This is a genomic window from Blastococcus sp. SYSU DS0539 (assembly GCF_054050855.1).
The window spans coordinates 170,393-228,063 of record NZ_JBJHAF010000003.1; the positions used below are offsets into that span (position 1 = coordinate 170,393).

A 57,671-nucleotide genomic window follows, 5' to 3' on the forward strand; every position below is an offset into this window, starting at 1 on the left:
TCCTCGCGGCGGGTCACCGGGGTCGGCACCATGATCCCGGTGGCACCGGCGGCGGCCGCGGCCTCGACGTCGGCACCGATGTCGCCGATCACGACGCAGCGGGCCGGGTCGACGCCCAGCCCGGCGCAGGCGGCCTTGACCATGCCCGGGGCCGGCTTGCGGCAGCTGCACCCGTCGTCGGGGCCGTGCGGGCACACCTGCACGGTCTCGAACGGGCCGAGCAGCTCGTCCAGCCGCGCCATGCACGCGTCGACCTGCTCCCGGGTGACGAGCCCCCGCGCCACGCCGGACTGGTTGCTGACCACGCCGACCCGCACACCGCGGGCTCGCAGGCGGTCGAGAGCCTCCTTCGCCCCGTCGACCGGACGCACCCATTCCGGGTCACCGTTGTAGGGGAAGTCGTGGACCAGCGTGCCGTCGCGGTCGAACAGCACCAGGTCGGGCAGGCCGCGCCACCGCTGCACCCGCCGGTGACCCACGATGCCCTTGAGCCAGTGCCAGGTGGCCAGTGGCGGGATGAGCGCGCTGGTGGCGAGCATCGTCGTCACCTCGGCGCGGTCGCGCGGGCCCGGCCGGATCCGCAGCCAGGCGAACTCGGCGGTGCCGGCGGCCCAGGCCGCCGCCGCGACGAGCGCGGCCCGAGGCCGCCGTGCGGCGGCGAGGCCCACGGCGGCGAGCGCGGCGGCGGTGACCGCCGTGTGCTGCGGACGGCGGCCCAGCGGGGCGTCGGCGCGGTGCGGGGCGCGCCAGTCCGGCCCGTGCAGGCGGCGCATCAGCACGTCGTCGGCGTTGCCGGCCTGCACCCGGACGCTCACCCAGCGGTCGGTGGGCCGGACGGGGTGGTTGATCCAGCGCTCGCCGCGCACCAGCCGGGCGCCGGTGTCCATGATCCGCAGCGCGAGGTCGGAGTCCTCGCGGAAGGCGCGCGGGAAGCGCTCGTCGAAGCCGCCGACCGCGGCCAGGGCGCTGCGGCGGTAGGCGAGGTCGGCGGTGATCCAGCTGGAGGTGGCCAGCCCGGCGGTGCCCCGCTCCCAGTCGGTGGGCCGGCGGTGCTCCGGCAACGGGACGCGCACGCGGCCCTGGCTGCCGGCGACGTCGGACGGCAGCCCGCTGAGGTCGGCGTCCAGGCGCTCGTACCAGTCCGGGTCGATCACCACGTCGTCGTCGAGGAAGGCGATCCACTCGGTACGGGCGGTGCGCCAGCCCAGGTTGCGGGCGCGCGCCGGCCCGCCGCCCCCGGTGCGGACGACGCGGACCGGCGGGAGACCGGGGCGCTCGGGGAGCAGCGGCTCGCCGGCGGGCCGGTCGTCGACGACGACCAGCTCCGCCGGTCGCGGGCCCGGCGCCGTGGCGAGCGCATCGAGCAGGACGTCGAGCGAGGGACGCCCGATCGTCGGCACGACGACGGTGCACTGCGCGAGCATGATCACGTCGTGCCCCTTCTCCATCGGGCGAAACACTACGGGCTTGAAGTGTTCTCCACGGCACCCGATCGGGGCACGCTCGCGCCCGGGACGACCGTGCGCGGGCGGTCGGCCCCACCTCTACCAGTGGGCAGAGACGGATCGCAGTGCCCCCCCCCACCGGTGGCCGGGGACCGGTCGCGGAGAGCAGCAGGTCAGCGACCGGAGGGGGCCAGGCGGCGACCTCGACGGCGCACCGGTGCGTTCTCGCAGATCCTGGCGGCCGGCCGGGGAACGGGTGAGGTACCGCTGCCGCGGGGCCCACCACCGGCCGGCCTCGTGGTGGGGTCAGTCCTGCAGGACCGGTCCGTAGACCTCGACGATGTCGTCGATCATCGCCGAGAAGCCCTCCGAGCCGATGAACTCGTCGGGCACGTACTGCTCACCGAGGACCTCTACCGTCTCCTCCTTGCTGAGGCAGTTCTCGATCGCGCCCTCGAGCGCCGGAACGACCCCGTCGGGAACACCCGCCGGCGCGGCGAACCCCCAGACCGACGTGCTGTAGACCAACTCGGGGAACCCGACCTCGGCGAGGGTCGGTGCGTCGATGTAGTCCACCCGCTCCTCCGGGCTCACCGCGAGCGGCACGAAGCTGCCGGCCTCGATGTTCTCCAGGACGTCCTGCGTGGAGTTGATGAAGACAGCGTCGACGTTGCCGCCGAGCAGCGCGGTCGTCATCTCGGCGTTGCCGTTGAAGGGCACCGCCGTCACCTCCACGCCGTACAGCTGGGCCATGCGCATGAGCTCCATCGCCTGCGAGGTGGTCGCGCCCGGAGTGCCGACGGTGAGCTCACCCGGGTTCTCCCGGGCGTACTGGAAGAACGCCTCCGCGTCGGCGAACTGCGATCCCTCACCCACGGCCAGCACCGAGGGGATCACCTCACCGACCGCCACCGGCACGTAGTCGTCGTTGGTGTAGCCGACGTCGGCCTGGAGCGGGTTGGTCGCGGAGGCCGGGACCGCGATGACGGAGATGGTGTGGCCGTCGTTCCCAGCGGCGAGCATCGCCTGCATGCCGACCGAGCCGGAGGCGCCCGGGCGGTTGTCCACCACCACGGTCTGGCCGAACTCCTCCTCCAGGCAGGTGCCCACGGTCTGCCCGAGGACGGTGATCGGACCACCGGCGGCGTAGGGCACGATCAGGGTCATCCGCTGGGTGGGGTACTCGGCGGCGGCCGACTCGCCACCGCCCTCGGCCTGGGGCTCGGCCGCGTCCTCACCGCAGGCGGCGAGGACCAGCACGGATGCCGCCAGGACGGCGGGGCCGGTGGTGCGGAAGCGTCGCATGATGTCTCCTCCGGAGGGATCAGTCGCTACAGGGCGGTGGACAGGTCAGCCGAAGATCGTCTCGTGGACCTGCTGGGTCCCGTCGAGCTCGTCCACGCCGGCGCACTCCTCCAGCACGGTGCCCGCCGCGCTGCTGGCGGACCCCTCCTCCGGTCGGGACCGCACCCCGGCGGGAGACCAGAAGCCCGCCGCCGCGGTCGTCCGCGGCCGGGTGCCGGTCCGCGGCGATGTTCGCCCGCACAGTCGGCCTCCGGCCGACTGTGCGGGGCTGGGACCGACTCACCGCGGAACTCCGTCAGCGGCCGGAGGGGACCAGGACGGCCACCTCGTCGGCGAACTCCAGCGGTGCACCGGTGCGCTGTTGCAGCTCCTCCCGGCTCAGACCCGCCACCATGTCGCGGACGAGGAAGCCGGTCGGCCCGACGTCGATCACGGCCAGCTCCGTGTAGACGCGGTTGACGACCCGGGCGGCGGTCAGCGGGTAGGTGCACTCGGGAAGCAGCTTGGGCCGGCCGTCGGGCCTGGTGTGCATCATCAGGACGAGCACCCGTCTGGCACCGACCGCGAGGTCCATGGCCCCACCGACCGCCGGGGGGAGGTGGGCGTCGTCGGTCGCCCAGTTGGCGAGGTCCCCCTGCGCGGACACCTGGAAGGCGCCGAGCACCGTGACGTCGATGTGGCCGCCGCGCATCATCATGAACGAGTCGGTGTGGTGGAAGTAGGAGCCGCCGGTCAGGAGCGTGACCGGCTGCTTGCCTGCGTTGATCAGCTCCCAGTCCTCCTCGCCGGGAGCCGGTGCCGGGCCCATGCCGAGGATGCCGTTCTCGCTGTGGAACACGATCTCCTTGCCTGCGGAGACCACATCGCCGACCAGGGTGGGCATCCCGATGCCCAGGTTGACGTAGGAGCCGTCGGGGATGTCGCGCGCCACCCGGGCGGCCATGTCGGTGTGCGAGAGCCTGGCGACGGTCACGCTTCCTCCTCCACCTCGACGACCCGGTCGACGAAGATGCCCGGGGTCACCACGCACTCGGGATCGAGGTCCCCCAGCTCGACGAACTCGCGCACCTGCACGACGGTGAGGGTGGCGGCGGTGGCCATGGTCGGACCGAAGTTCCGAGCCGCCTTGTTGTAGACGAGGTTGCCCCAGCGATCCGCGCGCAACGCCTTGACCAGCGCGACGTCCCCCTGGAGCGGCTCCTCGAAGACGTGTCGCCGGCCGGCGATCATCCGCACCTCCTTGCCCTCGGCCAGCAGGGAGTCGGCCCCGGCGGGGGTGAAAAAGCCGCCCAGGCCCGCCCCCGCCGCCCGCATCCGCTCGCTCAGCGTGCCCTGCGGGACGAGCTCGAGCTCGATGTCGCCGGCGCGGTAGAACTCCTCGAACCAGATGGAGCCGACCGAACGCGGGTACGAGCAGATGATCTTCCTGACCCGCCGCTCCCGGATCAGCGCGGCCACGTCGGTCTCGCCGCTGCCGGCGTTGTTGGTCACGATCGTCAGGTCCGTGGCCCCCTGATCGAGGAGCGCGTGCACGAGCTCCACGGGAACTCCGGCGGCGCCGAACCCGCCCACGAGGACGGTCGCGCCGTCCGCGATGCCCTCGACGGCGTCGGTCAGGGACGCCACCCGCTTGTCGATCACTGTGCCTCCGGGGATCGTGCCGCTGCAGAGCGGCCGGACGCCGACGGCGCTACCCGCCACGGCCGGTCACGCACGGTCGGTTCCCGACCCCCTCCCCTGCGCCGTCGACCCGGTCCCTCCGGTGCCGTCACCCGGTCCGGTGGGACCGGTGCCGTCACGGGGCGCCGTGGTCACGGCCTCGTCGTCCCGATCGACGGCCTGCGCACCGGGGGTGCCCTCGGGCTCCGCGGTGGTGCCGGTCGCCGCCAGGTCCCCCTCACCCGGCGTGGCCGGGCGGCTGCGCCGCCGGCGACGGATGCCGGCGACCGTGCTGACGATGACGACCAGCGCCATCGCGGCGAAGAGGGTGCCCGACATCGGCCGGGTGACGAAGATCGAGAACTCGCCGCCGGAGAGCAGCATCGACTGGCGGAACGCCCGCTCGAGGATCGCGCCCAGGACGAAGGCGAGCACCAGCGGACCGGGTTCGAAGCCGGTCTTCTTCATCAGCCAACCGACGATGCCGAACACCAGCACGACCCACATGTCGAACGGGTCGTTGTTCACCGAGAAGACCCCGGCCATCGTGACCAGCAGGGCGAACGAGGCGAGGATGCCCGAGCGGACCCGCAGCAGCTGCACGAAGAAGCCGACCAGCGGGACGTTCAGGATCAGCAGCATCAGGTTCCCGATGTACATCGAGGCGATGACGCCCCAGAAGATCTCCGGGTTCTGCGAGATGAGCTGCGGGCCGGGTGTGACGCCCTGGATGAGCAGGGCCCCGAAGATCAGGGCGAGCACGACGTTGGCCGGGATGCCGAGGGTCAGCAGCGGGATGAACGCCGACGTGGACGACGCGTTGTTCGCCGTCTCCGGCCCGGCGACGCCCTCGATGGCGCCCTTCCCGAACCGGGTCGGGTCCTTGGCCCGCCGCTTCTCCATCGCGTAGGAGGCCAGCGAGGAGATGACCCCACCACCGCCGGGCAGCACCCCGATGAAGAAGCCGACCACCGAGCCGCGGGCGATCGCACCGGAGGAGTCCTTCAGGTCCTTGCGGCTCGGCCAGATGTTCTTGACCTTGCCGATGACCGCCTGCGCCTTCTCGGTCTGCTCGACGTTGTAGAGGATCTCGCCGACGCCGAAGAGACCCATCGCCACGGCGACGAAGTCCAGCCCGTCGAAGAGCGAGATCTGGCCGAAGGTGAAGCGGGTGGTGCCGGTGATCGCGTCCTGCCCGATCGTCGCCAGCAGCAGGCCGAGAGCGGCCATCGACAGGCTCTTGATCGGGTGTCGGGTGCCCAGGTAGGTGACCAGCAGGATGCCGAGCGCGGTGAGGGCCACGTACTCGGGCGGGCCGAAGGAGACGGCGAGGTCGGCCAGCGGCGGCGCGAGCAGCGTCAGCCCGATGACGGCGACCGTGCCGCCGACCCAGGAGCCGATCGCGGCGATACCCAGCGCCGGGCCGGCCCGGCCCTGCTTGGCCATCTGGTAGCCGTCGAAGGTGGTGACCACCGACGCGGCCTCACCGGGCAGCTGCAGCAGCACCGAGGTGATCGTGCCGCCGTACATCGACCCGTAGTAGATGCCCGCCAGCAGGATGACCGCGGTGACGGGCTCGATCTCGTAGGTCAGCGGCAGCAGCAGCGCGATGGTCGCCGTCGGCCCGAGGCCCGGCAGCACACCGATGACCGTGCCGATCAGGACGCCGAGGAAGACGTAGAGCAGGTTGGTCGGGTCCAGGGCGACCGAGAAGCCCTGGCCGATGCCCTCGAGGATTTCCACGTCAGCCCCCGAACGGTGCGAAGACGATGCCGTCGGGGAAGGGTACGGCCAGCGCCTCCACGAACAGCAGGTGGAAGACCAGCGCCCCGATCACCGCGAGGGGAACGGCCCAGCGCCACGGCTCCCGGGCGAAGATCCGCAGCCAGAACAGCAGCATGAGCACGGCCGACACCAGGAACCCGATCGTCTGGAAGAGCACGACGAACACCCCGAGGCTGACCAGGCCCATGGCGATCCCGAGGGTGCCGCGGGTCCACGGCTCGTACTCCTCGGGGTCGTCGACGAACAGCAGGATCAAGCCCGTTCCGGTGAGCAGGATCGACACGATGAACGGCCACAGGCCCGGCCCCGGGGCGCTCAGCTCCCCGAGGCCCAGGTTGCGGGCGCCCAGCAGGGCGGCCACGCCGAGGAGCACCAGGACCAGCGGCCCGATCCGGTGCAACTGCTTCGACATCAGGGTCTCCGGGGAACGCGAGGACGGGGCCGGGTCGTGCCTCGCGGGGGCCGGTGCGGCACCGGCCCCCGCGGCGGCGGGGTGGCTCACTCCTGGAGGATCGGCCCGTAGGCCTCGACGATCTCGTCGATCCGGGTGGAGAACTCGTCGCTCCCGATGAACTCGTCGGGCACGTACTGCTCCCCCAGCTGCTCGCGGACCTCGTCCTTCTGCAGGCAGGTGTCCACCGTCTCCTCGAGCGTGGAGACGACCTCGTCGGGAACGCCCGCCGGCGCCGCCAGCCCGAAGACCGACACGCTGTTGGTGAGCTCCTCGAACCCGGACTCCGCCAGGGTCGGCGCATCGATGTAGTCCACCGGCTCCGGCGGGCTGATCGCCAGCGGGACGAAGCTGCCGGCGTCGATGTTCTCCAGGACGTCCTGGGAGGAGTTGATGAAGATGGCGTCGACGTTGCCGCCGAGGATCGCCGTGGTCATCTCGGCGTTGCCGGTGAAGGGCACCGCCGTGACCTCGACGCCGTACTCCTCGGCGAGCCGCCGCAGCTCCATGGCCTGCGACGTCGTCGTGCCGGGGACGCCGACGTTGAGCTCGCCGGGGTTCTCCTCGGCGTAGCTGAAGAACTCCTCGGCGGTGGCGAACTGCGAGTCCGCCCCCACGATGAGCGCCGACGGGATCTCGGTGACCGCGGCGATCGGGAGGTAGTCCTCGTTGGTGTAGCCGACGTCGTCCTGCAGCGGGTTGGTGGCCGAGGCCGGCACCGCGATCAGCGACAGCGTGTACCCGTCGTTGCCCCCGGCGAGCATCGCCTGCATGCCGACCGAGCCCGAGGCGCCCTCGCGGTTCTCCACGACGACCGTCTGGCCCAGCTCCTCCTCGAGGCAGCTGCCGATGGTGCGCGCGGCGAGGTCGGTCGGGCCACCGGGGGCGTAGGGGACGATCAGGTTGATGCTCTCGGTCGGGTAGCCGGCGGCGGCGTCGCCACCGCCGGAGTCCTCGGTGCCGGCGCCCTCACCGCCGCAGGCGGCGAGGGTGAGCACGGACGCGGCGATCAACGCGGGCCAGGTGGAGCGGGTACGGCGCATGGGTTCCTCCGATGGTCGGGGGCGGGAAGCGTGCGGAAGAGCGGTCAGCCGAGGATCGGTTCGTAGACCTCCTGGGTGCGGTCGAGGACCTCGGCGAGCTCCTCTGCCCCCGCGAACTCCTCGAGGACGTACTCCTCGCCGAGCTGCTCGCGCACCTCCGGCTTGTCCAGGCAGGTCTGCAGGGTGTCCTCCAGCGTCGAGACGACGTCGTCGGGCAGTCCGGCGGGGCCGGCGAGCCCGAAGGTCGAGCCGGAGAGGGTCAGGCCGTCGTAGCCCAGCTCGGTGAAGGTCGGGGTGTCGGGCAACCAGGACAGCCGCTCCTCGGGCGAGGCGACGAGCGGGACGAAGGCGCCCGACTCGATGTTCTGCACCACGTCGCTCGAGGCGTTGATCAGCACGGCGTCCACGTTGCCGCCGAGGAGGGCGGTGGTCATCTCGGCGTTGCCGTTGAACGGCACGGCGGTGACCTCGACCCCGTGCTCCTCGGCCAACCGCTGCAGCTCGATGGCCTGGGGCGTCGAGGCGCCGGGCGTGCCCACCGTCACCGTGCCCGGCTGGGCCTCGACCGCGGCGAAGAAGTCCTCCGCGGAGGCGTAGGGCGAGTTCTCCCCGACCGCGAGGACCGACGGCACCTCGGTCATGACGCCGACCGGCGTGATGTCGTCCTTGGTGTAGCCCACCTCGTTGGCCAGCGGGGTCAGCACCATGGTGCCCGCGGTGACCAGCGACAGCGTGTGCCCGTCGGGCTCGGCGCCGATCAGCTCCGTCGTCGCGAGTGCGCCGGAACCGCCCGGCATGTTCTCGACCACCACGGTCTGCCCGAGCTCCTCCTCGACGCATGCGCCCATGGTGCGGGTGGTCAGGTCGGTGGGCCCGCCGGCGCCGTAGGGCACCAGCATCCGGATCGACTCGGTCGGGTAGGACGCCGCGTCGCCGCCGTTCCCGCCGGTGGTGGTGTCACCGCCGTCGTCCCCGCCGCACGCGGCGAGGAGGCTGATCAGGGCGACGCCCGCGATGCCTGACGAGATGCGCATGCTCATTCCCAACGATCGTCGTTGACCGGTCGCCACCGGATGCCCCGGCCGGTGGTGTGGATCACCTGGATACAAGCACAGGGGGGCCCGGGCAGCCCCCCGAAACGACAACGATCCGGACTCGGTCAGGGCATCGCGAGCACGACGTCGATCACGTGCGGTCCCGGCTCGGCGTTCGCCCGGCGGAACTGCTCGGCGAACTCCTCCGCCGTCGTCGCCCGGCTGCCGGGCACGCCCATCCCGGCGGCCAGCGAGACGAAGTCGAGGTCCGGCCGGGCCAGCTCCAGCAGGTCCCTCGACCGCGGCCCGGAGGCCTCCGCCCCGACGTTGCGGAGCTCGCCCTCGAGGATGCGGTAGGACCGGTTGCTGAAGACGACGGTGGTCACGTCGAGCGACTCGCGGGCCTGGGTCCACAGCGCCGAGATGGTGTACATCGCGCTGCCGTCGCCCTCGAGGCAGACGACGCGCTGCCCGGGGCGGGCGACCGCCGCCCCCGTGGCGACCGGGAGGCCCTGGCCGATCGCCCCGCCGGTGAGCGTCAGCCAGTCGTGCCGCGGCGCACCGGCCGTCGGGACGGGCATCTGCCGCGACGACGTCACCCCCTCGTCCACCACGATCGCCCCCTCCGGCAGCAGCGCGCCCAGCGCGGCGCCGACGGTGTCCGGGGTGAGCGCGCCGGTGGGCAGGTCGGGGCGCAGCAGGGGCTGCCGGTCGGCCTCGGCGGCCGGGCCGACGAGGTCGGCCAGCGCGCCGAGCGCGGCGAGGACGTCGTCCCCGCCGTCGGCGAGCACGTGCACCTGGCAACCGTCGGGGACCAGGCTGCTGGGCCGGTCGGGGTAGGCGAAGAACTCCACCGGCGGCCGCGCGCCGACGAGGACGAGGTGCCGGACGCCGGCCAGCCGCTGGGCCACCTGCTGCCCGGCCCGGGGCAGGCGCTCGACGGGCGGCAGGCCCTCCCCGCGCTCCAACCGCGCCGGGAAGGTCTCGCAGAACAGCCGCGCCCCGGACGCCCGCGCCACCCGGCTCGCCGCCCGCAGCCCCGGCGCCCGCGTCGCCGCCCCACCCACGAGGACCGCGCAGGGCTCACCGGAGGTCAGGAGCCCGGCGATCTCCGCGACGACGTCGTCCGGCACCGTCCTCGGCCGGCCGGCCGGCCGGGGCGCCGCGGGCTCGGCGCCCTCGGACCAGGAGACGTCGGCGGGGAGGATGAGCGTCGCGATCCCCGTGGGCGGCGAGCAGGCCGCGGCGATCGCCGCCGCCGCGTCGGCCGCGACGTCGGCGGCGCGCCCGGACCGGCGCACCCAGCGGGACACCGTGCCGGCGAGCGCGTCGATGTCGCTCTCCAGCGGGGAGTCGTACTCCTTGTGGTAGCCGGCGTGGTCACCGACGACGGTGACCATCGGCGTCGCGGCGCGGCGCGCGTTGTGCAGGTTGGCCAGCCCGTTGGCCAGCCCCGGCCCGAGGTGCAGCAGGACGCCGGCCGGCCGGTCGGTCATCCGGCCGTAGCCGTCCGCGGCACCGGTCGCCACGCCCTCGAACAGGCAGAGCACCCCGCGCATCTCGGGAACGGCGTCGAGCGCCGCGACGAAGTGCATCTCCGAGGTGCCCGGATTGCTGAAGCAGACGTCGACGCCGCCGTCGATCAGCGTCCGGATGAGGGCCTGCGCGCCGTTCACGCGGCCGCTCCCGTCCGGTCGGCTCGGAGGTGGCCTGCATCACCGTGCGCGCCCATGGGCGGCACCGTACGCGGCGCTGGACCCACCACCTCATGCCGGGTCCGAGGGTCAGCGGCGGCCCTTGGTGGCCGCGGAGACGCGGGCCAGGGCGTCGGTGACGACGGCGGCGTCGTTCCCGAGCAGGCCCAGCAGGTGCGCGACGAGGTCGTCGTGGGTGACGCGCGCCGCCTCGACCCGTTCCCGCCCGGCCGGCGTGAGCCGGGCGTGCAGCAGCCGCTTGTCCCCCGCCCCGCGCTCGCGGATCACCAGGCCCTGGGCCACCAGCCGGTTGATCGTGCTGGTCACACCGGGCCGGGACAGTCCGACGGCGTCGGCGACCTCCCCCATCGAGGCCCGCTCGCCCGGCGACTCGGCGACCCGGCGGAGCGCCTCGAAGCCGGTGAGGGAGAGGTCGTGGTGGCGGTGCAGCGCCGAGTCGACCCGCCGGGTGATGCGGTCGTGCACCTGCACGATGCGCAACCACGTCTCGGCGGGGCGGGGAACTGCTCCGGGAAGAGCGGCGGCATCCCGGGGGACACCGCGCGCGAGCGCGTCCTCGGACCGTGGCACCCGCTTGTCGTCCCCTGATCGGTCCCCGGCGAAACCGGGCTCAGGCGGTCGCGGCCGGGCCGCGCCCGCGACGGTCGGCGTGCTGCCGCCCGGCGACGGAGACCAGCCCGCCCGCCGTCGTCACGAGCGCCACCGCCGCGGCGACGAGCGAGGCCAGCGAGACGGCGCCGCGGGCCGGGGCGACCGGCTCGGAGGCCGCGGCGACCCGCAGGTCGACGCCGGTGCTCACCGCGGAGTCCGCGCCGACGAGGTCGAGGGTCGCCAGGCCCGCCGGCGCCTCGGCGGGGATGCGCACGTCCACCCGCACCTCGCCGGCGGGATCCGCCGTCGCCGTGGCCAGGAGGGTGTCGCTGCCGTGCAGCACGATGCGGACCTGCTCGCCGGGGACGAAGCCGGCCCCGCGCAGGGTCACCGTGCCGCCGGGCTGCACGTGCGCGGTACCGGTCGGCCCGGACGCCGGGACGAGCGCGGTCTCGGACGTGCGGGACGGCGCGCTCCCGACGGGGGTGGCACCGCCCGTGGTCGGCGTCGTGGTCGCACCGCTGCTCGCCGTGGTGCCGGGCGTCGTCGTGCCGTTCGGGGTGCCCGGGGCGCTCGGCCGGGGGCCGGCGGTCGTGCCGCCCGCGGGCGAGGGGCTCGGGCCGGTCGGCTCCACCGTGGCGGTGGGCGGTGCCGGCGGGGGCGGCGGCGGGGACAGGGCCGCCTCGCAGTCCTCCACCGTGGGCCGGGTGAGCGTGTAGTCCTCGAGCTCGTCGACGTAGGCGAGGCCGGAGCCGTCCCGGGCGGTGAACTCCAGCCGCGGGTCGATCGTCTCGCCGGGGGCGACGTCGCCGGTGCGGAGCACCACGCTCCCCTGGGCGGCGAGGACGGCCTCGTCCTCGCCCGCGGGCCGGCGGCTGGTGGCCAGCCGGACGCCGTAGGGGGCGGTGCCCGCGACGACCTCGACCACGATGCCGCCCGGCCGGCAGCTGGGCCCGTGGGTGACGCGGGCGTCGGGGCGGGTGGGGTCGTCGATCGCGCGCGCCGGGGCCGCTCCGGAGACCGCGGCGCCGAGCAGGAGGACGAGCAGACCGGTCACGACACCGGCGGAGAGGGCGGTGCGGGTCACGCGGGCCGGCGTCGTCGACGTCGGCTCGGTGGCTCGCTCGAACCTGGTGGTCAGGCCGTCCTCCTGTTCCGATGCACTCGAGTTCCAGATGATGCCTGACGTGACGGTTCGTTGCCACCCTGTTACGCCCGTGTCGTGCGTGTCGTGCGGCGTGTCGACGATTCGTTCCCTGCGGCGCCACCGGGCACACACCGGTCCGCCGTCCGGGGGCCTCGCCGCGGCGGTGAGAGGCGTCACTACGGTGTCCGCGTGGACACAGCGGGCGTGGGGCGGCGGCGGCAGAACGAGGTCTACCGGGCCGGGGTGTTCGGCCGCTCTCCTCGCGTGCCCGTGGGCATCCGCCCGCTGCAGGAGCGCGCCAGGAAGGTGCTCGACGCCCGGGCCTACGCCTACGTCGCCGGCGGCGCCGGGGACGAGACGACCCAGCGCGCCAACCGGGCGGCCTTCGACCGGTGGGCGGTCGTGCCGCGGGTGCTGCGCGACGCCAGCGTCCGGGACACGTCGGTGGAGCTGTTCGGGCGCCGACTGCCGGCCCCCCTGCTGCTCGGACCGGTCGGCGCCCTCGAACTGGTGCACGACGAGGCCGACCTCGCCGTGGCCCGCGCGGCCGCCGCCACCGGGGTGCCGATGGTGTTCTCCAACCAGGGCTCGGTGCCGATGGAGGTGTGCGCGGCGGCGATGGGCGACGCGCCGCGCTGGTTCCAGCTGTACTGGTCCAGCTCCGACGAGCTCGTGGAGAGCCTCATCGGCCGGGCCGAGGCGGCCGGCTGCGATGCCCTCGTGGTCACCCTCGACACCACGATGCTCGGCTGGCGCCCGCGCGACCTGGACCTGGGGCACCTGCCGTTCGCCCTGGGCAAGGGCATCGCGCAGTACACCTCCGACCCGGTCTTCCGCCGGCTGGTCGAGGAGCGGGCGGCGGCCGGCGGGCCGAAGGAGCCGCAGCCGCGCCCGACGCCGGCCGCGGTCAGGGCGCTGGTCGGGATGGCGAAGGCGTGGCCGGGCTCGCTGCGCGACAACCTGCGCTCGCCGCTCCCCCGCGCCGCCGTCGACACGTTCCTGTCCATCTACTCGCGGCCGTCCATCAGCTGGACCGACCTCGCCTGGCTGCGCTCGCGCACGAAGCTGCCGATCCTGCTCAAGGGCGTGCTGCACCCCGACGACGCCCGGCGGGCGCTGGACGAGGGCATGGACGGCGTCGTGGTCAGCACGCACGGCGGCCGGCAGATCGACCGCTCCATCGCGGCGCTGGACGCGCTGCCCGACGTCGTCGCGGCCATCGGCGACCGGGCGCCGGTGCTGCTGGACAGCGGCGTCCGGACGGGTGCGGACGTGTTCACCGCGGTCGCCCTGGGCGCCCGCGCGGTGCTGCTGGGCCGGCCGTTCGCCTGGGGGCTGGCCCTCGGCGGCGAGGAGGGCGTGCGGCAGGTCGTCTCCGACGTGCTGGGCGAGTTCGACCTCACCCTGGGGCTGACCGGGCACACCGCCGTCGACCAGCTGAGCCCGGAGATCCTGCGCCGCGTCCCCTGACCTGCGGCTCCGCACCGGACGACGCACGACACCCCGCAGCGGGTTGACTCTCGCTGTGACCGGGCTCACAGTAGGGATGGGCGGGGGTAGCCGGGAACCGAGTGGCTACCCACTGCTGGGTAGACCGACCAACGCGGCCAGACCGTCAGAACCGGCCCCCCGCCCCCACTCCCTCCCCGCCGTGCTCGGCGTCGGCTCCGCGGCGCCGGGGGCGGCGCCGCCGTGCCCGCCGGCTACGCCCCGGACGCGGGGTCCGTCGGCTCGCCGGGGGGCGGCTCCGTCGGCTCGCCCGGGGGCGGCTCCGTCGGCTCGTCCGGCGGCGGAGGCGGCGGCTCCGGGCTCGGCGGCGGAGGCGGCGGCTCCGGGCTCGGCGGCGGAGGCGGCGGCTCCGGGCTCGGCGGCGGAGGCGGCGGCTCCGGGCTCGGCGGCGGAGGCGGCGGCTCCGGGCTCGGCGGCGGGGGCTCCGGGCTCGGCGGCGGAGGCGGCGGCTCCGGGCTCGGCGGCGGAGGCGGCGGCTCCGGGCTCGGCGGCGGCGGCGGGGGCGGGGGCGGGGGCGGCGGCGTCCACCGGGCACCGTTGCTGACCAGCACCGTCACGGCGCGGCTCCGGTCCACGATCGTCCCCGGACCGGGGTCGACGCCGACGACGACACCCGGCCGGCGGGCGCTGTCGACGGAGACCAGGGTGGCCCCCAGGTCCCGGGACCCGAGCAGGCCGCGGCACCGGTCGGCGGACCGGCCGACGCAGCCGGTGGGCACGGTCTCCCGGGTGCCCTGCACGTAGAACGGGTCGGCCGGCGCGAAGGGCACCGGCTCCCGCGCGCTCAGGATCGGCTGCATGGCGTCGTGCCAGATCTGGGCGGGCATGCCGCCACCGAAGCCGCCGACGTCCTGGTTCTGCACGGGGTTGTAGACCATCACGCTGGCCGCCACCTGGGGCGTGTAGCCGACGAAGGTGACGGAGAAGTTGTCCTGCGTGGTACCGGTCTTCCCGGCGATCTGGTGCCCGGGGACGTACGCGCGGCGGCCGGTCTGCCCGGGATGGCCCGGCTCGACGTCCTTGCGCAGCGCCTGGTTGAGGGTGTGCGCCAGCCCGGGGGGCACCACCTCGCCCTCGCAGCGGGGGCCTCCGAGCGGCTGCCCGTCCTCGCCGAGCAGCGGCTCGCCGTTGCGGTCGAGGACGCGGGCGATCGGGGTCGGCACGCAGCGGGTGCCGCCGGCGGCGAGCGTCGCGTACGCGTTGGCCAGGTGCAGCGGGCTGGTCGCCTCGGCGCCGAAGGTGAACGAGCCGCGGTTCTCGGCCACGACCTGGTCGGCGACCGGGTCGAGCGAGGCCAGCCCCAGCCGCTGCGCCATGCGCACGGGCGCCTCGACGCTGCCGAGCTGGTCCTCCAGCGCCAGGAAGTAGGTGTTCGAGGACATGTAGAGCGCCTGCTCCATGTCCAGCCGCTGCCGGTAGCGACCGGCGTTCTCGACGTCGTAGGGCCCGTCGCCGTCGCGGTACACCGTCGACACGTACGGGTCGGGGGTGGTGATCTCGTGGTCGAGCCCGTAGCCCTGCTCGAGCGCGGCGGCCGCGGTGAACACCTTGTAGGTCGACCCGGTGCCCTGGCCGGCCACGACGTTGAGGTTGACCGTCGTCCTCGTCCGGTCCCCCTCAGCGGCGCCGAAGAAGCGGTTGACCGCCATGGCGAGCACCCGGCCGGTGCCGGGCTCCACCGCGGTGTAGATGCCGGCCCGCGAGTCCTCCCGGGTCAGGGTCCGCAGCACGGCGGCGTCCCCCGCCTGCTGCATCGCCGGGTCCATCGTCGTCTCGACGGTCAGGCCCCCGGTGTCGATCTCCTCCCGGGAGATGCCCAGGGTGTCCGTCAGGTAGCTCAGGGCGTAGTCGCAGAAGAAGGCGCCCAGCCGGACCTCGCGGCAGCCGCGCGGCTCACCTGCACCGGGCGTCAGGACGACGGGGGCGCTGCGGGCCTCCTCGACGGCGGCCGGGTCGGCCAGCCCGAGCTCGGCCATCCGGGCGAGGACGACGTCGCGCCGCTCGGTGGCGCGCTCGGGCGCGACGAACGGGTCGTACTGGGTGGGGCTCTGCACCAGGCCGGCGAGGGTGGCGGCCTGGGCGAGCGTCAACGCGTCCGGCGGCACGTCGAAGTAGGTCTCGGCCGCCGCGGCCACACCGTAGGCGCCGGCACCGAAGTACACCCGGTTCAGGTAGCGGGTGAGGATCTCGTCCTTGCTGTACTCCTCCTCCATCGCGAGGGCCAGCTGCGCCTCGCGGAGCTTGCGGGCGATGCTCTCGTCGGTGGCAGCCTCGCGGGCGTCGGGGTCGGTGGCCGACTGCAGCCGGATCTGCTTGACCAGCTGCTGGGTGAGCGTGGAGCCGCCCTCGACGACCTCGCCGGCCGACAGGTTGCGCAGGAGCGCCCGGGCCAGGCCCTTGCCGTCGACGCCGGCGTGGGAGAAGAAGCGGCTGTCCTCGATCGCGACCAGCGCGTCCTTCATCACGGGGGCGATCGCCTCGCTGGGCACCACGGTGCGGTTGCGCCGGTAGAACTCCGCGATGAGCGAGCCGTCGGCGGCGAGGACCCGGGTGTTGCCGGTCGGCGTGCGGTCGAGCAGTTCGTCGGTGACCGGCCGCAGCACATCGGCGCCGGCGCGGGAGGCGACCGAGGCCCCGCCCACGATCGGCAGCGCGAAACCGGCGAGCAGCGCCCCGGCCAGCACCACGGCCAGCGCCAGCTTCAGCACCGCGCCGACCCGTCGCGGCCTGGCGCCGGGCGCCTCCTCGATCCCGGGCAGCAGCAGGCCCTCGGAGGGGGGACGGGACGACACGGAACTCCTCGGCGCAGGCGACAACAGCGGTGCCCACGCGGAGCGGACCCCGCTCCTCGATACCCCTCCGCGCGAGATCCGCCTCCCGGACGGGGGATCTGTCACGCGATCGCAATACGCACGGCCGCGGCCCTGCCGGGGCGCGAGCACCGCCGCCTCGCCCCGGAAAGCGCCTCGGGCAGGGTCTCCGGACGGCTCAGCAGGTGACCGGCGCAGAGAACTCGATGCGCACCGTGCGGTTGAGCGCGGCCGCGGCCGGGAGCAGCCGGCCCTCCGCGTCGCGGTCGGTGACGTAGCCCTCGAAGGCGCTTCCCAGCCCCTCGACGTGCAGCTGCGGGATCGGCACCTGGAGCGCGATAAGGAGATCGGCCACCGCCTGCGCCCGCTCGTCGCTGAACCGGACCTGGTCGGCGGGCTCGCCGATGGCCGCGGTGGTGCCGAACAGGGTGGCGACCACCTGGCCGGCGACGAGCTGCTCGGCGATCCCGCGCAGGACGCCCTGGGCCGCCGCCGGGTCGAGGAACTGGTCGCTGTTCGGCCGGAAGGCGAAGGGGCCACCGGTGAGGGTCATGGTCCTCCCGGCGCAGCGGTAGCCCGGGTCCGTCCCGACGGTCGCGACCGGGGGCAGCGCGGGATCGGGCACCCCCTCCAGCGGCGCCGGCTCCACGTGGACGCTCACCGCACCGGCTTCCCGGACCACGGTGCTCCAGAGCGCCACCAGCTGGGCGCGACGGATCGGGTCCAGCGGCTGCTGGGGAGCGGCCGTGTCCCCCAGGCCGTGGAGGACGACGCGGACACCCGACAGGTCGGGCAGGCGCTCGGCGTCACCCAGCGCCTCGGCGACCTCCTGCGGGTGGGCGTCCAGCATCCCCGGCGTGGTGAGGTCGAGGGCACCGGTGGTCGACAGCCCGGAGTCGAGGACGACGAGGGTGCGCAGCCCGGTCTGCCCGGCGAGCGCATCCCCGGCCAGGTCCAGGGCGCCGAGCAGATCGGACCCCGCCGTCCGGGCCCGGGCCCCGGCGACCGCCTCATCGACGGACCGCCGGTCGGTGAGCGCCGGAGAGCCGGCCGCCCCGTCCAGGTACGGCGCTCCGTCGGCGACGGCCAGCGAGAACGCTGATCGCTGGCCGACTGCCATGTCGACGACGCTCGCCGAGCGGTCGTCGAGTGCGGCGGGCGGCATGTTGGCGCGGGCACCCACGACGACGGCGAGCGCCCCGGTGGGCTCGGTGGGAGCGGGTGCGGCGGTGGCACCGCCGCCGCACCCGGCGAGCCCGGCGGCGACGGCGGCCGCGATGGCCCCCGCGGACCACGGGGACGCGACGGTCCTCCGCGATCCCCGGGACGTGGCCCCGGCACGGCCCGCACCCGCTCGATCTCCTGCCACGACGCCCCCGTGATGCCTCTGCTCACACGTGACCGCACGGCTCACCACGACCGCGGCGAGGCCCGCACGCCTTCCTCCCCCCAGCAGGCAGGGATCGGACGCCTCCGCCGCTGCGCCGGCACCGTACGCCCTCATCGCGGTCGGTGGGGGACTTCGGTGCACGGGAAGCGGATCCGGGCCGTTCCCCCGCGACCGCCGGCCGTGCGGAGCACTGCCCGTGGCCGGGTGGCGACGGGTGGCGGCGCGGACCGCCCGCCGGCGGCCTCAGGGGGCACGGGTCGCACCACGCGCCGGCACCGCCGCGCGCTCGTCCCACCGCTCGGGACCCGTTCCACCGGCGCGCGCACCCGCCACCGCCGGCTCGAGGGTCCGCTTCTCCCGCCGGCCGCCGCTCAGCAGCGCGATGTTGGCGACCGCGACCGGCAGGAAGATGGACCAGACGTGACCGGGAGCCTGCAGGTACGGGTTCGTCGCGTTCCCGATCAACATCCCGGCAGCGCCGGTGCACGCGACCACCAGGCTGGGTACCAGGTCGGGCCTCGCCCGCGCGGCCCGGACCACCACCCACAGCGTGAGGAACGCGCCGACCAGCACGATCGACATGCCCACCACCCCGGTCTGGAACAGCAACCCGTGGTACTGGAGCTCCCAGCGCCACGGCTCCACCGGGTCCCGGGCGAAGCCGTCGATCACCGCTCCGAAGCCGTGCCCGAACAGGGGCTTCTCGCTCCACTCCTCGAGCAGGCGATCGGCCTGGTAGGCCCGCAGGCGGTCGTCCGCGGCACTGGCATCGGGGAAGACCGCGCCGGTCACGTAGCTGGTGACGCTCCGCCAGGCGGCACCGATCACACCGCCGGAGAAGAGCCCGGGCATGAAGCCGCCCACGACGACAGCCGCCGCGCCGGCGAGGAGGATGCGCCCCCGCACCGTGGTCCCCTCGGCCGGCCGGCGGCCCTGGAGGGCCATGCGCAGGAGCCAGCCGATGAGCGGCGCCAGGACGAGCACGAGGGCGAGGGCGCGACGGCCACCGGCCAGGGTTCCGGCCGTCGCGGCGAGCGCGGCGACGAGCCGCAGCCAGTTCGGCGGGAGCAGGCGGTCCTGGCCGACGAACAGCGAAGCGATCCACAGCGGCCCGGCGGCGACCAGCGTCGAGAGCCCGTAGAGGCGGACCTCGGTGTAATCCCCGGCACCACCGAAGCCGGCACCGTACTGGTCCAGCAGCCAGGACGGGACGAGCTGCGGGACCGCCCCGGTGCTGCCCGCGGCATACAGGGAGATCGTGCCGCCGATGATCACCGTGACCACCGCGAGCGTCGTGAAGACCGCCTGCACGGTCCGCTCGTCCACGGCCGTCGCGGCCATCCACCACAGCAGCGGCGCGGCGACGAAGACGAGGAAGCCGCCCGTGAACCCCGGGTTCGTCGGGCCCGCCAGCAGGCCGACCAGCGCGAAGGTGAAGGTCACCAGCACGACCGGCACCAGGGGCGGGGCGAGCCGGCGGCGCGCCAGCACGATCGTGCCCGCCGACAGCGCCCCGAGGGCGGCCAGCACGGGCACCAGGACGACGTTGGTCGAGACCGGCCGCGCCAGGACGTAGCCCAGCAGCAACAACGCCGCCCAGCGCCACGGGCCGAGCTTCTGCTTCACGCCCGGCACGCTAACCAGCCGGGGCGGCGCGGAGTAGTGCTTGCTCGCCGCCGGATCCGCGTGCGGGGAGCGGCACAGGCGAGGAGATCACAGTACGTATCAAGACTCAGCACTCACCGCGACGACAGGCCCCTGTAGCAGAAAGTCATGTGTTGACCACGTATCGGCGTAACCGCTGGAAAACCCGCCTGTTCCGCCGCGGAGGGCGTCGCCCGGAGCAGCGACGATTCGCCCGCCGTACCGGGAGGGGTCCAGACGTGCCCGTTCCGGCATTACGGTCCGTGCCCACGTAGGCCCTGAGCCGGGCGAGGACCGACCCCGGAGCCGCCGAGCTCCGACCGAGAACGGGGAAGTGAGTGGAAGGGACCGACGCGCTGCGTGCGCTGCGCACCAAACGGCGGTACATCGCGGCCGGGCTGCTCCTCGGCCTGGCCGTCGCCGCGTTCCTCAACTGGTCCGCGGAGCGGCGGTACGAATCCACGACGCAGTTCTTCGTCGACGTGACCCCTGAGTCCTCGGAGTCGCGGGACCCCTACGGCAACCAGCAGTTCTCCCAGCAGCGGATCGTCACCTACGCGCAGGTGCTCACCGGCCGGGAGCTCGCCCAGCAGGTCGTCGACGACCTCGGCCTGCCGATCACGGCCGTGGAGCTGACCGAGATGGTCACGGCCACCCCGCTGCCGGACACCGTCGTCCTCGAGGTCACGGTCACCGACACCGCACCCGACCGCGCACAGCTCATCGCCACCTCCGTGGCCGAGAACTTCATCAACCGGGTGCGGCAGCTGGAGACCCCCGAGGGCGTGCCGACGCCGACCGTCGAGGTGGAGGTCATGGAGCCGCCCACCTACAACGCGTCCCCGGTGAGCCCGGCCACCGCTCGGACGCTCACGCTCGGCGGTGCGCTGGGACTCCTCCTCGGGATCGGGATGGCCCTGCTGAGCGTGCGCATGGACCGGAGCCTCCGCAGCGAGGAGGAGCTGGTGGCCGCCGCCGGCGCGGAGGTCCTCGGACGGGTGCCGGCCGACCGGCAGCTGACGCGCCGGCACCTCGCCTCCGGCACGACCACCGGCCAGTCGGCCGTCGCGGAGGCGTTCCGGACGATCGGGGTCAACTTGCAGCACGTCGGCCCCCAGGAGCAGCCCCGGGTCGTCGTCGTCGCCGGGGCCATGCCCGGGGACGGCGCGTCGACGGTGGCGGTCAACCTGGCCGTCTCCCTCGCGAGGTCGGGGAGCCGGGTCCTGCTGGTCGACGGCGACCTGCGGCGGCCGCGGGTGGCGCGGGGGCTCGGCCTCCCGACCGGCCCCGGGCTCACCGACGTCCTCGCCGGCGCTGTCGAGCTGCGCGAGGCCACGGTGCCGTGGGGCGAGAGCACGCTGACCGTGCTGGACGCCGGTCCCCTCCCCGCGGAGCCGGCGGAGCAGCTCGGCTCGCCGGCGATGCGCTCGCTGCTGGCGCAGACCCGGGACGACTACGACCAGGTGATCGTCGATGCGCCACCGCTGCTGTCCGTCGTCGACGGCGCGGTCCTGAGCGCGCTGGCCGACGGCTGCCTGGTGGTGGCCCGTTTCGGGCGGACCACCCAGGACCAGCTGGCGGAGGCCATGGCGGCCATCAGCCGGGTACGCGCGGACGTCCTCGGGCTGGTGGTCAACCGCATGCCGTCCACCACGACCCCCAGCGGCGGGCGGCGGAGCTACGCGCCCGACACCGGCCGGCGGCACACCGGCGACCACGCGCTGCCCGCCCGCGGGCTCGGCGAGGACGCCCGGGAGGCCCGGGAGGCCCAGGATTCCCAGCACGGGGCCACCCGCCACCGGCACGCCGCCGAGGAGCCCGACGCACTGCCGATCACCGGGGCCCTCCCCCCACCGGCTCCGCCGAACGGCCGGCCACCCGAGGCCTGGTCCGGCTCGGCGCACCGGGGTCCGGGGGCTCCCCCGCCGGCCGCCACCTGATGCTCGCCGGCCGGCCCGACCGGCGATCAGCAGGTGCCGCCGCCGGCCGCGGCGGCCAGCACGCCGCCGGTCTCGTGGAGGACCGCCATGACCCAGCGTCGTGGCGTCATCCCCGCCCGGGCCTCCACCATCGCGACCTCGGCGTCCGTGCACCGGCGGATCAGCATGCCCGCCCGCACGACGTGGTAGCTGCTCGTCACCACGGCGATGCTGGCCCAGCCCTGCTCGTCCACCAGCGCACCGAGCGCACGCGCCTCCGACCGGGTGTCCGACCGCGTCGCGGTGAAGCAGTGGACCTCCAGGTCACCGGGGTCCTCGCACAGCGCCCGGGCCGGTTCGTTGTCCCGCCCCTCGTCCACGGAGACGGCGAGGACGCCGGCTCCCGACTCGGCGAGCCGCGTGGCGACCGTGAGGCGGCTGCGCGCATCCCCGGCCAGCACCACGACCGCGGCGGCACCGTCGGCCGGATCGGTCGGCGGGTGCACGAAGAGGCGTGCGACGCCCGCCGCGGCGAGCAGGACCAGGATCCCCGCGACGACGAGCCACCTCCGCATGCCGGCGGAGCCTGCCACCGTCCGACCGTCCGGAGGTGGTCGTCCGTCGCCTCCCGAGGTGTCACCGGCACCGGCCGGCCGCGCCCGGGCGGGAAGGGCGCCCCGGTGATGCGGCCGTGAGCACGCCTCCCGGAGAGCCCGCTGCCGCGCCGCCACGTCGACGCCGGCGGCGGGCCCTGCTCGTGCCGGCCGGGATCCTCCTCGCCCTGGTCGTCGCGGTGGTCGTCGCCGTGCTCCGCGAACCCCCCGTCACCGACCGGGTCCGCGAGACCCTGGCGGTCACGGCCACCTGGCAGGACGACGTCGTCGTCGTCACCGGTCGCGGTCTGGCGGCCGATCAGCCGGTCGACGTGTCGGCGCGGTTCGAGGGGGGCAGCGGCTCGGCCCTCGTGGTGACCGACGCCGACGGCAGGTTCGCCCTCGCGTTCCGCCCGCCGGCCGGCATCACCGACGACGTGGAGGTGACCGCGGCCAGCGGTCCGGAGCGGTTGCAGGAGACGGTGGCGGTGCGGCAGCAGGGCGGCGCAGCGCCGGAGCTCACGGGCGGTGCCGAGCTGCTGACCGTGCCGATGACCGGGGCACCCCGGGAGGCACCGCCGGTCCCCGCCTCCGGTCTCCCGCAACACGTCGTGCCCGCCGACATCGCGGCCGACTGCTCGACCGACGTGACCGCCCCGCTCAACCAGTGGCTGGCGGGTGTGCCCGACCGCAGCGAGGTGCTGTTCGCCGAGCAGGCCTGCTACCGGGTCGACGGTTCCCTGGTCCTCGAGGGCCGCTCCGACCTGGTCATCGAGGGCAACGGCGCGACGTTCCGCGCCGGGGTCGAGGTGCCGACGCGGGAGACCAACCGTGCGCAGTGGCACCTGAACTACGGCAGGGGGCTCGTCCTGCGCGACATGACGCTGGTGGGGATGAACCCCGCGCCGCGTTTCGACCCGGACAACGAGTTCGACCACAACGTCTTCATCCGCGGCTCGAGCGACGTCACCGTCGAGAACGTGCACGGGCGCGGCGCCTACGGGGACTTCGTCGCCATCGCGCACGGGCTCGACCGGCAGACCATCCCCACCGGCGTCCGGATCCGGAACTCGTCGGCGGAGACGGTCGGCCGGATGGGGATCTCCTGCGTGGCCTGCGACGGGGTGACCGTCGAGAACAGCGTGTTCCACGGCATCGGGTACCACGTGTTCGACCTCGAGGTGGAGGACGACGAGTGGCCCACCCGCGGCATCCGCTACACCGGCAACACGATCGGCCGGCACGGGCACGCGTTCTTCTCCGTCGGCACGCCGTTCCAGACGTTCGACAACGACGTCTCCGACATCGTGATCGCCGACAACCTGGTGACCCAGCCGGGTGCCTCCCGGGGCGGCGAGTGCACCCCGGAGATCAGCTTCGTCTACAGCAAGGTGCCGGTGCACGACGTGGTCATCACGGGCAACAGCCTCGTCTCGCACACCGACGCGATCTTCGTCAAGGACGCGACCGGCGTCGTCGTCCGGGACAACCGGGCGACGCTCGTCGGCCCCTCGTGCGGCGACCCGGTCGGGATCCGGACGGTCTCGACCCCGGGCGCGGACGTGCGTGACAACGACCTGAACGGCTACAACTAGCGCGCACGGTGACCGGGCGATGACGATGGGTACGACAGGGCCGGTGACCGGCACCGTGCGGACCACATACCGCGCTCCGGGACGGCATCGCGGACCCGCCCAGCCCCTAACCTGCGCCTCGACGCGGACGGCCGTAGCACGTACGCCCGCCGCCCGAACGATCAGCAGGAGGCCAGGATGACCTTCGGCCCGAGGCCGGTGCACGACGTCTACGGCGCCGGCGGGCACGCCCAGGTGGTCATCGACGTCCTGCGCGCCCGGGGGATCCGGGTGCGACGGCAGTACAACGACCGGCCCGAGAACCAGCACCCCGCGAGCTTCGGCGTGCACCCGGGGATCCGGCGGATGGGCCGGGCGGACTTCCCGGCGATCGACGTCCCCGTCGTCCTCGCCGTCGGGATCAACGGCGAGCGGGCAGAGCTGGACGTGATGCTCGACGCGCAGTTCGCCCAGGCCATCCACCCCTCCGCACTCATCGCACCGACGGCGACGATCGGCGAGGGGTCCGTGGTGCTGCACGGCGCCGTCGTCCAGCCGAACGCCCGCCTGGGGCGGCACGTCCTGATCAACACCGCGGCCAGCGTCGACCACGACTGCGTCGTCGAGGACTACGCGCACATCAGCCCGCACGCCACCCTCAGCGGCCACGTGCACATCGGCGAGGGCACGCACATCGGGGCGGGCGCGGTCCTCATCCCCAAGGTCAGGGTGGGCCGGTGGTGCCGCGTCGGCGCGGGCGCGGTCGTCATCCGCGACCTGCCCGACCACTGCACCGCGGTGGGGAACCCGGCCCGGATCCTGCCCCACCGCAGCGGGGAACCGGTGCCGGACTGGTCACTGGCCCGCGAGGGGCACCCGGCGGCGGCCCGGCTGGTCGCCCCGTGACGCACGTCCGCACGACACCGAGGGAGAAGGCAGTGGACGGTCAGCTGAGCGCCGAGGCGCCCGCGCACGACCTCGTGTTCGTGGGGGCCGGCGCCTCGACGTCGTACACCCTGCTGGCGCTGCTGCGGTCACTTCAGGAGCGACCGGCCGGGGCGCCGCTGCGGATCGCGGTCGTCGAGCGGTCCCCCGACCCGTTCACCGGGGTGCCGTACGGCCGGCGCGCCGCCCGCACCTCCCTGCTGATCACGGCGCTGCGCGACTTCCTGCCGGGACCGGAACGCGCGCTGTTCGTGGAGTGGCTGGGCGACAACAAGGACTGGGTGTTCGAGGAGTTCCTCGCCGCCGAGGGGCCCTTCTCGGCCCGGTGGTGGGCCCGCCACGAGCAGGCCGTCCAGCACGACGAGTTCGACCTCCTGTACCTCCCGCGCTACACGTTCGGGGAGTTCCTCGCCCGGCGCACCCGCGAGGCCATCGCGCGTGCCGAGGCGGCCGGCGTGGCGACGACGGAGATCGTCCGGGAGGACGTCGTCGCCATCGAGCCCGCCGGCCACGGCTACGCGATCCGGTGCACCGACCGGGTGCTCGACGGCCACCGCGTGGTCCTCGCCACCGGCTCCGCACCGGTGCTCCCCCGGCTGCAGCAGGACCTCGGGGCACCCACCGCGGTGTTCGTGGACGACCCGTTCGCCGACATGGGTGAGGCCGTCGACCGGATCGTCGCGGCCGTGGCCGGTGCGGACGGGGCCCGCCCCGCGCACGTCGCGGTGATCGGCGCGAACGCCAGCACCATGGACATGCTCTACCAGCTCAACGACGCCGCCGTCCCCGGTCTGGGGCACACGGTCTTCACCGTCGTCTCACCCAGCGGGCAGCTCCCCGAGCGGCTCGACGAACGGCGAGCCGTCCGGCCGTTCCACCCCGAACGGCTCGCGGCCCTCGAGGAGGCCGACGCCGTCGACGCCGCCGCGGTCTACCGGGCGGCCGTGGCCGACATCGCCGGGGGCCGGGCGCAGGGCCTGTCGGTGTCCGACACGCTGCCGCCGATCTCCGCCGCGGTCGGCCGGGTGCTGCGCCGGCTGCCCGAGGAGGAGACCGCGGAGTTCGCCGACCGCTGGGGCGTGGAGCTGGGCCGCCACCAGCGCCGCGCGGGCTGGGAGTACTGCGAGGTCGTCGATCGCCTGTCCGCGGAGAACCGGCTCCGGCTGGTGGCGGGCTCCTTCGTGGACCTCGTCGCCGGGGCGGGCGACCAGGTGCACGTCCGGTACCGGGCCGACGGCGAGCTGCACCGGCTGCCGACGCCGGTGGACGCCGTCGTCAACTGCGCCGGCCCGGCCCGCAGCCTCCGCCAGGCCGCGCCGCCGCTGCTGAGCCAGCTGATCACCAGCGGGGTGTGCCGGCTCACGCCGTCCGGCGGGGGCATCGCGGTGGACTCGGCGATGGCCGCGGCACCCGGCCTCTACGTCATGGGCCCGCTGCTGGCCGGCAACGTGGTCGACGGCGTCCCGGTGTGGCACATGGAGCACTGCGGGCGCATCAGCGCGTTCGGTACCGCCCTCGGCACCGACCTGGCGCGCACGCTGGTCGCCAGCGGCAGCTGACGGCCGCGGCGCCGGTCCCCGGTGGCCCGGGGACCGGCGCCGGCCGGCTCAGGCCTCGCCCCCGAGCGACCGCCACTGCGCCCGCAGCCCGGCAGCGATGTCCACGGTGGGCTCCCAGCCGACCGCGTCGCGGAGCCGATCCGCCGATCCGCCCGTCTGCCGCACGTCACCGGCGACGGGATCCTTGCGGTCGACCACCAGCGGCCGCCCGGCGATGCCGCCCAGGACGTCGAGCACCTCGTTCACGCTGATGCTCGTGCCGCCCGAGACGTTGAAGACCGACCCCGGCCGGACGTCGCCCCCTGCCACGAGGAGGTTGGCCGCCACGACGTCGTCGACGAACGTGAAGTCGCGGATCTGCTCGCCGGTCCCGTAGACCTCGATCGGCCGGTCGGCCAGCGCCGCCCGGATGAACCGGTGGAACGCCATGTCCGGCCGCTGGCCGGGGCCGTAGACAGTGAAGTAGCGCAGCGAGACGGTGGGGACGCCGAAGTTGTCGGCGTAGAGGGTGCACAGGTGCTCGGCCGCGAGCTTCGTGACCCCGTAGGGGCTGTGCGGCCGGGGCAGGTCGTCCTCGGTGGTCGGATAGGTGAGCGCATTGCCGTACACCGAGGACGACGAGGCGTACACCAGCCGCTGCAGGGCGGGTGCCCGGCGAGCCGCCTCCAGCAGCCGCTGGGTCGCCGAGACGTTGGCGTCGACGTAGGTGCCGAAGTCCTCGCCCCACGACTTCCGGACCCCCGGCTGGCCGGCCTCGTGGAACACCGTCGACACACCGTCGAGGAGGCGGTCGAGGTCGACGGTGTTGAGGTCCTCACCGACGAACGTGAACCCGTCGGCCGGGACGGAGGCGAGGTTCTCCTTCTTCAGGCCGGGGTCGTAGTAGTCCGTGAGGCAGTCCACCCCGATGACGTGCTCACCGGCGGCCAGGAGGCGCCGGGCGAGGGCGCTGCCCACGAAGCCTGCGACGCCGGTGATCAGGACGGTCACGATGGGTTCTCCCTCTGCTGCGGTCCCCGCGGGGAACCGGGCGTGCCGGACGGACGCACGGCGGGCCCGCAGGCCGCGTCGCGCGAGCGGAGGCTAACGGCGCGGAGCCGCGAGGAGTAGGGGTCACGGTGCGTCACCGCGGGGGGTGCCCGGCCGGTCGGGGCCGCGTGCGGACGTCGGGGGCTCCTTCCGGGTCGGTAACGGCACTACGCAGGGTCGATGACGCTTGTACCCACCGGATCGACAAGCCGTTCTCACGCAAAGTGATCATACGGTCGCAATGCCCCTGTCACGCCCTCCACCTGCGCTTTTACCGAATGGCCACCGGAAAGCCGCTGGTCATCCCCGATATGCGAGGACCAGGAGTTCCCGACAGCGGCCTTCCCAGCACTACGTTCCGTGGTCATCGGAGGCGCCGGGGCCGTACCCGCGCCGTGTACACGGGCTCCACCTGGGCGAACGGGGGGCGGAATGGCAGCGCACGAGGTGCGGGAGGCCGCGCGCGGCGGGCAGCCGACGGGAGGAACGGGGCGACCCGCCACCCGCTGGCGGTTCGTCCGCGGCCTGATGCTGGTCGTGGACCTCATCTCGCTGCACGCCGGCCTGGTCCTCGCGCTGGCCGCGCGCTACGAGGGATCGCTGGAGGACTCCAACCCGTCCGGGATCCTGGTCGGGATCCTGGTGCTCACCGCGGTCTTTCCCGCCACCTCCGCCGCGCTCCGCCTGCACCAGGGTCGCTACGGCGTCGGCAGCGCCGACGAGCTCAAGGCGCTCGGGCTGGCCGTCGGGGTGGGTGCGGCCGCCCTCCTGACCGTCGACCTCGCGGCGGGGACCCCCCGCCTGCTCCCGCTCAGCGTCCCGGTGATCGGCGCGGTCCTGTCCCTGGTCCTCATGACCGCCGTGCGGCTGGTGATCCGCAGCCAGCGCGAGGGCGCCGTCCGGCCGCGCACGGGCCAGCCGACGCTGGTGTTCGGCGCCGGTGACGCCGCCGAGCAGCTCATCCGCTCGATGCTGAGCGACCCGCAGAGCCCCTACCTGCCGGTGGGGCTGCTCGACGACGACCGGGAGAAGCGCCACGTGCGCATCCGCGGCGTGCGCATGCTCGGCGATCGGGACCACATCGCCGCCGCCGTGGCGGCGACCGGGGCCGAGGTGCTGGTCATCGCGCTCCCGTCAGCCGACTCCGCCCTGGTCCGCGAGGTCTCCAGGCCCGCCGTCGAGGCCGGGCTGACCATCAAGGTCCTGCCGCGTTTCGCCGACCTGCTGCACGGCCGGGTCGGCATCCGCGACGTCCGGGACATCGACGTCGCCGACCTGCTGGGACGCCGCCAGATCGACACGAACGTCGCCGAGATCGCCGGCTACCTGACCGGCAAGCGGGTCCTGGTCACCGGGGCCGGCGGATCCATCGGGTCCGAGCTGTGCCGCCAGATCGCCACGTTCGGCCCCGCCGAGCTGATGATGCTCGACCGGGACGAGTCGGCGCTGCACGCCCTGCAGCTCACGATGTTCGGGGAGGCCCGCCTCGACCTCCCCCAGGCGGTCCTCGCCGACATCCGGGACGCCGGGGCGCTCCGTCAGCTGTTCGCGGAGCGGCGACCCGACGTGGTCTTCCACGCCGCCGCCCTCAAGCACGTGAACATGCTCGAGCAGTACCCCGGCGAGGGCTGGAAGACCAACGTGCTCGGCACCCGCAACGTCCTCGACGCGGCGACCTCGGTGGGGGTCAGCCACTTCATCAACATCTCCACCGACAAGGCCGCCGACCCGGTGAACGTCCTCGGCCGGACCAAGCGCATGGCCGAGCGGCTCACCGCGACCTACGCCCAGCGGGGTGAGGGCCGGTACCTGTCCGTCCGGTTCGGCAACGTGCTGGGCAGCCGCGGGTCGGTCCTGGAGACCTTCGCCGCGCAGATCGCCCGCGGCGGGCCGGTGACCGTCACCCACCCGGACGTCACCCGCTACTTCATGACGATCCCCGAGGCCGTCCAGCTGGTCATCCAGGCCGGCGCCATCGGCAACGGCGGCGAGGCGCTGGTCCTCGACATGGGCGAGCCCGTCCGCATCGCCGACGTCGCGGCGCAGCTGATCAGCATGGAGGGCCGGCCGATCAACATCCTGTTCACCGGCCTGCGCCCGGGCGAGAAGTTGCACGAGGACCTGTTCGGCGCCGCCGAGCAGGGGGCGCGGCCCGTGCACCCGATGATCAGCCACGTCGGGGTGCCCGCGCTGACCACCGAGGGCCTCGCGGAGCTGGGGGCCCCGCACCTGGTGGACGAGGTCTGGACCGACCGGGAGCTCCCCCGGACCGACCGGCTCGCCGACGGCGCCCGCACGGTGTCGCGGTGAGCGTGACGGGGACCCGCGAGCGCGGGCGCATCCTGCTGTCCTCCCCCGACGTCGGCCCCCGGGAGCAGGAGCTGGTGGCCGAGGCGATCAGCTCAGGGTGGATCGCGCCGCTGGGCCCGATGGTCGACGAGTTCGAGCGGCGGATCGCGGAGCGGTGCGGGCGGCGGCACGCGGTGGCGCTGTCGTCCGGGACCGCGGCGCTGCACCTGGCCCTGCTGCAGGTGGGGGCCGGCCCCGGCACCGTCGTCGTCGTCCCGACCCTGACGTTCGCCGCCACCGCGAACGCGGTCGCGTACACCGGCGCCGACCCGGTGTTCGTCGACTGCGACCCGGAGTCCGGGACCCTCGACCCCGACCTGCTCGAGCAGGCGCTGTCGTCCCTGGCGGCCGAGGGCGTCCGGGTGGCCGCCGTCGTCCCCGTGGACCTGCTCGGCCGCTGCGCCGACTACACCCGGCTGGCACCGGTCTGCGAGCGGTTCGGGGTCCCGGTGATCTCCGACGCGGCGGAGGGCCTCGGTGCCCGCCATGCGTCCGGCCCGGCGGGGTCGTTCGGCCTCATGGCCGCGCTCTCGTTCAACGGCAACAAGATCATGACGACCAGCGGTGGCGGCATGCTGCTGACCGACGACGCGTCCGTCGCCGAACGGGCGCGGTACCTCAGCACGCAGGCACGGCAGCCGGCCGTGCACTACGAGCACACCGAGATCGGTTACAACTACCGGCTGAGCAACGTGCTGGCCGCCCTGGGCCTGGCCCAGCTGGAGCGGCTGGACGAGATGATCGAGCGCCGGCGACGGTTGCGCGCGGAGTACGCCGGGCTGTTCGCCGCCGTCCCCGGCGCCCGCGTCTTCCAGCGCGCCGGGGACGACGCCGACAACTGCTGGCTCACCGCGGTGCTCGTGGACCCGCAGGTCGCCGGCTGGTCGGCCGATGACCTCCGCGCCGCGCTCGACGAGGCCGACATCGAGTCCCGGCCGCTGTGGAAGCCCATGCACCGCCAGCCGGTCTTCGCCGGCGCCCGTTCCGTCCTGACCGGTGCCGCGGACCGCCTGTTCGCCACCGGTCTCACCCTGCCCAGCGGGTCGGCCCTGACGTCCGGCCAGATCGACGAGGTCATGTCGTGCCTGCGCTCCTTCCTCGGACAGCACCGGTGAGCGCGCGCCATGGTGCCTACCTGCGCGCCAAGCGAGCGGTGGACGTGCTGGTGGCCGGGGCCGGCCTGCTGGTCACGGCGCCGGTCATGGCAGCGGTCGCCGTGGCCGTGCGCCGGGACCTCGGGTCCCCGGTGCTGTTCCGGCAGGTGCGCCCCGGGCTGGACGGCCGGCCGTTCGAGCTGGTCAAGTTCCGCACCATGCGGACGCTCGGCGACAGCGACGGGGTCGACACCGATGCCGAGCGGCTGACCCCGTTCGGCCGCCGGCTCCGCAGCACCAGCCTGGACGAGCTGCCCACCCTCTGGAACGTCCTGCGCGGGGACATGAGCCTCGTCGGACCCCGGCCGCTGCTCATGGAGTACCTGGACCGGTACACCCCCGAGCAGTTCCGCCGGCACGAGGTGCGCCCCGGCGTGACCGGGCTGGCCCAGGTCCGGGGCCGGAACGCGCTGACCTGGGAGGAGAAGTTCGCCGCCGACGTCGAGTACGTCGACCACCTCTCACCGGCCCTCGACGCCCGGATCCTGCTCGCCACGCTGGTCACGGTGCTGCGGCGCCAGGGCATCTCCGCGCCCGGAATGGCGACCATGGCGCTGTTCACCGGCAGCGACCCCGCCCCTGCCCGGCAGCCTGCCGTGCCGGACGACGGAGCGGAGGGCGGCACCTCGGCGACCCGGCACGATGCTGCATGACCCGAGGACGACCAACCGGGGAGCCGTCGTGACGCCGGTCTCCGGCGCCCTCACCACGGCGGTCGGGGGCGCACCCGCGCCGCCTCCCGGCGGGCGGCTGCGGCCGGTCCTGCGCGGGCTCCAGCTACCGGCCTGGTCGGCCGTGCAGATGGCCGTCCAGATGGGCGTCGCGCTGCTCTCCGCCCGGTGGCTCGGCCCCGACGACCGCGGCGACCTGGTCCTGGCCACCACGGTCGCGACGCTGGTGCTGCTGCTCAGCAGCCTCGGCGCCGGGCAGGCCTCGCGCGTCGTCCTCGCCGAGCCGGACCGGTGGTGGACGTGGCCCCGGTATCTGGGGCTGGCCGGCCTGCTGACCGTGCCGCACGTCGTCCTCAGCGCCACCCTCGGCCTCGCCGTCCTGCTGCAGCTGTCCACCGGGGACACCGGCATCGTGGTGCCGTTCCTCACCTACTCGGCCACCGCGCTGAGCGCTCACCTGCTGCGCGAGGGCCTGCACGGGCTCGGCCGGCACCGGACGACGATGGCGATCGACGTCGCCGCGGCGACGGTGCAGCTGCTGCTGATCGCGGCGCTGCACGCGGGCGGGGCGCTGAGCCCCGGGACGGCGCTGTACGCCGGCGCCGCCTGCTACGCCGGCGCGATCACCGCGCAGGTCCTCGTGGGCCGGGCCGCGGACGCCGCGAGCCGGGACCGGCCGCGCGCCGGGCTCGCCGAGTGGTGGTCCCGGGCGCGTGCCTTCCTGCTGCTGAGCCGGGCCGCGCTCGTGGCGGCGCTGGGGACGTCCTTCGTGGTGATCGGCGACCGCCTGATCCTGGGCGCCCTCGGCTCGCCGGCGCAGGTGGGCATCTACGCGGCCGCCGCCTCGCTGGCGCAGATCTCGTGGGTCGCCCCGGTGGCCCTGGCCCCGATGCTGACCCGCCGCACCGCCGAGGCCGGCACGTTCGAGCCGTGGCGGCGCATGCACCTGCCGGTCCTGGGGCTGACCGCGGTCCTGGCCGTCGCCGTCTCGGTCGCGGGCTGGTTCGCGATCCCGTTCCTGCTCGGGGACACCTTCACCCCCGCCCGCGACGTCCTGCCCATCCTCTGCCTGGCCGCCGTCCCCTACGCCAGCTACCACGTCGACTCGGCCGCCTGCGCCGGGCGCCGCGACCTGCGCACCGGCGCCCTCGGGGCCCTGGTCGGCTGCGTCGCGCTGGTGGGGACGACGACCGCCGGCCACCTGGTGCTGGGCACGGCCGGGATCGCCGGCGGGGTCGTCCTGGCCTACCTGGTGATGGCGGCGGTGGCGCGGGCCCGGCTGACCCGGCACGGCGAGAAGCCGCGCCACCGTTCGGAACCCGTGGAGGCACCGTGACCGTCGCCCGTTCCGGGCCGGTCGTGCCGGTCGACGCCGTCGAGGTGGTACCCGCCGCCCGGTGGGACGCCCTGGTGGCCGCGCTCGGCGCCCGCGACACCTACCTGCAGTCGGCCCACCACCACGTCTCGGCGCTGCTCGAGCCGCCGGGCACCCGGCCGGTCTACCTCCGCATCCGTCTCCCCGGCGGAGACGTCGGGCTCCCGCTGCTCCTCCGGCCGCTGCCCGGTTGCGGTGACCTGGACGCGACCACGCCGTACGGCTACGGCGGCCCGGTGTCCCGGACGCGACCGGACCCGGTCGCCCTCGGTCGGGCCCTGGACGAGTGGGCCCGCCGGAACCGCGTCGTCGCGACGTTCCTCCGGCTGCACCCGCTGCTGGGCAACGAGCGGCTCCTCCCGCCGTCCGCCGACGTCTGCCGCGTCGGGTCGACCGTCGCGTGGGACGTCTCCGCCGGTCGCGACCTGGTGGCGCACATGCATCCGCACCACCGCCGGGCCGTCCGCCGGGCGGACCAGGCCGGCCTCGAGATCGAGATCCGTCCGGATCCGCCATCGCTCGAGGGCTTCCGGAAGCTCTACGAGATCACCATGCGCCGCCAGGGGGCCGACCCCTACTTCTTCTTCCCGACGGCGTACTGGGACGCGCTCCTCGCGCAGGCCGCGGACCTCGAACCGGTGCTCGTGGAGGGCCGGATCGGCGGTGAGCTCGTCTCCTCGCTGCTCTGCTTCGTGAAGGGCCCGTGGCTGCACTACCACCTCGGCGGCTCCACGGACCTGGCCCGGAGGACCGGCGCCTCGAACCGCTGCTTCCTGGCGGCTGCCCGGTGGGCCCAGGCCCGCGGCGTCACGCGCTTCCACCTCGGCGGCGGCGTGGGCGGCAGCGCGGACTCCCCGCTGTTCGTGTTCAAGCACCGCTTCGACCCGGGCGGCGCCCCCCTCCCGTTCCGGATCGCCAAGCTCGTGCACGACCGCGAGCGCTACGCGCAGCTGGCCGGCACCGACTCGACGAGCGGGTTCTTCCCCCCGTGGCGCGCTCCCGATCGGCAGCCGGCCGCCGATCGCGACGAGAACCGTTCCGCTCTCCCCCCGGCGCAGTTACCTTCCAGCCCGTGTGCGGGATAGCCGGGATCGCGGGCGGCCTGGCCGGTCGGTCCCCCGAGACCCTCGACGACCTCCTCGGGGCGAGCCTGGCCGCCCTGCGGCACCGTGGCCCCGACGGCGAGGGCAGGTGGGCCTCCCCGCGCCTGCCCGTCGCCCTGGGGCACCGCCGGCTGGCGATCATCGACCTCACCACCGATGCGGCCCAGCCGATGACGGTCGACGACGGCGAGCACGGCCTCTCCTTCAACGGGGAGATCTACAACTTCCGCGAGCTGCGCGCGGACCTGGAGCGGCACGGTGACCGGTTCCGCACCAGCTCCGACACCGAGGTGCTCCTCCTCGCCTGCCGCCGGTGGGGGCCGGTCGAGACGGCCCGGCGGGCGCGGGGGATGTTCGCCTTCGCCTACGTCGACGGCCCCCGCCACCGGATGTGGCTGGTCCGGGACCGGTTCGGCGAGAAGCCGCTGTACTGGACGCGGCACGAGTCCTCGGTGGCCTTCGCCAGCGAGCTGAAGGCCCTGGCCGCGCTCACCGGCCACCGGCCGGCCATCGACGCGGTCTCCCTGGCCACGTTCCTCTCCCGGAGCGCCGTTCCGCAGCCGGCCACCATCTACGAGGGCGTCGCGCAGGTCCCACCCGGTGGCGCCGTGTGCGTGGAGCTCGGGGACCGGATCACCGACGCCGACATCAGCCGCCACGTGCACTGGGACGCCGTCGGCGAGGCCGTCCGCGCCCGGATGGCCCCCTTCCGCGGCTCCCTGGACGACGCCGTCGAGGCCGTGCACGAGGAGCTGCGCGACAGCGTGCAGCGCTGCACGATCAGCGACCGGCCCATCGGCGCGTTCCTCTCCGGCGGGATCGACTCCACGGTGGTCACGGCGCTCATGCAGGAGGCCTCGGACCTCCCGGTGCGGACCTTCACCATCGGCTTCGACGACCCCTCCGTCGACGAGTCGTCCTACGCCGCCGCCGTCGCCGCGGCGCTGGGCACGAAGCACACCACCGTGTCCCTGTCGGCCGACGACGTCCTCGCGGTCGTGCCGGACCTCCCGACCATGTACGACGAGCCGTTCGCCGACCCCTCGCAGCTGCCCACCCACCTGGTCGCCCGGGTCGCCCAGGCCGACGTCACCGTCGCCCTCTCCGGCGACGGCGGGGACGAGCTGTTCGGCGGCTACAACCGGCACATCACCTCCGAGCGCCTGTACCGGCCGCTGGCCCGCGTCCCGCGCGGGCTGCGCGGGCTCGCCGGCTCGACCGCGCTGCGGGTGAGCCCGTCGGCCTGGGACTCCCTGGGCCGGGTGGCCGGGATGCGGGCGCCCACGGGCGGCCTCGGTCCGCGGGTGCACAAGCTCGGGGCCATCGCGGACTTCGCCGACGCGCAGGACCTCTACGGGAAGCTCACCTCGGTCACCGGCCGCCGCTACGTGCTGGGCGACGTCGCGCCCCGGCCGGCGCTGCTGCCGTCGGTCGGCAGCCCGGCCGAGTCCTTCATGCTGGCCGACGCGATCGGGTACCTGACCGACGACATCCTGGTGAAGGTCGACCGCGCGGCGATGGCCGTCTCGCTGGAGACCCGGATCCCGATGCTGGACCCGGCGATCTACCGGCTGGCCTGGTCGCTTCCGCTGGAGCACAAGCTGGCCGGCGGGGTCGGCAAGCTCGTCCTCCGCCGACTGCTCGCCGACGTGCTGCCCGCCGATCTCATGGACCGGCCCAAGATGGGCTTCGGCCCGCCGCTCGGCGACTGGCTGCGCGGACCGCTGCGGAGCTGGGCGGAGGACCTCCTCTCCCCCGCGACCCTGCGCCGCCAGGGGATCCTCGACGTCGACGCCGTGCGGGCGACGTGGGCGCGCCACGCCAGCGGCCGCCGTGACCACACGAACGAGGTCTGGAACCTGCTGGTCTTCCAGGGCTGGCTGGCGCAGTGGCAAGGAGCCTGATGAGCGGTCCTCCGGTCCCCACGTCCGACGACACCGCTCGGCCGGGTCGCATCGTCTACGGCATCACGGTGCCGCACTCGGCCGCGACCCTCCTGCGGGGCCAGCTGGGGTGGTTCCGGGAGCAGGGCTGGGACGTCCACCTGGTCACGTCCCCGGGTGACCCGCTGGACACCGTGGCCGAACGCGAGCAGGTGACGGTCCACCCGCTGCCCATGGAGCGCGACACGGATCTCCGGAAGGATGCGCTCGCCCTCGTGCGGTGGATCCGCCTCCTGCGCCGGCTGCGTCCCGACGTGCTCAACGTCGGCACGCCCAAGGCCGGCCTGCTCGGGACCATCGCGGGGTGGCTGACCCGGGTGCCGCGGCGGGTGTACATCATGCGCGGCCTGCGGCTGGAGGGCGCCCGGTCGAAGCCGCAGCTGGCCGTCCTGTGGCTCGCCGAGCGGCTGACCGTGCTGCTGGCCACGGAGGTCGTGTGCGTCAGCCACAGCCTGCGGGAGGAGGCGGTGCGGTGGCGGCTGTTCGGCCGCCGGGACCGGCCGGTGGTCATCGCCCACGGCAGCAGCAACGGCGTGAACCCCGAGCGCTGGGACCCGGGGCTGGCCGGCGTCGACCGGGAAGCCGTCCGGGCGGGCTGGAAGGTGGATCCGGACGACCTGGTGGTGGGGTTCGTCGGGCGGATCGCCTTCGCCAAGGGCGTCCAGGACCTGCTCGAGGCCTTCCGCCACCTGCGCGACCTGCCGGTCAGGCTCATGCTGCTCGGGCCGATCGAGGACGAGGAACTCGGCGCGGCCGTCGCGGAGCTGGACAGCAACGTCACCCGCGTCGACGCCTGGACCTTCGACCCCTACGAGGCCTACGCCGGCATGGACGTCTTCTGCCTCCCGACGCGGCGGGAGGGATTTCCCAACGTGGTGCTCGAGGCGGCACTGGCGCAGGTCCCCACCATCACCACCACGGCCACCGGATCACGCGACTCCGTCGTGCCCGGGGCGACCGGGTGGCTGGTGGAGACCGGGAACGTGCCGCAGCTGGTGGCGGCCATCCGCGCGTGCGAGGCCGACCGCGCGGGCGTCCGCGCCGCCGGACGCGCCGCCCGGGAGCGGGCGCTGCGCGACTTCCGGCCGAGCACCATCTGGTCGGGGCTGCAGTCGATCTACCTCGACGGCTCCGCCGGGGTCTCCTCGGCGGAACCCCGGGCGATCCCGGGGTCCGGGAGCCGCAGGGCGCGCAGGAAGTCCGGGCGCCAGGCCGCGTAGCTGTAGCGCTCCTCCACGGTCCGCCGGGCGGCGAGCCCGCGGGCCCGGCGCGCGGACTCGGGCTCCTCGAGCAGGTCCACCAGGGCGTCGACCCATTCGTCGACGCCGACGGCGGCGTGCCCGTCGAGCTCCCGGATGACCGCGGAGTTGATCCCCACGGGCGAGGCGACCGCCGGCAGTCCGGCCGCGCCGTACTGCAGCAGCTTGTACGCGCACTTGCCCCGGGTGAACGGGGTGTCGGGCAGCGGCATGATGCCGCAGTCGGCCTCGGCGAGCAGCGCGTCGGTGCGGGCGCCGTCCCACTGCACCCGGTCGGTCATCGGCGCCAGGTCACCCAGCGGCCGGCCACCGGCGCTCACCACCGTCAGCCGGGCCCCGGTGAGCCGGTGCACCTCGAGCAGCGCCGGGGCGACCGCCTGCAGGTAGCCCTCGGTCGACGGCGAGCCGACCCAGATGATCCGGGGCACCGGCCCCACCGCGTAGTCCTGCTTCTGCGGGTAGGCGGCCGGGTCGACGCAGCTCGGGATGATCGTCACGTCGGCGTTGTGCTCGGCCGCGACGTCGGCCAGGTAGCTGTTGCCCGCGACGACCAGGTCGGCGCCGCGCACGGCAGGCGCCCAGCCCGCGGCCTCGCCGAAGAACCGGTGGATGCCCCCGCGGTCGTCGGCGTGCAGGGCGTCGTCGAAGTCGTAGACGCCCCAGCCCGCGCGCCGCAGCAGCGCCGCCTCGAGCCGGCCTCCGGTGAACGGGCCCATCGAGCGGGACACGAGCAGCCGCTCGGGGGCCGGGCGGAACCGGAGCCGCCGGAGCCGGGCCTCGGCGCGCAGCACGCCGAGCGGGTGCCGGGCGAGCGTGCCGGGACGGACGTCGGAGGTGCCCAGGTAGTCGAGGACCTCGGCGTCCACGCCGAGGACGGACAGCCACTCGAGCACCCGCACCCGGGTGCTCGCACCGGTGGGCCCGTAGGACGCGGCGACGACCAGCCGCGGCGCGGTCACCGGGCGGTCCCTGCAGAGCGCGCGATCACCGGGTCACTCTAGGACCGGATCCGCCTCCGGGAGCCGTCCCGTGACGCGGCGGGTACCGGGGAGGCTCAGGCTCCGCCGGCCCGCACGGACGGCGCGAGCCGCCTCCGAGCCGGACGGGCTGGGGTCTGCGGCGGTGCGGGCCAGGACGCGGCGTCGGCGGTCCGCTGCCGTTCCTCGATCCGGTCGGTGGACCGGAGCAGGCGGCCGATGACGAACGCGAGCACGAGCACCAGCAGCGGGCACACCGCCGCGGCCACGAGCAGTCCGGTCATCCGCCCACCTCCGCGTCGCGGTCCGGGCTACGGACCGTGGTCGGCCCCTCACGGCCGTGGCGCCACCTTACCCACCGGAGGCGGACCGCTACGCAGTTGGCCGCGAACAGGCACCGAACGGGTGGTCCGCCCGGGGAGTCGGCGCAGCGACGCCAGAGGATGCGGCGACCTCGGACGACGAAGCGGCCCCGCACTTCCGTCGAAGTGCGGGGCCGCTCGGTGTCTCAACCAGACGTGCACCCGAAGGGATTCGAACCCCTAACCTTCTGATCCGTAGTCAGATGCTCTATCCGTTGAGCTACGGGTGCGTGTGTTCAGTTGTCGTGCGCGGAGGCTCCGGGATTTGAACCCGGGATGGGGATTAACCCAAACCGCATTAGCAGTGCGGCGCCATAGACCGGACTAGGCGAAGCCTCCCGGGGTCCGAGTCACCTCGTAACCACCGAGGAGAAAGACTACCAGCGCCCCGCGGGGGCTCCCAGCCCGGGTCCCGGGACCCGGGCCGGGAGGCGGATCAGGCGGCGACGGGCTCGCGGGCGGCCGCCCGCCGCGCTGCCGGACGGCGCCCGGGCACCAGGGTGACGACGACGGCCGCCGCCGCACCGGCGCAGGCGAGCACCAGCGCACCCGGCACGCCCGGCGGCGCCTCGATCAGCGCGCCACCGAGGGCCGCACCGACCGCGGAGGCGCCGACGGTGATGGTGGAGAGCCAGGTGAATGCCTCCGTCGTCGCGTGCACCGGAGCCAGCGAGCCGACCAGCGAGCTCTGCACGGTCAGGGTCGGGGCGATCGCCGTCCCGCCGAGGAAGAGCAGCACGCCCAGCGCCCAGGGGCTGGAGATCCAGGCCAGCGGCGCCAGGCCGACGGTGACGCCGAACAGCAGCCAGCGGTACTGCCGGGGCAGCGACGCGCTCATCACGCGGGCGCCGAACCAGAGACCACCGGCGACCGAGCCCAGCGACCAGACCGCCAGCAGCAGGCCGGAGATGCCGGGCCGGCCGGCGGAGTCGGCGAAGGCCGGGATGGCCACCTCCAGCGCGCCGAAGCCGAGCATCACGGCCGAGCCGCTGAGCAGGACCCGGGGCATGCCCGGGGTGAGCACGGTGGAGAACAGGCTCGCGCGGGGCGCCGGGGCACGCACCCACGACCGGGCGGCGCCGGCGATGCCCAGCGCGCCCACGACGGCCAGCGCGCCGGCGAGGCCGACCGCCCAGGCCGGGGCGGCGAGCACGGCCAGCGTGGCGACCAGCGTGGGGCCGACGACGAAGACCAGCTCGGTGGCGGTGGCGTCCAGGGCGTAGGCGGCCGGCCGGGAGCGCGGGTCGGTGCGGGACCACAGCGCGCGGACGGTGCCCGAGACCAGCGGCGTGCTCGCACCGGCCAGGGCGGAGGCCGCGATGACGGCCGCGGTCGGCGCATCGCGGAGGACGACGACCACGAGCAGGGCGAGCAGCAGCGGGTACAGCGCCGCCTGCGCCAGCAGGATGCGGCGCGGGCCCTTCCGGTCGGCGAGGCGCCCGAGGATCGGCGCCATCGCGGCCGAGGCGACGCCCAGGGTGGCCGCGGCGAGACCCGCGATCGCGTAGGAGCCGGTCTGCTGCTGCACCATGAGCAGCAGCGCGAGCGGCACCATGGCCGACGGCAGACGCCCGGCGAAGCCGGAGAGGAGGAGCACCGGGGCGGAGGGAAGCCGCCAGACGGTGAGATAGGTACGCACGCTTGCACTCGTTTCGCACTGCAGGGAAGGAACAGTAGGCGGTCAAAGACCGTTGACCGCCTACGCAGTCCCGAGAGTAGGGACTCGACGGTAGGGAGTCAATTGGACTACGACACCTACGGGTCAACCGCGGTCGAGCTGGCCATCGCCCTGGCCAACGCCGACCTGGAACCCGACGACGGCGTGGCGCTGTTCCTGTCGGCGCACGACGAGTGGTTCACGCTCGGGACGTCGCTGGACCTTTCGCCGTCCGAGGCGGAGCAGGCGGCCGTCACCGCCCGGCTGGTGCGCGCCGTCGCCCTGGCCGAGTCGCAGGACGACGTCCTCGCCCGGCTCAACGAGCTGCTGGCGCTGGCCCGGCCGCGCCCGTACGCCACCGACCACGACGGCGAGCTGCACCTGCACTACGCCCGCCCCGACGCCCCCGCGCTCGAGCAGCTGACGACGACGGTGGCGATGGGCCTGTCGCAGGTGGTCGTGCAGCACGGCTGGCAGCGCCTCGGCGTCTGCTCGGCCGAGGGCTGCGACGACGTCTACGTGGACACCTCGCGCAACGCCAGCCGCCGCTACTGCTCCAACACCTGCGCGAGCCGCTCGACGGTCGCCGCGTACCGGGCCCGCCGCAAAGCCTGAGCCCACCGCGAAGGCCGAGTATCGTCTAGCGTCCGGCCGTGCGTTTCGCCCGCGACCTCGATGCGCGCCTGCACTCGCTGATCGGGGCGCTGCCCACCTCGCCGGCCGACCGCTGGCTGCGCCGGCTGTCGACCGCCGCCGACCACGGCGCGCTGTGGGTGCTGATCGGGCTCGTGCTGAGCACCCAGCCCGGGCCGCTGCGGCGGGGCGCGCTCCGCGGGGCGGGCTCGATGCTGGTGTCCAGCGGCGTGGTCAACGCAGTCCTCAAGCGGGCCTTCGGCCGGGTGCGGCCGGACCTGGCCAACCTGGTCACCGAGCGCCGGCTGCGGCGCGAGCCCGGCAGCCTCTCCTTCCCGAGCGGACACGCGAGCTCGGCTGCGGCCTTCGTCACCGGCCTGGCGCTGGAGAGCCCGGGGGCCGGGGCCGCGCTGGCGCCGGTCGCCCTGGCCGTCGGCTACTCACGGGTGCACGTCGGCGTGCACTACCCCGGGGACGTGCTGGCCGGGTTCGCGGTGGGCGGCGCGGTCGCGGCGGCCGGCCGGTGCCGGTTGCGGTTCATCGGTCTCCGGTGACCCGGCCGCCGGAGCCGGGTCACGCCGGGTCGAGGAACCGGTCGAACACCAGCCCGGTGCCCTGCGCCTGCACGTACTTGCCGACGACGTCGATCGCCAGGTCCCGCAGTGTCCAGGTGCGGGGCGCGTAGACGCCGAGCGCGGTGCTCACCGCCACATCGGTGGGGTAGACGACGGCGAAGACGGCGTGCACCGCCCGCTGACCGCGCAGGCCGCGCCGGGCGGCGAGGCCGTACGCCGCTCCCCACATCGTGCCGAGCGAGAAGTGGGCGGCGTAGTTGAGCGCCGTCCGCCCGCGAGCGGTGGCGGGACGCAGGCCCAGCAGCCGTTCGGCCAGCTCGGCCGGCGCGTAGCTGTCCCGCCGCCCGGTCAGCGGCATCTCGACGAGCTTCTGGACGGCGGTCATCACGGCGGTCCCGGCGACGCCGGCGAGGACGCCGCGGCCGAGGGTGGAGGCGCTGGTGGGGGTGGAGGCGCTGGTGGGGGTGGTCACGGGCAGGGGTCTACCCACGTGACCGGCGATCAGGCCAGGACGGCGACCGGTTCCGGACGACGCCGCGCGACCTCGGTGATTGCGGAATCGATCTTCGGGGCAGTGCACGACGCGACTGCCCAGTGGCATCGAGGAAAGAGGTCATCATGCTCGTTCGCCGGATCGCCCGGCCCCTGCTCGCCGCTCCCTTCGTCTACGGAGGGGTCAGCACCCTGCGCAAGCCGCAGGAACGCGTGCCGGGCGCCCGCCCCGTGGTCGAGAAGATCGCCGACACCGCCGACAAGCAGCTCCCCGTGGAGCTGCCCCGGGACGTCGAGCAGTGGGTGAAGGTCGACGCCGCGATCAAGGTCGCCGCCGGCTCGCTGTTCGCGCTGAACAAGTTCCCGCGGCTGACCGCGCTGGTGCTGTCGGCGTCGATCGTGCCCACCACCCTGGCCGGTCACCGGTTCTGGGAGCACGACGACCCGGCGGAGCAGTTCGGGCAGATCTCGAACTTCCTGAAGAACACCGGCCTGCTGGGCGGCCTGCTGCTCGCCGCCGTCGACACCGAGGGCAAGCCGTCGGTGGGCTACCGGACGCGGCGCGCGGCCGGCAAGGCCGCCGACGCCACCGAGAAGAACTTCGCGAAGGCGCAGAAGCGCGCCGCGAAGGCGCAGAGGAAGTCCCAGAAGCGCCTGAAGAAGAGCTCGCGCTGAGCGCTCCGCTCCCGCCCGCGGCCGCGCTCCGGAGGATCGCCTTCCTCCTGGAGCGCGCCCGCGAGGCCAGCTACCGCGTCGCCGCCTACCGCAGCGCCGCGGCGGTGGTCGACGGCCTCGACGAGGCCGAGCTCGACCGCCGCATCCGCACGAAGACGCTCACGGACCTCAAGGGCATCGGCCCCAAGACGGCGACCGCGATCGTGCAGGCGCACCGGGGCGAGGTGCCCGAGTACCTGACGACGCTGGAGGAGGCCGTCGACGCCGAGCTGCCCGCCGCCGAGGACGTCGCCGCCTTCCGGGCCGCGCTGCGCGGCGACCTGCACGCGCACTCCGACTGGTCCGACGGCGGCAGCCCGATCCGGGAGATGGCCGAGGCCGCGATGGCGCTGGGCCACGAGTACCTGGCACTGACCGACCACTCCCCCCGGCTCACGGTCGCCAACGGGCTCACCCCCGAGCGGCTGGAGCGGCAGCTCGACGTGGTCGCCCAGCTGAACGACGAGCTCGCCCCGTTCCGGATCCTCACCGGCATCGAGTGCGACATCAACGTCGACGGCTCGCTGGACCAGACCGACGAGCTGCTCGGCCGGCTCGACGTCGTCGTCGCCAGCGTGCACTCGGACCTGCGGGCCGACCGGCGGGCGATGACCGACCGCATGCTCGCCGCCGTCGCCGATCCGCACACCGACGTCCTCGGGCACTGCACCGGCCGGCTGGTCATCGGCCGCAGGCAGCGGAACGGGACGCAGCGCCCGCGGCCGGAGAGCGACTTCGACGCCGAAGCCGTCTTCTCCGCCTGCGTCGAGCACGGCACCGCGGTCGAGATCAACTCCCGCCCCGAACGGCTCGACCCACCCCGGCGGCTGCTCACCCTCGCCATGGAACTGGGGTGCGAGTTCGCCATCGACACCGACGCGCACGCACCGGGCCAGCTCGACTGGCAGTACAACGGCTGCGAACGGGCGGTCGAGTGCGGCGTCCCGCTGGACCGGGTGATCAACACCCGCAGCGCCGACGAGCTGCTGGCCTGGACGACGTCCTGAGGTCGCCCACCCCTTCCCCCGTGCCGCCGGCGGGCGCCGGCTACGACCGCGCGAGGCCCACGGCGTAGTCGGTCCAGAACTGCCCCGCCGCCGGGCCGCCGTTGCAGGTGCCGTCGGACTCGCCCGGCGTCTTGATCCAGATGAACGCGTCGACCAGTTCGTGGCCGGTCTGGGTGGTCGTCGGCTCGCCCAGCGCACGGCCGGACGGGTTGCACCAGTCGTTCCCGGGGCCGTTGCCGTTCCGGCCGGTGTCGACGATGAAGTGGGCGCCGCCCAGCAGGGCCGACACCTCGCTGCCGTAGGCCACGTTGTCCGCGGTGGTCTCGAAGTTGGAGACGTTGAGCGCGAAGCCGTCCGCCTCCGTGACCCCGGCCCCACGCAGCCGCTCGGCCATCGCCCGGGCACCCACCCAGTTAGAGTGCCCGGCATCGAGATAGGTGTGCGTGGCCGGGTTGGCCTCCAGCACGCGGACCGCCGACTCGAGCATCCGGATGCGCTCGTCGGCGTCCCCGCACAGCAGGGCAAGGGTGTCCGGCTCCAGGACGACCACGGCCTCGGCGGTCCCGATCCCCGCGGCGACCTCCCGGATCCAGGCGTCGTACCCCGCCGCTGAGCCAGCACCTCCGGACGCCGAGTGGCCGCCGCAGTCGAGGTTCGGCGCGTTGTACGCGACGAAGACCGGCACGCCGCCGGCCGCCTGGGCCTCGGCGACCCGGGTCCGGACCGCCGTCCTGACATCCCCGTTCCAGGAGCCCAGCCAGGTCGCCGTCGGCACGCTCGCCATCTGCGCCAGCAGGGCCGCGTCGGCCGGCCTGCTGCTCCGCAGCCGCGCGGCGGCCTCGGCCGCGCCCGCGTTCGGCCCGTACAGCCTGTCGCCGGACAGCGGGCCGGATCCGTCGCCGGCAGCCGCCGCCTCGGCGACCGACACCGGGTCCGCCGTCTCGACGGGGACGGGGGCGGCCGCGGGAGCCTCGGCGGCCGGGAGGACCGGCTCCGCGACGGGGGCCGGCGCCGCGGCGGGAGCGGGAACCGGCGCGGGCGCGGTGGCCTCGAGCGGGGCGGCCGCGGGCGCCGACACCTCCTGGCCGACCACCTCGTCGACCGGCGCAGCGGCCGGCGGGGCGACCTCCAGCGGCGTGCAGGCGACCAGCGCCGGGGCGATCGCCGCCGCCAGCGCGGAGCCCATCCACTTCCGGGAGGGGGAGAAGCTCCTCCGCGCGAGCGACCGGCCGGCGATCTGGGTCGCCTGTCGGTGTGACGAAGCGACTACTACGCGTGGGGACATGGGCTCAAAGTAATCGTGCCAACCCGCTATGTCACGGGAAATTGAGACGGGGTCGTCACATGCGGGCTGGGGTTTCGCGGCGGTCTGCCGATCGCCCGCGCCGCCATGCCGACGGTCACCGAGCCGGCCAGGAGATATCGATCACCCCGGCGGGCATGTCGCCCGTAATCCCCCGTGGCGGGCCGGTCGGCGATTCCGTGCGACGCGCCGGACCAATCCGACCGGGACCGCTACCGTCCTTACGCCCCGCCGCCACCCTTCGTGCACCCGGGGCTCTGGCTTTCCGCCCCCGGGCCGCGAGCGGCGCGAACCGTAGGACAATCGCCTTACAGCGCGCCCTCGGCTGCCTCTCCCCACGGCGGCGCCGCACCGGACCGGGCGATGCTCTCCACGAGCGCGACGCGGGAATGAGGTCCGACGGTGATCCGGTTCGTGCGAGGCGTGTCCGCCGCCGTCCTCCTCGCGGTGTCCCCGGTCGCAGCCTGCAGCACTGCCACCTCGGACCGGGGAACCGCGGTCGCGACGAGCGGACCGGCCGCTCCGACCCGGCTGACCGCCGAGGATGCCGGCCGCGCCTTCCTCGACGACTACGTCACCGAGGACGGCCGCGTCGTCCGCCACGACGAGGGCGGCGACACCGTCAGCGAGGGGCAGGCCTATGCCATGCTCGTCGCTGCGGCGATGGGCGAACGGCAGACCTTCTACGAGGTCTGGTCGTGGACCAAGGACAACCTCCGCCGCCCCGACGGGCTGCTGAGCTGGCGGTGGGCCGACGGCGCCGTCGTCGACCGGTCGTCCGCGTCCGACGCCGACCTCGACGCAGCCCGTGCCCTGGTGATCGCAGGCGATGCGTTCGGCGACCCGGAGCTCACCGCCGAAGGGATCGCGCTCGGCCGGGCCGTCCTCGACCTGGAGACGGTGGAGACCGGAGCCGGCCGGGTGCTGGTGGCCGGCGACTGGGCGACCGGTGCGCCGTACGCCTACAACCCCAGCTACGCCTCTCCGGCGGCCAGCGCCGTCCTCGCCGAGGCGTCCGGCGACACGCGGTGGGCCGAACTGGACGCCGGCACCCGGGCGGTGACCGCATCCGTGCTGGCGCAGGGCACCCTCCCACCCGACTGGGCGCAGGTCGCTCAGGACGGCACCGTCGAGGCCACGGCGGGGATCCTGGGTGGCGTGGACGAGATCCGGTACGGCTACGACGCTGCGCGCATGCCCGTGCGCTTCGCCGAGTCCTGCCGGCCGGAGGACCGCGCCCTGGCGGCTGCACTGGCCGATCCGCTACGCGAGGCCGGGGATGCCGCCCGCCTGGACCTGGCCGGGGAGCCGATCGTCGACTACGACTCGGTGGTCGCGGCGGTGGCTCAGGCCGCGGTCGCCGCAGCAGAGGGCGACGAGGACCGCGCCGCCCGGGAACTGGCCGACGCCGCCCGGATCGACGAGGTCACCGACACCTACTACGGCGCCGCGTGGAACGCTCTGGGCCGGTTGCTGCTGACCGACGACGCACTCGGCGGCTGCCCACCCCTGGAGGACTGACCCGGGATGTCAGTCCTCCGTCGCGAGGATGGACACGATCGTCTCCTCCGTCGTGACGTACTTGCGGGCCATCTCCGGTACCGACATCGTGGCGCGGTCGACGAGGATCCCCTCGATCTGCCCGTTGGTCAGATCGGGGTACTCGGCGCTCGGTGAGGCCAGGAACGCCTCGAGCCGCTGACGCTCGGCCTCGGCCTCCGCCGCCTCGATCTCCGCCTGCTCCGCGAGCGAGCGGACGCGCCGGACCTCGACCTCGGCCTCGCCCGTACCGGCGGCCCAGAGCAGTTCGCTGTGCTCGTAGGCGTCCAGCACGATCGGACCCGCGTTCTTGGCGGCGGCGGCGGACCACACGAGGTAGTCGATGCCGGTGTAGTCGCCGCCCACCTGCTCGGTGACCGCGCCGTCGGAGTCCACCTTGTAGAACCACAGGACGTCCTCGGAGTCCCAGCCGGCGTCCACGAGGTCGTTCCAGAACGCGTTGTCCGTCACGACCGTCGACTCGCGGGGCAGGTTCTGCTCGGCGAACCGGAAGGCCTCGGCACGAACGTCGTTGGTGTCCGCCGTCCAGGCCGCCTCGTAGTTGTACTGCCAGTTCGCGAGCGGCAGCGCAGCCGTCACCAGGACGAGCAGCAGAGCGGCGCCGGAGACGGCCCGGACCTGCAGTGTCCGGGCCCGCATGAGCCACTTCCACGTCACGTCGAGGAGCCCGACGAGCACGAGGGCGGCGAAGGGCAGGACTGCGACGACGTACATCTGCGGGAGGTAGCCGCCCGGGCGCAGTGCCACGAGCGCGGCGACCAGCACCCCGATGGCCAGCGGCCGGAGCCGGCGGACGGCGAGGGCGGCCAGCGACGCCGCGACGCCGCCCACCACGAGCACACCGCTGTCGAGCTGGAGCCAGCCGCTCAGGGAGTCGTAGGCACCGTCGCTCGGGCCGTTCGGGTCCAGGAGCCAGCCGGAGCCCTCCCGGCCGCCGAGCTGGAAGGCCAGCGCGTCCCAGACCGAGACGTGGTCCGGGCCGGGGAACAGCTCGTTGCGGATGAGCGCGAACAGCAGGTACATCGAGCCCGAGATCACCGTGATGGCGGAGAACCCCATGACCGCGAACGGCCGCGTCGGGCGGTACGCCGACTGCCAGAGGCCCACCAGCAGTGCTGGCAGGAACACCAGGGTCGTCTCCTTGCTCAGCACCGCGACGCCGAAGCACAGCCCGGCGGCCATGTGGTGGCCCAGGTGCCGGTCCTTGCTCAGGACGAGCAGGAAGGCGCCGATCAGCCACGGCAGGGCGACGTTGTCCAGGAACACCTGGCGGCCCTCGTAGATGACCAGCGGGTTGACCGCCCAGAGCAGCATCGCGGCAAGCGCCCAGCCCCGTGCCATGCCGACGCGCTTGGCCAGCAGGTAGGTGAGCAGCGCCGTCACCAGCGTGTAACCGACCATGACGATCCGACCGGCCAGCACCGAGGAGTTGGTGCCGTCGAGGATCGCGTCGGGGATCCAGGTGAACAACGCCATCTGGAGCCAGCCCGCCGGCGGGTGGTCGTACCAGTAGGTGTAGGGCGACAGGGCGCCGAGGTTCGCGACGGACCACGCCTGGGAGTAGTACGTCCCCTCGTCGTCCCAGTACCGCGGCCAGCCGGCCAGGTTCAGCGAGTGCGCCACCCCCACGACCAGGAGCCCGAGGGTGACGAACAGTCGCTCCGAACGGAGTCCCAGTGCGCCACGCGGGCGTGGCGGCGCCGGGGCCGCGGACGAGCCGGTCTCCACGACGTCGGTGCGTTCGAGGACGGTGGTCATGCGGCGCGCTCCTCGTTCGGGACGACGGACAGCTGGGGGGTGATGTGGGAGCCCGCGTGGGCGGTCTTCTCCCAGGCGAAGTCGCCGGTCAGGTACTTCCAGATCGCCCGGAGAACCGCGACCGCGAGCAGCAGCTGGTAGAAGGGCAGCGAGACGAGCAGGCGGAGATAGTCGCGGAACCGGACGTCGAGCCCCATCTCCTGGCTCCACTCGCGGAGGATGAGCATCTCGAAGCCGAGCATGGTCACCGTCGGCGCCAGGGGCAGGAGGGTGATCAGCACGACCAGCGGGGGAACGCTGGCCAGGAGCCCGGTCAGGATGGCCAGGGGCAGGACGACGCCCGAGAAGGCGACCGCGTGCTGCTGGACCAGGGTCCACCAGGCGTGGAACCGCTGCGACCGGGTGGGGAGCCGCTTCCACTCCCCCTTGGCCAGCACCTGCATGAAGCCCAGCGCCCACCGGGTCCGCTGCTTGATCAGCTGCGGGATCCGCTCCGGCGTCTCCTCCTGGGTGGCCAGCGCCGGGTCGTAGCCGACCACGATCTTCTTGCCCAGGGCCGAGAGCCGGACGCCGATCTCGCAGTCCTCGGCGAGGCAGTCACCGTCCCAGCCGCCGACCTCCTCGATCAGCGCCCGCTTCACGAAGACGGTGTTGCCGCCCAGCGGGATGAAGCCGGAGAGAGCGTGGCCGTGCAGCCGCGAGCGGAACCAGATCCGGTACTCCATGCAGTTGCGCAGGCTGAACCAGGAGTCCCGGTAGTTCATCAGGTGCACCGCGCCCTGGACGACGTCGGCGTCGGTGTCCTGGAAGGTGGCGTCGACGTGCCGGAGCAGGCCCGGCTGGGTCAGCGACTCGGCGTCGATGATGCCGACGACGTCCTTCGTGCAGTCCAGGAGCGAGGTGTTCAGCTGCCGGGGCTTGTTCTTGACCGCGTCGTAGTTGATCGAGACCCGGACCCGGGTCGGCCACCGCCGAGCCAGCTTCTCCGCGATCTGCACGGTGTTCAGGCCGTTGCTCATCGGCTTGGCGTCGTCGTGACCGACCGAGAAGATGACCTCGAAGTCGGGGTGGTCCTGGGCCAGCAGGCGCTCGACCGTGGACGTCATCACCTGCTCGCTCTCCTCGCGGCAGGGCACGATCAGGCTGAAGGAGTGCTTCGCCTTCCCGGGCACCCGGAAGCCGACCGACTCGAAGGAGCGCGGGGACATCCAGGCGTGCATCTGCCACCACAGGGTGGTGCTCGCGATGACGAGCAGGGCGAGGGCGATGAGGACGAGGACCCCGGAGAGGATCGCCATGGTCAGACCTCCAGGGTCTCTCGAAGGGGTGCCGGGTCCTGCAGCTGCCGACGCGGCCGGTAGACCACGCGGGACATGAAGAGGAACCGGACGAGGAAGGCGACGGCGAGGGTGACCGCCTGCGCCAGGACCGGCCCGACGGGCACGGTCTCCACCAGCAGGACGAGGAAGGGCAGGCGGATCAGGGCCTCGGCGTTGTTGAACACCAGGTGCTGGGCCAGCCGGCGGGGCCGGCCGTGCGCGCCGTCGCGCAGGTCGTGGAAGACGAACCGCTCCTGGAGCACGAAGTTGTGCAGGATCGAGACCTCGGCGGCGACGATCGCGGCGAGGACGTAGTTCACGGGCAGCGGCCCGGCGATGAGCAGGGCCATGACCGCGAGGTTGACCATCGTGCCCAGCGCACCCACCGCGGCGAAGCGGCCCATCCGTCCCGCCCGCAGGCTCAGCACCTGGTGGAGGAACCGCAGTCCGTTGCGCCAGGAGGCCTTGCTCTCCCCGGCCGCGCGCTCGCCGAACGTGAACGGCAGTTCCCGGACCCGCAGGTCGTGCCGCGCCAGGATCTCGAGCAGGATCTTGAACCCGCGCGGCCGGAGGCCCGACAGGTCGATCGCCGAGCGGCGGACGCAGAAGAAGCCGGTCATCGGGTCGGTGCACTTCCGGCCGACCCGGCGCGGGAAGCACGCCCGGGCGACGGCCGTGCTGCCGCTGGAGATCCAGCGGCGGTACGTGCTGCTCAGCCCGGAAGAGTTCCCGCCCCCGCGGTAGCGCGAGGCGACGGCCAGGTCCACGTCCTGGGCGGCGTCCCGGAGCGCGGGCACCATCTCCGGCGGGTGCTGCAGATCGCCGTCCATGACGACGACGAAGTCGCTGTGGGAGGCCGAGATCCCCGCCGTGACCGCGCCGGCCAGACCGCCGACTCGCGCCCCGGCGTCCCGGTGGATCATCCGCACCGGCAGCCCGGCGTGCGCAGCGACGCGAGCGATGCGCTGAGGAGTGTCGTCGGTGCTGTCGTCGACGAACAGGATCTCGGCGTCGCGCCCGCGAAGCGCGGCGGTGAGGCGGCCGACCAACCGAGCGGTGTTCGCGCCCTCGTTGTATGTGGGGACGACGACGGTCGTGTCGAAGCCGGTCGCGCTCGGCGGAGCGTCCGGGGCCGGCGCGCCAGGGCCGGCGACGACGTTGCCGGTCATCACGACCGTGCGGTCCGGTCGCCGGAGCCTGTCCGGCGCGGGCTGACGGAGCAGCGGGGGCATGGACGTCCTTCAACTGAGAGCAGGGGCAGGTACGAGTCACCGCCCGCGCACCGTTGCGTGGATCGACCCAGGCCGGTGCCAGGACCCGGGCACGTCGGCTGCCGGTCCCGACACACCGCTTCATCGCGGCCGCTGCCCAGGGTCGTCGCGCTCATAAGGACGTGCCACCCGGTCCGGAGAGCCGGGGGGAGACGCTGCGCACTCGGCGTGACGCTGCGTGACGGAGTGCACCGGACATGGCGTCGGCAGTCCGCGCGTTCTGCGCGTCTCGAACCGGCAGCGATCAGGACAATGCGTTCCGTCGCCTACCGCTTCGGGTGTGACAATCCGCATGTGCGGCGGAGGTTTGACTCGGCATGGCCGCTCGTGGAGGGGCCACCCCCGGCCACGTGGCCGCTTCGCCGCTTCGCCGACGAGCGGATCGGGTGGCCGTGCGGATCCCTGCAGCTTGGGCGCAGCCCGCTCGGCTGTTCCGCCTGACGAGACGTAATCGGTTGCGTCTCCCTCACGCACGGTGAGATTCGATCGCGCGTTCCGCTCAGCAGGGCCGGACGTATTGCGCCCTTCCCCGTCCGGCGGGAGCTCGACTCGCCTGGGGACGGCGGATCCGGGCGCGCGACAGCGCCGCCCGCGACGAGAGGGGTTCCGGTCATCGGCGGTTTCGGCGCGGGGTCCTCGGATCCCGTGCCCGCGCCCGCTCTCGGTCCCCCGGCCCGGAGCACGGGCACCCGCGCAAGCGGCCGCTGGGCCGCCCCGCCCTGCTGATCCTGCTGTTCCTCGTCTGCGGGTGGGGCCTGCTGGTCGTCGCCGCTGGTTCCGCGCGCGCCCATGACGAGTCCCATGAGGCCCACTCCACGGCGCCCGAGGACGTTGCGTTCGAGGACGAGGCGGCCGGGCACCCGGGGGCCGGGGAACCGGCCGGTGGTCCCGCCGTGGCCCCCACGGAGGACCGGGGCCCGTCCCCCCGTGCGGCCACGAGCACGGCACCGCGGTCGAGATCGACTCCCGCCCCGAACGGCTCGACCCACCCCGACGGCTGCTCACCTCGCCGTGGAACTGGGGTGCGAGTTCGCCATCGACACCGACGCGCACGCACCGGGCCAGCTCGACTGGCAGTACAACGGCTGCGAACGGGCGGTCGAGTGCGGCGTCCCGCTGGACCGGGTGATCACCACCCACAGCGCCGACGACCTGCTGGCATGGACCGCCGGATAGCACCGCCGGCCGGGGTTCGTGACGCAACTACATCCGGACCGTCACTGTCGGGTGTGCTCACACAGCGTGACACCGGGCCGCGCGTCCCCGGCCCGAGGGCCGGAGGTATTGCGGCGGGGCCGGGACGGCGAGAGGTTCGCACGGCTGGAAGAGCCGGGGCGACAGCCCCCGCGACGAGGAGGTTCCGGTGACGGACGGCGGCATGGGGCTCTCGGAGCCCCCGGCCGTGCCCGCCGGTGGTCCCGCGCAGCGCCTCCGCGTCGACCCGCGCGTCGCTGCCCCGCTCGTCCTCGCCCTCCTCGCCTGCGGATGGCTGGTGCTCCTGCTCTCGACCGGAACGGCGCGAGCCGCGGTGGACGCGCAGTCGGCCGTGGCCCCGACCCCGGTGGCCGAAACGCCCCGGTCGTCGGCTGGCCCCGCCGAGCGGCCACCCACCCACCGCGGGCCGCACCACCCGGCCAAGGATGACAGCGCGCCTCCGGGGAAGGCCCGGGGCGGTGCGACGCCCCCGGCCCCCGCGCCGGCTCCGCCCCCACCCCCGGTGCCGACGTCGTCGGCAGACGCGCCTTCACCTCCGCCTCCACCTCCGCCTCCACCTCCGCCTCCACCTCCGCCTCCACCTCCGCCTCCGCCTCCGCCTCCGGCGAGCACACCACCGGCGCCCGCCACCGACCCCACGCCCCCTCCTCCGGCCGATCCCGCCCCGGCGCCCACCGCGCCGCCGGTGCCGGAGGTCGGCCTCCCGTGGAGTGAGCCGGTGCCAACCACCGGCGAGGCAGCGGCGCTCCCGGCACCACCCGTCCCCGCAGGTCCCCCCCTCGTGGCGCCGCCACCGGCCACCCCCGGCGCGGCCCCGGTCGACCCGGCGGTACCTCCCGTGCAGGTGCCGATCCCGGTGGTGGCAGACCCGGTCGTCCCCCCGGACGCCGACGTCCCGGCGGTGCCCGCCGACCCGGTCACCACCGATCCGGCCACCCCCGCCGACCCGGCCACCCCCGCCGAGCCAGCCACCCCCGCCGAGCCAGCCACCCCCGCCGACCCGGCCACCCCCGCCGACCCGGCCACCCCCGCCGAGCCAGCCACCTCCGCCGACCAGGTGCCCGCAGACTCGCCCACCCCCGTCGACCCGGTCACCACCCCGCCGGCCACCACCCCTCCGTCGACGACCGTGCCGGCCACGACCGCGCCGGCGACGACCGTGCCGGACACGACCGTGCCGGACACGACCGTGCCGGACACGACCGTGCCGGACACGGCCGCGTCGGCCGAGCCGGCGACGCCCCGGACCACCGCCGAGGAGCCGGCGACCGGCACGACCTCCGAGATCGGCCCGGCTCCGGCGACGGCCCCTGCCGCGGGTGTGCGGTCCTGCGCCGGCCCCGGTGACGCCGGCCCGGCAGCGACCGGCGGCTCTCGGGCCGACGGTCGACCGCGAGCGGCGGGAGCGAACAGCAACGCCGACGGCGCTCCGCGATGGGTCGGGCAGGCCGCCGCGACCGCATCGCCGGCGCAGCTGACGGCCCCGGCGCCGGCGACCTCCTCGGCGTCGGACCAGGCACCGGGCGGAGCCGCCCCCGCGCCCGCGCCGGCCCAGCCGATGACTCCGCCGGCACCGCCCGCACCGGCCGCGCCCGGGCAGCCCGCCCCCGGCGGCTCGGCGTGCGTGCCGAGCCCGGTCTCGGTCTCGGGTGGCGGCACGGGAGGCGCCAGCGGCCAGTTGGCCGTCGTGGGGTGCGCCGTCACGGCCACGTGGGATCGCGCGTGGGCACGCCTGACCTCCCAGCTCACCGCGCACACCCTCAGCGGCACCGACGACCCCGGCGCACGCCCCGACTGACCCGCTCGCCCGCACCCGGTTCCGCGTCCGGATCGCGCGACGCCGACGGCGTCCCTTCCGCACGCACCGTGGCGGCCCATCTCCCTCGACGAGGCCCCGCCGTCCCGCCGACTTCCTCCAGCGCCTCGGGCGCATCTGCACAAGGACTGTTCACCATGAGCCACTCCCGTTTCCTCAACCGTGCGCTGGCCCATCCGCCGGGTGGACCGGTGCGCCGCCGAGCGGGCGCGTCCACCCGGTCGGCCGGCGGGGAGCCGACCGTCCGGTCGACGGCCCACCAGGAGGGCGGTGCGGGCGCACCGCACGCCGCCCGGCGCGGCCCCTCGGAGGTCGATCTGGTCTCCGCCGCCCTCGCCGCACTCGGTATCGCGGTCGGGTTGTTCGCGCTGGCCTCCGCGCCCGGCACGTCGGAGCCGCCGGGGCTCCTCCTGGGTGCGCTCCTGCTGGTCGGCGGCGTCCTCGCGCGGGTGCCCCACACGGCGTGCCGGCTCCTGGCCGCGCTGGTGTCGGTCGTCCTGATGCCCGCCCTGCTGCTCATCGCCCTGGCCGTGAGGCTCTCCGGCCCCGGCCCGGTCCTCGTCCGGCAGGACCGGCGGGGCGCCGACGGCCGGCCGTACCCGGCCCTGCAGTTCCGGACGACCGCCGGGTCACCGGCGCCGGAAGGCCGGACGACGCAGGTCGGGCGGCTGCTGCGCGCGGTCGGCCTCGACGAGCTCCCGACCCTGTTCGACATCGCCCGGGGCGGGTCGCTGACGCACCTCGGCTGACGGTGATCGCGGCCGGCGCAGCGTCGTCAGCAGGGATCTGCAGGTAGTCCGCCACCGGACGACCTCTCGGAGGGCGACCGCCCGGCGACGGTCCGCCCGCGACCCTCCGTGCCGCGGTCCCGGTGAGCAGGAGAGCGACATCGATCGCATGCCGGGCGGGTAGAGGAGCCGCCACACTTGGTGTCCCGAGTCGGGCGTCGGCGGCCACTGCCTACGACGCCCCTGGAGAAACGGGCGGCCTATGGACTGGGTCTGGATCGCGGCCCTGGCCTGGACGGCGCTCGCCCTCCCACTGGCGCTCCTGACCGGATGGCTCCTGCGCCGGGGCGACCAGCGGGCCGCCCGCCGGGTGCACCCCCCGGGCGCGGACACCGACCCGGCCGGCGCGACGGCGGCCAAACCGACGGCGGCCGGCCCGACGGCTGCCAACCCGACGGCGGAACCGGCTCCCCCCGCGTCACCGCCGGGCCAGGCCGGCCGCCGTGGCCGCCGCAGGCCCTCCGCGGCCCTCGCCCGGTCGGTCCACGCGTCGGCCCCCCGCTCCGGGCGTGATGCGACCGCGACCGGATCCGAGCCGGGCCGGCCGGACCCCGGCGGTCAGGACGCGGACCCGGGGACGGGCACGCCGCCGCGGCCACCGGGCGGCACCCGGCGGCGGGCGCCGCTGCATCGGCACCTGTGACGGGCGCAGCGGTCAGCCGGCGACCCGGGCCGACCGCCCCGGGATCCGCTGGAGCAGGCGGGCTGCGAGCACGCCCAGGAGCGCGCCCAGCGCCCAGCCGGCCAGGACGTCACTGACCCAGTGCGCCCCCAGGTAGACCATGCTGACGCCGACGAGCAGCACGCCGCCGGCGAGGACCGCCACCACGAGGCGCCCGACGGGGTCCGCCCGGCGCAGCCCCCACAGGATGAGCGGAACGGCGGCGCCGGCGGTCAGGGCCGCGATCGACGACGGCATGGCGAAGCCGTCGGTGGGCACGAGGGCCAGCTCCGCGGGCGGGCGCGGCCGGCCGACGAACTCCTTGCCGTACTCGGCCAGCGCGGTGGCGGCGACGGAGGCCAGCAGCGCGGCGCCCACCGCCCGCCAGGCGCGGAACACGGCGGCGAAGACGACCGCGACCAGGAACGCGGCCACGTAGGTGGCGGCCGGCTGGCCGGCGTCCATCAGGCCCAGGGCGAGCGCGTCGGCCCAGCCGGTGCGGTGACCGGCCAGCGCCTCGAGTACGGCCAGGTCCCAGTCCACCGGCCGAGTATCGGCTGTGGAGCCCGGCGGTCACCAGCCGATGCGGCGCGGTGTCGCGGTCGGCGTGCGGCCGGGAGGGGTGTGCGGATCGCTCTTCGGCGCGAAGATGTCCACGGCGCCGCCGCCGGTGCGGCCGCGGGGCGGTCGACCGCGCGTCGACCCCGTGGGTCGGCGCAGGAGGTGAGCTACCGGGATGAGGTTCGTGGTCATGGGTGCGCTGCTGGACGGGTTGGGCGGGCGACCGGGCGCCGCGGCCCGGGGAGAGCCGGAGCCGGCTCGGGGACCGCACCGGCGTCGGCGCGGCCACGTGCACTGGTTCCGCCGGATCGGTGACGACCCGTTCAGCACCGCGACGCTGTACGGGTGCCGCTGCGGGCAGGTGCGCGCCGGCCTCTGAGGCCCCGCGCAGCGGTCAGCGAGCGGAGCCCGCGGCCCGGCCGGGGAGCATGTCGGCGGCCTCGAGACCGTGCGCGTCGGCGGAGCGGCGCAGCGCCCAGTCGGCGGGCAGCACCAGGCGCGGGGCGACACCGATGAGCACCGCGACGAGGAACGCGACGCCGGCCAGGGCCTCGCCGGACTCCTCGAGGAAGGTGGCGGTCGCCCGGAGGGAGTCCGGCGCCAGGACCGACAGCGCCGACAGGCCGACGGACGCGACGCCGTAGCCGGCGAGGCTGCCGAGGACGCGGCGCCGGTCACGGCGCTCGGTGCGGCTCAGGAAGAAGAGCGCGCCGACGACGGCGACCGCGACGACCACGCTGATCGCGAGGGCCGCGGGCTCGCCGACGGCGGAGATCGCGGCGCCCATCGCTTCGGCGTGCACCGTGCCACCGGTCTTGACCGAGGCGATCCCGGCCGCGACCAGGCCGACGGCGAGCCAGAAGGTGCGGCGCCCCGGGTTGCGGGCTGCGCCGGCGACCGCGGCGACGGCTGCGACGGCGAACAGCCCCGCCACGAACAGGCGGGGCAGCGAGAACGGGGCGTCCATCGACAGCAGCCGGGCCGGCGCACCCGTGGCACCGCTCAGGCGCAGGGCGAAGCCGGTGCCCATCAGGCCGACCGCGGCGGCGGCCAGGCCGACGCCGATCGGAGGCAGCGGCACGGCCCGGCGGCGGCGAGCAGCGGGGGCGACGAGGGACGACGGCAGGTCGGCGGTCGTCAGCGGGACGCCGGTGCCGGGCTCGTTGCGGTCGGCGATCCGGATCCCGCGGCCGATCGCGAATGCGAGCAGGGTCGCGAGGACCAGCCAGACGACCAGCCCACCGATGATCCACTGCCACGACACGGGGTCATCATCGGCAGCCGGGCGCCGGGACTTGACCGTTCCGTCCCAGCGCGTGCGACGCCGGCGCTTCCTGGGGCGGGCGGGTCCGCTGAGGTGGTCCGGCCGGTGACGCACCCGGCCGTGGACCGACCGCGACCCGCCGCGCCGGAGGGGGCAGCCCGCGCCACGATCCCGTGCCGGACGCGGTCATCCGGTACCGGTGCGGGTCAGATCGGTCACACGGAGTGAGGCCGAGCCGCGTCCTGCCGGACTTAACCGTCGCGCCACCCGAGGCCGGTCGTCCGCTCCCACACTCGAACCCGGAGGTCGTCCCAGCGAGGAGGACAGGGGGAGCACAGTGCCCGTCGACCGGAGCGCGGTGCCGTCGTGGGGGGCGCCTGCCCTCCGCCCGTCGCCCGGCGCCCTCCCCGGGAACACGGACCGCCGTGCGGCGTGGGCGCGACGGCTGCTGCTGACCGGCCTCCTCCTGCTCGGCGCCTGGGCACTGCTCGCCGTCTCGGGCGCCGCGGCGCGGGCCGACACCGGGCCGTCCCCCGCCCCGACGTCCGGCACCTCTGCGACCACAACGTCTGGCACCGGGACCGGAGCAGGAGCGGCCGACCCGGCCGCGCCGCTCGGGCCGGGCGTCGAGGCCGGCACCGGCGAGGAGCGCCCCGGCGCGGGGCCCGACGCCCCCGAACCCGGCGCCGGTCCCCGCGGGGAGCTGCCCGCCGTCCCGCCCGCCGCACAGCCGCCGG

The 57,671-nt window shown here is 74.6% G+C and carries 48 protein-coding genes and 2 tRNA genes (2 of these 50 running past the window's edge); 22 read left to right on the forward strand and 28 right to left on the reverse strand.

The window, feature by feature from the left end; genetic code table 11:
- The 11 genes from ACI790_RS05175 to ACI790_RS05225 all read right to left on the reverse strand — a co-directional run.
- On the reverse strand, window positions 1–1,448 hold the 5' portion of the coding sequence (locus ACI790_RS05175) for an HAD-IIIA family hydrolase (protein WP_456568719.1). The gene continues 73 nt to the left of window position 1, outside the view; the window shows 1,448 of its 1,521 coding nt (coding positions 1–1,448); the start codon lies at window positions 1,446–1,448; its stop codon lies off the left edge, out of view.
- A 303-nt stretch (window positions 1,449–1,751) separates the two neighbouring features.
- Complete coding sequence (locus ACI790_RS05180) at window positions 1,752–2,750, reverse strand: tripartite tricarboxylate transporter substrate binding protein (RefSeq protein ID WP_456568720.1); 999 nt, start codon at window positions 2,748–2,750, stop codon at window positions 1,752–1,754.
- 295 nt (window positions 2,751–3,045) lie between these two features.
- On the reverse strand, window positions 3,046–3,723 hold the full coding sequence (locus tag ACI790_RS05185) for a 3-oxoacid CoA-transferase subunit B (protein WP_456568721.1): 678 nt from the start codon (window positions 3,721–3,723) through the stop codon (window positions 3,046–3,048).
- Window positions 3,720–4,391 carry a 3-oxoacid CoA-transferase subunit A gene (locus ACI790_RS05190; RefSeq protein WP_456568722.1) on the reverse strand — a complete coding sequence of 224 codons (672 nt, stop codon included), beginning with the start codon at window positions 4,389–4,391 and terminating at the stop codon, window positions 3,720–3,722. Before ACI790_RS05190 ends, ACI790_RS05185 begins: the two co-directional genes overlap by 4 nt.
- A 66-nt stretch (window positions 4,392–4,457) precedes the next feature.
- The gene (locus tag ACI790_RS05195) at window positions 4,458–6,152 is read right to left on the reverse strand and encodes a tripartite tricarboxylate transporter permease (RefSeq protein WP_456568723.1); all 1,695 of its coding nucleotides are present in this window, start codon (window positions 6,150–6,152) and stop codon (window positions 4,458–4,460) included.
- A 1-nt stretch (window position 6,153) separates the two neighbouring features.
- The gene (locus ACI790_RS05200) at window positions 6,154–6,606 is read right to left on the reverse strand and encodes a tripartite tricarboxylate transporter TctB family protein (RefSeq protein ID WP_456568724.1); all 453 of its coding nucleotides are present in this window, start codon (window positions 6,604–6,606) and stop codon (window positions 6,154–6,156) included.
- 86 nt (window positions 6,607–6,692) lie between these two features.
- A complete protein-coding gene (locus ACI790_RS05205; protein ID WP_456568725.1) occupies window positions 6,693–7,688 on the reverse strand; it encodes a Bug family tripartite tricarboxylate transporter substrate binding protein in 996 nt (331 codons plus the stop codon).
- A 44-nt stretch (window positions 7,689–7,732) separates the two neighbouring features.
- Entirely contained in the window at window positions 7,733–8,728 is a 996-nt protein-coding gene (locus tag ACI790_RS05210; protein WP_456568726.1) for a tripartite tricarboxylate transporter substrate binding protein, read from the reverse strand.
- Window positions 8,729–8,847: 119 nt separating this feature from the next.
- Window positions 8,848–10,398 (reverse strand): acetolactate synthase large subunit, encoded by a 1,551-nt coding sequence (locus ACI790_RS05215; protein ID WP_456568727.1) that lies wholly within the window; start codon window positions 10,396–10,398, stop codon window positions 8,848–8,850.
- Window positions 10,399–10,506: 108 nt separating this feature from the next.
- A complete protein-coding gene (locus ACI790_RS05220; RefSeq protein WP_456568914.1) occupies window positions 10,507–10,908 on the reverse strand; it encodes a MarR family winged helix-turn-helix transcriptional regulator in 402 nt (133 codons plus the stop codon).
- 139 nt (window positions 10,909–11,047) lie between these two features.
- Window positions 11,048–12,115, reverse strand: a complete 1,068-nt coding sequence (locus ACI790_RS05225; RefSeq protein WP_456568728.1) for a hypothetical protein — start codon at window positions 12,113–12,115, stop codon at window positions 11,048–11,050.
- A gap of 249 nt (window positions 12,116–12,364) precedes the next feature.
- On the opposite strand from ACI790_RS05225, the gene ACI790_RS05230 reads away from it, so the two are divergent.
- The gene (locus tag ACI790_RS05230; protein WP_456568729.1) at window positions 12,365–13,645 is read left to right on the forward strand and encodes an alpha-hydroxy-acid oxidizing protein; all 1,281 of its coding nucleotides are present in this window, start codon (window positions 12,365–12,367) and stop codon (window positions 13,643–13,645) included.
- A gap of 233 nt (window positions 13,646–13,878) precedes the next feature.
- On the opposite strand, the gene ACI790_RS05235 is transcribed toward ACI790_RS05230, so the two are convergent.
- From ACI790_RS05235 to ACI790_RS05245, 3 genes are all read right to left on the reverse strand, one after another.
- Window positions 13,879–16,476, reverse strand: coding sequence for a transglycosylase domain-containing protein (locus tag ACI790_RS05235; RefSeq protein WP_456568730.1), 2,598 nt, complete (start codon window positions 16,474–16,476; stop codon window positions 13,879–13,881).
- 196 nt (window positions 16,477–16,672) lie between these two features.
- On the reverse strand, window positions 16,673–17,863 hold the full coding sequence (locus ACI790_RS05240; protein ID WP_456568731.1) for an OmpA family protein: 1,191 nt from the start codon (window positions 17,861–17,863) through the stop codon (window positions 16,673–16,675).
- A gap of 264 nt (window positions 17,864–18,127) precedes the next feature.
- A complete protein-coding gene (locus tag ACI790_RS05245; RefSeq protein ID WP_456568732.1) occupies window positions 18,128–19,510 on the reverse strand; it encodes a hypothetical protein in 1,383 nt (460 codons plus the stop codon).
- Between the two features lie 356 nt (window positions 19,511–19,866).
- Between ACI790_RS05245 and ACI790_RS05250 the strand changes: the two genes are divergently transcribed.
- On the forward strand, window positions 19,867–21,468 hold the full coding sequence (locus ACI790_RS05250; protein WP_456568733.1) for a polysaccharide biosynthesis tyrosine autokinase: 1,602 nt from the start codon (window positions 19,867–19,869) through the stop codon (window positions 21,466–21,468).
- A gap of 26 nt (window positions 21,469–21,494) precedes the next feature.
- On the opposite strand, the gene ACI790_RS05255 is transcribed toward ACI790_RS05250, so the two are convergent.
- Complete coding sequence (locus tag ACI790_RS05255) at window positions 21,495–22,040, reverse strand: YdcF family protein (RefSeq protein ID WP_456568734.1); 546 nt, start codon at window positions 22,038–22,040, stop codon at window positions 21,495–21,497.
- 98 nt (window positions 22,041–22,138) lie between these two features.
- Here ACI790_RS05255 and ACI790_RS05260 point away from each other — a divergent pair, with 98 nt between their 5' ends.
- The 3 genes from ACI790_RS05260 (at window position 22,139) to ACI790_RS05270 (ending at window position 26,118) form a co-directional block, all read left to right on the forward strand.
- The gene (locus tag ACI790_RS05260; protein ID WP_456568735.1) at window positions 22,139–23,635 is read left to right on the forward strand and encodes a hypothetical protein; all 1,497 of its coding nucleotides are present in this window, start codon (window positions 22,139–22,141) and stop codon (window positions 23,633–23,635) included.
- A 177-nt stretch (window positions 23,636–23,812) separates the two neighbouring features.
- Window positions 23,813–24,520, forward strand: a complete 708-nt coding sequence (locus tag ACI790_RS05265; protein WP_456568736.1) for an acetyltransferase — start codon at window positions 23,813–23,815, stop codon at window positions 24,518–24,520.
- A 32-nt stretch (window positions 24,521–24,552) separates the two neighbouring features.
- Window positions 24,553–26,118, forward strand: coding sequence for an FAD/NAD(P)-binding protein (locus ACI790_RS05270; protein WP_456568737.1), 1,566 nt, complete (start codon window positions 24,553–24,555; stop codon window positions 26,116–26,118).
- A gap of 48 nt (window positions 26,119–26,166) precedes the next feature.
- On the opposite strand, the gene ACI790_RS05275 is transcribed toward ACI790_RS05270, so the two are convergent.
- On the reverse strand, window positions 26,167–27,108 hold the full coding sequence (locus ACI790_RS05275) for an NAD-dependent epimerase/dehydratase family protein (RefSeq protein WP_456568738.1): 942 nt from the start codon (window positions 27,106–27,108) through the stop codon (window positions 26,167–26,169).
- Window positions 27,109–27,579: 471 nt separating this feature from the next.
- Between ACI790_RS05275 and ACI790_RS05280 the strand changes: the two genes are divergently transcribed.
- The 7 genes from ACI790_RS05280 to ACI790_RS05310 are packed head-to-tail and all read left to right on the forward strand — an operon-like array spanning window position 27,580 to window position 36,962.
- On the forward strand, window positions 27,580–29,457 hold the full coding sequence (locus ACI790_RS05280) for a polysaccharide biosynthesis protein (RefSeq protein WP_456568739.1): 1,878 nt from the start codon (window positions 27,580–27,582) through the stop codon (window positions 29,455–29,457).
- Complete coding sequence (locus ACI790_RS05285; protein WP_456568740.1) at window positions 29,454–30,611, forward strand: DegT/DnrJ/EryC1/StrS family aminotransferase; 1,158 nt, start codon at window positions 29,454–29,456, stop codon at window positions 30,609–30,611. The genes ACI790_RS05280 and ACI790_RS05285 overlap by 4 nt, the downstream gene beginning before the upstream one ends.
- The gene (locus tag ACI790_RS05290) at window positions 30,608–31,303 is read left to right on the forward strand and encodes a sugar transferase (RefSeq protein WP_456568741.1); all 696 of its coding nucleotides are present in this window, start codon (window positions 30,608–30,610) and stop codon (window positions 31,301–31,303) included. Before ACI790_RS05285 ends, ACI790_RS05290 begins: the two co-directional genes overlap by 4 nt.
- Before the next feature lie 28 nt (window positions 31,304–31,331).
- The gene (locus tag ACI790_RS05295) at window positions 31,332–32,657 is read left to right on the forward strand and encodes a lipopolysaccharide biosynthesis protein (RefSeq protein ID WP_456568742.1); all 1,326 of its coding nucleotides are present in this window, start codon (window positions 31,332–31,334) and stop codon (window positions 32,655–32,657) included.
- Complete coding sequence (locus ACI790_RS05300; RefSeq protein ID WP_456568743.1) at window positions 32,654–33,781, forward strand: GNAT family N-acetyltransferase; 1,128 nt, start codon at window positions 32,654–32,656, stop codon at window positions 33,779–33,781. The genes ACI790_RS05295 and ACI790_RS05300 overlap by 4 nt, the downstream gene beginning before the upstream one ends.
- The gene (gene asnB, locus ACI790_RS05305; protein WP_456568744.1) at window positions 33,769–35,703 is read left to right on the forward strand and encodes an asparagine synthase (glutamine-hydrolyzing); all 1,935 of its coding nucleotides are present in this window, start codon (window positions 33,769–33,771) and stop codon (window positions 35,701–35,703) included. Before ACI790_RS05300 ends, asnB begins: the two co-directional genes overlap by 13 nt.
- The gene (locus tag ACI790_RS05310) at window positions 35,703–36,962 is read left to right on the forward strand and encodes a glycosyltransferase (protein WP_456568745.1); all 1,260 of its coding nucleotides are present in this window, start codon (window positions 35,703–35,705) and stop codon (window positions 36,960–36,962) included. Before asnB ends, ACI790_RS05310 begins: the two co-directional genes overlap by 1 nt.
- Here ACI790_RS05310 and ACI790_RS05315 read toward each other — a convergent pair.
- The 5 genes from ACI790_RS05315 to ACI790_RS05335 all read right to left on the reverse strand — a co-directional run bounded on the left by ACI790_RS05315 (window position 36,860) and on the right by ACI790_RS05335 (window position 39,979).
- Window positions 36,860–37,960 carry a glycosyltransferase gene (locus tag ACI790_RS05315; RefSeq protein WP_456568746.1) on the reverse strand — a complete coding sequence of 367 codons (1,101 nt, stop codon included), beginning with the start codon at window positions 37,958–37,960 and terminating at the stop codon, window positions 36,860–36,862. The two genes, ACI790_RS05310 and ACI790_RS05315, sit on opposite strands and share 103 nt — an antisense overlap.
- Window positions 37,961–38,055: 95 nt before the next feature.
- Window positions 38,056–38,262: a hypothetical protein gene (locus ACI790_RS05320; RefSeq protein ID WP_456568747.1), complete on the reverse strand. Its 207-nt coding sequence runs from the start codon at window positions 38,260–38,262 to the stop codon at window positions 38,056–38,058.
- 235 nt (window positions 38,263–38,497) lie between these two features.
- Window positions 38,498–38,570: transfer RNA gene (locus tag ACI790_RS05325), tRNA-Arg, on the reverse strand.
- Window positions 38,571–38,590: 20 nt separating this feature from the next.
- Window positions 38,591–38,679 (reverse strand) — tRNA-Ser (locus tag ACI790_RS05330).
- 97 nt (window positions 38,680–38,776) lie between these two features.
- Window positions 38,777–39,979 (reverse strand): MFS transporter, encoded by a 1,203-nt coding sequence (locus ACI790_RS05335; protein WP_456568748.1) that lies wholly within the window; start codon window positions 39,977–39,979, stop codon window positions 38,777–38,779.
- A 102-nt stretch (window positions 39,980–40,081) separates the two neighbouring features.
- Here ACI790_RS05335 and ACI790_RS05340 point away from each other — a divergent pair, with 102 nt between their 5' ends.
- Together ACI790_RS05340 and ACI790_RS05345 are read left to right on the forward strand one after the other, a co-directional pair.
- Window positions 40,082–40,612, forward strand: coding sequence for a CGNR zinc finger domain-containing protein (locus tag ACI790_RS05340; RefSeq protein WP_456568749.1), 531 nt, complete (start codon window positions 40,082–40,084; stop codon window positions 40,610–40,612).
- Between the two features lie 38 nt (window positions 40,613–40,650).
- Entirely contained in the window at window positions 40,651–41,184 is a 534-nt protein-coding gene (locus ACI790_RS05345) for a phosphatase PAP2 family protein (protein WP_456568750.1), read from the forward strand.
- A 19-nt stretch (window positions 41,185–41,203) separates the two neighbouring features.
- Here ACI790_RS05345 and ACI790_RS05350 read toward each other — a convergent pair whose 3' ends face one another.
- On the reverse strand, window positions 41,204–41,677 hold the full coding sequence (locus ACI790_RS05350) for a hypothetical protein (RefSeq protein WP_456568751.1): 474 nt from the start codon (window positions 41,675–41,677) through the stop codon (window positions 41,204–41,206).
- A gap of 146 nt (window positions 41,678–41,823) precedes the next feature.
- Between ACI790_RS05350 and ACI790_RS05355 the strand changes: the two genes are divergently transcribed.
- Window positions 41,824–42,372: a hypothetical protein gene (locus tag ACI790_RS05355; protein WP_456568752.1), complete on the forward strand. Its 549-nt coding sequence runs from the start codon at window positions 41,824–41,826 to the stop codon at window positions 42,370–42,372.
- Window positions 42,369–43,418 carry a PHP domain-containing protein gene (locus ACI790_RS05360; RefSeq protein WP_456568915.1) on the forward strand — a complete coding sequence of 350 codons (1,050 nt, stop codon included), beginning with the start codon at window positions 42,369–42,371 and terminating at the stop codon, window positions 43,416–43,418. Before ACI790_RS05355 ends, ACI790_RS05360 begins: the two co-directional genes overlap by 4 nt.
- Window positions 43,419–43,458: 40 nt before the next feature.
- On the opposite strand, the gene ACI790_RS05365 is transcribed toward ACI790_RS05360, so the two are convergent.
- Window positions 43,459–44,604 carry a glycoside hydrolase family 6 protein gene (locus ACI790_RS05365; RefSeq protein ID WP_456568753.1) on the reverse strand — a complete coding sequence of 382 codons (1,146 nt, stop codon included), beginning with the start codon at window positions 44,602–44,604 and terminating at the stop codon, window positions 43,459–43,461.
- A gap of 540 nt (window positions 44,605–45,144) precedes the next feature.
- Here ACI790_RS05365 and ACI790_RS05370 point away from each other — a divergent pair.
- The gene (locus tag ACI790_RS05370) at window positions 45,145–46,242 is read left to right on the forward strand and encodes a glycosyl hydrolase family 8 (protein ID WP_456568754.1); all 1,098 of its coding nucleotides are present in this window, start codon (window positions 45,145–45,147) and stop codon (window positions 46,240–46,242) included.
- Between the two features lie 9 nt (window positions 46,243–46,251).
- Here the strand turns inward: ACI790_RS05370 and ACI790_RS05375 are convergent, their stop codons facing one another.
- The 3 genes from ACI790_RS05375 to ACI790_RS05385 are packed head-to-tail and all read right to left on the reverse strand — an operon-like array spanning window position 46,252 to window position 50,527.
- Window positions 46,252–48,039, reverse strand: coding sequence for an ArnT family glycosyltransferase (locus ACI790_RS05375; protein WP_456568755.1), 1,788 nt, complete (start codon window positions 48,037–48,039; stop codon window positions 46,252–46,254).
- Window positions 48,036–49,337, reverse strand: coding sequence for a glycosyltransferase (locus ACI790_RS05380; protein WP_456568756.1), 1,302 nt, complete (start codon window positions 49,335–49,337; stop codon window positions 48,036–48,038). Before ACI790_RS05380 ends, ACI790_RS05375 begins: the two co-directional genes overlap by 4 nt.
- 2 nt (window positions 49,338–49,339) lie before the next feature.
- The gene (locus ACI790_RS05385) at window positions 49,340–50,527 is read right to left on the reverse strand and encodes a glycosyltransferase (RefSeq protein WP_456568757.1); all 1,188 of its coding nucleotides are present in this window, start codon (window positions 50,525–50,527) and stop codon (window positions 49,340–49,342) included.
- 1,113 nt (window positions 50,528–51,640) lie between these two features.
- On the opposite strand from ACI790_RS05385, the gene ACI790_RS05390 reads away from it, so the two are divergent.
- From ACI790_RS05390 to ACI790_RS05400, 3 genes are all read left to right on the forward strand, one after another.
- Window positions 51,641–51,805 (forward strand): hypothetical protein, encoded by a 165-nt coding sequence (locus ACI790_RS05390; protein WP_456568758.1) that lies wholly within the window; start codon window positions 51,641–51,643, stop codon window positions 51,803–51,805.
- A gap of 820 nt (window positions 51,806–52,625) precedes the next feature.
- Window positions 52,626–53,642 (forward strand): hypothetical protein, encoded by a 1,017-nt coding sequence (locus ACI790_RS05395; RefSeq protein WP_456568759.1) that lies wholly within the window; start codon window positions 52,626–52,628, stop codon window positions 53,640–53,642.
- Between the two features lie 155 nt (window positions 53,643–53,797).
- Window positions 53,798–54,409 carry a sugar transferase gene (locus ACI790_RS05400; protein ID WP_456568760.1) on the forward strand — a complete coding sequence of 204 codons (612 nt, stop codon included), beginning with the start codon at window positions 53,798–53,800 and terminating at the stop codon, window positions 54,407–54,409.
- Between the two features lie 694 nt (window positions 54,410–55,103).
- Here the strand turns inward: ACI790_RS05400 and ACI790_RS05405 are convergent.
- Window positions 55,104–55,652: a phosphatase PAP2 family protein gene (locus ACI790_RS05405; RefSeq protein ID WP_456568761.1), complete on the reverse strand. Its 549-nt coding sequence runs from the start codon at window positions 55,650–55,652 to the stop codon at window positions 55,104–55,106.
- A 193-nt stretch (window positions 55,653–55,845) separates the two neighbouring features.
- Between ACI790_RS05405 and ACI790_RS05410 the strand changes: the two genes are divergently transcribed.
- Complete coding sequence (locus tag ACI790_RS05410) at window positions 55,846–56,049, forward strand: hypothetical protein (protein WP_456568762.1); 204 nt, start codon at window positions 55,846–55,848, stop codon at window positions 56,047–56,049.
- Window positions 56,050–56,064: 15 nt separating this feature from the next.
- Here ACI790_RS05410 and ACI790_RS05415 read toward each other — a convergent pair whose 3' ends face one another.
- Entirely contained in the window at window positions 56,065–56,934 is an 870-nt protein-coding gene (locus tag ACI790_RS05415) for a hypothetical protein (protein ID WP_456568763.1), read from the reverse strand.
- Between the two features lie 337 nt (window positions 56,935–57,271).
- On the opposite strand from ACI790_RS05415, the gene ACI790_RS05420 reads away from it, so the two are divergent.
- Window positions 57,272–57,671, forward strand: partial view of a hypothetical protein gene (locus tag ACI790_RS05420; RefSeq protein ID WP_456568764.1) — the 5' end (the start) only. It continues 899 nt past the right edge of the window; only the first 400 of its 1,299 coding nucleotides appear in the window; the start codon lies at window positions 57,272–57,274; its stop codon lies off the right edge, out of view.

Bases quoted from the DNA above. Each gene is read 5' to 3' on its own strand.
- ACI790_RS05180 (WP_456568720.1), bottom strand. From the start codon at position 2,750: ATGCGACGCTTCCGCACCACCGGCCCCGCCGTCCTGGCGGCATCCGTG.
- ACI790_RS05200 (WP_456568724.1), bottom strand. From the start codon at position 6,606: ATGTCGAAGCAGTTGCACCGGATCGGGCCGCTGGTCCTGGTGCTCCTC.
- ACI790_RS05205 (WP_456568725.1), bottom strand. From the start codon at position 7,688: ATGCGCCGTACCCGCTCCACCTGGCCCGCGTTGATCGCCGCGTCCGTG.
- ACI790_RS05210 (WP_456568726.1), bottom strand. From the start codon at position 8,728: ATGAGCATGCGCATCTCGTCAGGCATCGCGGGCGTCGCCCTGATCAGC.
- ACI790_RS05265 (WP_456568736.1), top strand. From the start codon at position 23,813: ATGACCTTCGGCCCGAGGCCGGTGCACGACGTCTACGGCGCCGGCGGG.
- ACI790_RS05280 (WP_456568739.1), top strand. From the start codon at position 27,580: ATGGCAGCGCACGAGGTGCGGGAGGCCGCGCGCGGCGGGCAGCCGACG.
- ACI790_RS05310 (WP_456568745.1), top strand. From the start codon at position 35,703: ATGAGCGGTCCTCCGGTCCCCACGTCCGACGACACCGCTCGGCCGGGT.
- ACI790_RS05320 (WP_456568747.1), bottom strand. From the start codon at position 38,262: ATGACCGGACTGCTCGTGGCCGCGGCGGTGTGCCCGCTGCTGGTGCTC.
- ACI790_RS05355 (WP_456568752.1), top strand. From the start codon at position 41,824: ATGCTCGTTCGCCGGATCGCCCGGCCCCTGCTCGCCGCTCCCTTCGTC.
- ACI790_RS05365 (WP_456568753.1), bottom strand. From the start codon at position 44,604: ATGGGCTCCGCGCTGGCGGCGGCGATCGCCCCGGCGCTGGTCGCCTGC.
- ACI790_RS05375 (WP_456568755.1), bottom strand. From the start codon at position 48,039: ATGACCACCGTCCTCGAACGCACCGACGTCGTGGAGACCGGCTCGTCC.
- ACI790_RS05380 (WP_456568756.1), bottom strand. From the start codon at position 49,337: ATGGCGATCCTCTCCGGGGTCCTCGTCCTCATCGCCCTCGCCCTGCTC.
- ACI790_RS05385 (WP_456568757.1), bottom strand. From the start codon at position 50,527: ATGACCGGCAACGTCGTCGCCGGCCCTGGCGCGCCGGCCCCGGACGCT.
- ACI790_RS05400 (WP_456568760.1), top strand. From the start codon at position 53,798: ATGAGCCACTCCCGTTTCCTCAACCGTGCGCTGGCCCATCCGCCGGGT.
- ACI790_RS05410 (WP_456568762.1), top strand. From the start codon at position 55,846: ATGAGGTTCGTGGTCATGGGTGCGCTGCTGGACGGGTTGGGCGGGCGA.